Raw genomic sequence first — 54,895 nt, 5'->3', positions numbered from 1 at the left:
CGACCGCGAGGCCGCCAGGGCCGCCGGTCACCCCGACGTCATCGCGCCCCCCACGTTCCCCATCGTCTTCAGCCTGCAGAGCGGCGGCGAGGCGCTCGTGGACCCCGACCTGGGCCTCAACCTCGCCATGGTCGTCCACGGTGAACAGCGCTTCGAGTACGTCCGCCCGATCCACGCCGGCGACGAGCTGGTCATCAGCTCCGCCATCACCGACATCCGCACCGCCGGGCACAACGAGCTGCTGACCGTCAGGAGCGACGTGCGCACCGTCGAGGGCGAGCCGGTCTGCGTGACCTACAACACGATCGTCGAGCGCGGAGGGGCGAGCTGAGATGGGCGCTGCGGTGAAGTACGACGAGGTCGAGGTCGGGCAGGAGATCCCGGGCGTGGACTACCGGGTGCGCCGCCTGGACCTGGTGATGTACGCGGGCGCCTCGGGCGACTTCAACCAGATCCACTGGAACGAGCGCTTCGCCAAGATGGTCGGGCTGCCCGACGTGATCGCGCACGGCATGTACACGATGGCGCAGGCCGGCCGGTTCGTCACCGACTGGGCGGGCGACCCGGGGGCGGTCGTGGACTTCGGGGTGCGGTTCTCGTCGATGGTGGTCGTGCCGGACGACGACAGGGGCGCGACGATCACGGTGAGCGGGGTCGTCGAGGACAAGCTGCCCGACAAGCGGGTGGTCATCGGCCTGACCGCCACGTCGGGCGACGCGAAGGTGCTCTCCAAGGCCCGCGCGGTCGTCCAGCTCGCCTGACTCTCCCCGGCCCGCTCGGGCGTCCGGCTCGCTTAAACGGTCAGTGATAAGTGGGCGGGTCTCGGGTAGCGCGTGACCCTATGAGTGAAGCCGTACGACACATTTGGCCCACGGTTCGATCGATCCCCGTTTCCGCCGTGACGGATGCGAGACCCCCAGGACATCTCAAGGCCGCCCGCATCGAGCAGGTCGCGGGCGGCACCGGCACCGGGCGTGACACGGCGGGCGGGGCGCGTACCGATGCGACCACCGGGGTGGAAGGCAGGCGGGCGTCCGGGGTGGGGACGCGCGGCACCCACGCCCGCATGAACCCGGCCGCCGAGCTGGGCTTCTCCGGCGACCCCGGCCAGCACGGCGACCCCGGTGACGAGATGCTGCACGCCCAGCGCACCTGGGACGGCACGCTGGCCACCAACCGGCTCGACGACCTCGGCGTGAACGTCGAGCGGCAGCGCGTGGCGACCCAGGACGTGACGGAGTGCGTCGGCGTGCTGGTGGACGGCTGGCCCGAGGACGTCAGGCGCTGCCTGGAGTCGGTGATCGAGCACACCAGGGCGAAGGTGCTCGCCCTGGACCTGGGCAACGTGGACGGCGCCGGGGACGTGCTGGCCGAGCTGGCGCAGCGGCACCCCGAGCGGATCATCGCCTGGCACGTGGCCGAGACCCCGCACTGGCGCGGCGGCACGGCCACCTGGGGCGAGAGCCGCACGAAGCTGCTGCACCTGGACGACTCCGAGGTGCACGTCCTCTTGGAGACCGGCCTTGAGCTGCACGGCGACGCGCTGACCCCGCTCGTGGCCGCGGTCAACGAGGGCGCGGTCGCGGCCGGTTGGCAGGGCGCGGAGCCGGCCGACGACGGGCGTACGTGGCTGGAGGCGGGCCCCGGCAAGGTGCGGGCGCTCACGGGCGGCATCATCGCCGTGCGCCGGGCGCAGGCCCTGGCCGCGCTGCCCGAGGACGCCAACTACGGCCGCCACGCCGACCTGGAGCTCTCCCTGGCCCTGCGGGGTGACCTGGTGGTGCCCCAGGGACGGCCGCCGGTGCTGCCGCTGCAGCCGCACGACGTCTCCGCCGACTACCTGGAGCGCGAGTCGCGCCGGAACCACGACGAGGTGCTGCGCAGGCTGCATGCCTCATAAGCTTGTCGGTCATGGAGATGCTCGCGCCGTACACCACGCTGCACCTGGGAGGCCCCGCCCGAGACTTCGCCGAGGCGACATCGGCGGAGCAACTCGTCTCGCTGGTCGCGGAGGCCGACAGGACCTCGACCCCCACGCTGGTGCTCGGCGGGGGAAGCAACCTCGTGGTGGCCGACGAGGGCTTCGACGGGCTGGTCATCAAGGTCGCCACCGAGGGCGTCACGTTCACCCGCGACGGTGAGCAGATCGTCGTGACCGCCGAGGCCGGCGAAGACTGGGACGCCCTGGTGGCCCGCGCGGTCAGCGAGGGCTGGTCGGGCATCGAGTGCATGTCCGGCGTACCGGGCCAGGTCGGCTCGACGCCGATCCAGAACGTCGGCGCCTACGGGCAGGAGGTCGCCCAGACCGTCCGGTGCGTGCGGGCCTACGACCGGCTCACCCGGCAGGTCGTCGACATCGAGGCGCGGCAGTGCGGGTTCTCCTACCGCGACAGCGTCTTCAAGCGCGACCTCTCGCGCTACGTGGTGCTCGCGGTGACGTACACGCTTGAGGTGTCCGGGCTGTCGGGGCCGCTGGCGTACGAGGAGCTGGCCCGCAGGCTCGGCACCGAGGTGGGAGGCCGGGTGCCGCTCGCCGAGGCCCGAGAGGCCGTGCTGGGGCTGCGCAGGGGCAAGGGCATGGTGCTCGACCCGGGCGATCCTGACACGCGCAGCGCGGGCTCGTTCTTCACCAACCCGGTCCTGACCGCCGAGCAGGCGGCGGAGCTGGCGGTCCGCGCGCCGGGGCATCCGCAGTGGGAGGTGCCCGGCGGGCTGGTCAAGGTGCCGGCCGCGTGGCTGATCGAGCAGGCGGGCTTCGCCAAGGGCTACGAGCGCGGGCCCGTACGCATCTCGACCAAGCACACGCTGGCCCTCACCAACCCCACCGGCGCCGCCACCACGCGCGACCTGCTGGCCCTGGCCAGGGAGGTGCGCGACGGCGTGCGGGAGAAGTTCGGGGTCACGCTGGTCAACGAGCCGGTGATGGTGGGCTGCATCCTGGGGGAATAGCCACGGGCGGGCTGCTGTTAGGGTGTTCTGGAATTACCGAAGGGGAGTAGTCCCAATCGTGTGATCGACACACTGGCGCCTCAGGGCGCCCGGTCATGCGGGCCTTCGCGGGCGGACGAGACCTTCGGCCTGGCAAGCCATGTTGACGAGGCGTTGCCGGGCCGAACGTCGTGCCCGAAATCCCCTGGGTGCCGCGCTTCCGGTCCGGTCGCGCGGAAGGGGACCCCCTCTCTTGGAAGCGTTCTGGATCAGTCTCGGCGCGATCTTCATCGCCGAACTGGGCGACAAGAGCCAGTTGATGGCCATGACGTTCGCGACCCGGTTCAAGATCTGGCCCGTGCTGGCCGGCATCACGATCGCCACCACGGCCGTCCACCTGGCCAGCGTCGCCCTGGGCGGGCTGATCGGCACCGCGCTGCCCACCACGGCCATCTCGATCGTGGCGGGGATCGCCTTCCTCGGCTTCGCGGTGTGGACGCTGCGCGGCGACGAGCTGACCGAGGAAGAGCAGAGCAAGGCCCGCCGCACCACCAGGAACGCCGTGATCGCGGTGACCGTGGCGTTCTTCCTGAGCGAGCTGGGCGACAAGACGATGCTGGCCACGATCACGCTGGCCACCCGGCACGACTGGCTGGGCACGTGGATCGGCTCGACGATCGGCATGGTGGCCGCCGACGCCCTGGCCATCGTGGTGGGCCGGCTGCTCGGCAAGCACCTGCCGGAGAAGGCCATCAAGTACGGCGCCGCCGCCGCGTTCGCCGTCTTCGGCGTGGTGATGCTGGCCGAGGCGATCTTCTGAGGCGTTCCGTTAGGTCAGCAGTGACAGGCGGTGGGCCGCGGCGGCGGCCTCGCCGCGCGTCGTGACGCCGAGCTTGGCGAGGATGTTCGAGACGTGCACGCTCACCGTCTTCGCCGAGATGAACAGCTCGGCGGCGATGTCGCGGTTGGTCCGGCCCTGGGTGACCAGGCGGAGCACCTCCAGCTCGCGCGGCGTCAGCAGCTCCGACGGCTCCTGGGCGAGGTCGAGCCCGCCCACCCGGCGGCAGAGCGTCTCGATCTCCTCGATCAGCGGCGTGGCGCGCAGCGCCTCGGCCAGCGGCAGCGCCACTTTCAGCCGGGCCGCGGCGCCCTCCCTGTCGCCGGACCGCGCGCTCATCCCCGCCGCCCTGAGCAGGGCCTTGGCCTGGTTGTGCGGGCGGCGCAGCCGCTCCCACGCGGCCGCGGCGGCGTCGAAGTCGCCCGTGTACGACAGCCGGTACGCCTCCACGACCGGCCCGTCCACCGACAGCCCCGCGGCCACCTCGGCGGCGTGCGCCCGCACGGCGGCGCTGCGCTCAGGCTCGGTCTCCTGGGCCGCGTCGCACACGTTGCGCAGCACCGCGAGCAGCCGCCACGACAGCATGGCCTTGCTCGACCGCTTCGGCTGGGCCAGCACCTGCTCGGCCGCGGCCAGCGCGGCGGCTGGCTCGCCCCGGGTGAGGTGCCAGCCCATGAGCAGCCTGGCGTTGCTGATGATGTCCTGGACGAACTCCTCCGCCCGTGACGTGAACAGCCCGATCTCCGACAGGATGCCCTTGACGAGCGGCATCTCGCCCCTGGCCAGCGCGATGTCGGCGCGGACGCGCAGCAGGGCGTAGCGGGTGCGCAGCACGGGGCCGTGGCTGAGCGCCGTCTCGACGGTCTCGACGGCCTCGTCCCAGCGGCCCAGCGCCTCCAGCGCCTCGGCCCTGTTGTTCAGGATGAACGTGCCGCTGCCGCGCAGCCGCCCGTACTTCTTGGCGACCCGCCAGCCCTCGTCGGCCCGGCGCAGGGCCTCGTCCGCGCGGCCCATGTCGGTCAGCGTGTCCACCAGGTTGCCGATCGCGCGGCTGATGACGCGGCCGCTGCGCTGCTCGCGGCCGATCGCGATCGCCTGCTCGTTGATGACGTTCGTGCTCTCCAGCTGCCCGCGCAGCGAGTGGCCGAGCGCCTGGTTCATCAGCAGGTCGCCTTCGAGGCAGCGGTCGCCGTGCTCCCTGACCCAGCGCAGGCCGTCGCTGATGAGCCGGTCGGCCTCCGCCAGCTCGCCGCGCAGCATCAGGTGGCGGCTCAGCGGGGTGACGACCTCGGCCCAGTCGAGGGTGTTCTCGGGGACGAGCCGCAGCGCGTGCCTGAGGTCGTCGATGACGCCCGGCTGGTTCTTGGAGTTCTTGAACGCGGCCCTGCGCACGATGAGCTGCGACACCCTGGCGGGCTCGCGGGTCTCGTCCAGCTCGGCGAGCGCCGCCTTGACGAACTTGACCCCTTTGTCGACGTCGCCGCCGGCGTTGGCGGCCTCGGAGGCGCGCTCCAGCACGGCGGTGTGGTCCACGCCGGTCAGCTCGGCCGCGTCGGGGACCCGGACCCAGAGCATGAGCACGCGTTCGAGCAGTTGCAGGGCCTCGGTGTAGGCGAACGTCTTGAACGACTCGTGGGCGGCGTCCCAGGCCGACAGCAGGGCCCAGCGGTCGTCACGGGCGCCGTACCAGTGGTGGGCCAGCTCGACGGCGGCCCTTCCCGGCGGGACGAGCGTGCGGTCCTTGGAGATCTCCTCGGCGTAGCGCGCGTGCAGGCGCTGGTGCTCGCCGGGCAGCAGCTCGTCGTGGACGGCCTCGCGGATGAGCGAGTGGCGGAAGACGTACGCGCGGTTGTCGGCGATCTGCAGCACGTTGCCGGCGATGGCGGGGCGCAGCGCGGTCTCCAGCGCGACGTCCGTCAGGCCGCTGACGGCGGCGAGCAGCGCGTGGCCGACCCGGTTGCCGCCGGCGGCGGCGACGCGCAGCACCCGCTGGGTCTCCTCGGGCAGGCGCTCGACGGAGGCGAGGATGAGGTCCTGCATGGAGTCGGGGAACGTGCACCCCTCGCCGTTCTCCAGCATGGCCTCGACGAACAGCGGGATGCCCTCGCTGCGCTCGTAGACGTTCTCGATCTTGGCGTACTCGGGGGTCCTGCCGAGGATGGCGGTCATCTGCTGGGCGACCTCGTCCCTGGACAGGCGGGGCAGGTCGAGGCGGAGCACGCCCTGCACGCGGCCCAGCTCGGCCAGCACGGGCCTGAGCGGGTGCTGGCGGTGCAGGTCATCGGAGCGGTAGGTCATCACCATCAGCACCTGCGGGGTGCGCAGGTTGCGGCTGAGGAAGGCGATGAGGTCGCGGCTGGAGCGGTCGGCCCAGTGGATGTCCTCGATGACGAGGACCGTGGGGCGGTGGTCCGCGAGGCGTTCAAGAAGGGTGAGGAACTGCTCGAAGAGCCGGGCGCGGCCGGTGTCGGTCTCGCCGTCGCCGTTCGGCTCGCCGAACTCGGGCAGCAGCCGGGCGAGGTCGCGCTCGGCGCCGTCGGGCAGCAGCCCGGTCACCGCGGCCGGGCCCTGCTCCCTGACGAGCTGGCGCAGGGCGGCGGTGAAGGGCGCGTACGCGAGGCCCTCGGTCGACAGCTCCACGCAGCCACCGACGAGCACGTGCGCCCCGCCGGCCGTGCACTGCTCGGCGAAGCGCTGCACCAGCCGGGTCTTGCCGACTCCGGCCTCGCCGCCCAGCAGGACGGCGGTCAGTGTGCCTTTCCTGGCGTCGTCGAGGCTTTCAGATAGAGCCGTCAGCTCCTCTTCCCGCCCGACGAAGACGGGACTGACAGATCGTCCCCGCATGTCATCCAGCATGTCACGCCACATCCGCTGCTATCGACGCTTTTGTCCGGCTGTTGGACACGGTCTCAAGGGGGCTGGGAGGCCCGGCCACGTGGCAGTGGGTGGCCGGGCTCTCGTGCGGCGGTCATGCGTGACGGCGGCGGCCGAAGAGCGAGCGGCGCTCGGACTTGTTGTGCCGCTCGGCGTCGCGGGCGAGGCGGTGCTCGGCGGCGGCCGCACGCAGCTCGCGGGCCTGGCTCTTCATGTACTCGAACTCGATCTCGGGATGCATCGAGAATCTCCTGAAATGTCGTGCTTCTTGCTGACATCTTCAAGATTCGGGCTAAGGCCCGGCCCCGCACATCAGGTGGATGCCCTATCTCTCCCGTCGCGCCGCCTCCGGCATACCTAGCCCGGCCGCCTCAGACCTCCCCGCATCCCTAGGACCAGGCCCGGCGTGCCCTAAGGTGATCCGGTTTGGAGGAGGCGGCCCTGGTCGGCGATGCTGTCTAGGTGTCAACTGTGACTACCTCGCTTGCCGGCGTCGCCTCGTCCGACGCGGCGCTGCGAGCATTCCTGCACGGCCTGCCCGGCGTCGACCGGGTCGGCGCCGACCAGCGGGCGGCGATGCTCGGCACCCGATCGATCAAGACCACGGCCAAGGCGCAGGCCATCGACCTCGCCATCTCCATGGTCGACCTGACCACACTCGAAGGGGCCGACACGGCCGGCAAGGTGCGCGCGCTGTGCGCCAAGGCCGTGCGCCCCGGCGGCGACGCCCCCTCCGTCGCGGCCGTCTGCGTCTACCCCGACCTCGTCGCCGTCGCGGCCGAGGCGCTCAAGGGCAGCGGCGTCAAGGTCGCCTCCGTCGCCACCGCGTTCCCCAGCGGGCGCACCTCGCTGGAGGTCAAGGTGAGCGACACCAGGCTCGCCGTGGCCGCCGGCGCCGACGAGATCGACATGGTGATCGACCGCGGCGCGTTCCTGTCCGGCCAGTACATGAAGGTCTACGAGCAGATCGTCGCCGTGAAGGAGGCCTGCGGCGCCGCCCACCTCAAGGTGATCCTCGAGACCGGCGAGCTGTCCACCTACGACAACGTGCGGCGGGCGTCCTGGCTGGCGATGCTGGCGGGCGCCGACTTCATCAAGACCTCCACCGGCAAGGTGTCGCCGGCCGCCACGCCGCCGGTGACGCTCATCATGCTGGAGGCCGTACGCGACTTCCGCGAGGCCACCGGCCGCCAGGTGGGCGTGAAGCCCGCGGGCGGCATCCGCACGTCGAAGGACGCCATCAAGAACCTCGTGCTGGTCAACGAGACCGCCGGCGACGACTGGCTGACCCCCGACTGGTTCAGGCTGGGCGCCTCCTCGCTCCTCAACGACCTGCTCATGCAGCGCGAGAAGCTCGCCACCGGCCGCTACGCGGGCCCCGACTACTTCACCCAGGACTAGACGATGTTCGAATATGCACCGGCACCCGAGTCGCGCGACGTCGTCGATCTGAAGTCCTCCTACGGGCTGTTCATCAACGGCGAGTTCGTCGACGGCTCAGGGCCCTCGTTCAAGACCGTCAACCCCGCCACCGAGGAGACGCTGGCCGAGGTCGCCACCGCCTCGTCCGACGACGTCGACCGCGCCGTGCAGGCGGCGCGCAAGGCGTTCGGCGTGTGGAGCGCCCTGCCGGGCGCCGAGCGGGCCAAATACCTCTTCCGCATCGCGCGGATCATCCAGGAGCGGGCCAGAGAGCTGGCCGTGCTGGAGACGCTCGACAACGGCAAGCCCGTCCGCGAGTCGCGCGACGTGGACCTGCCGCTGGTCGCGGCCCACTTCTTCTACTACGCGGGCTGGGCCGACAAGCTGGAGTACGCCGGGTTCGGCACGCCCAAGCCGCTCGGCGTGGCCGGCCAGGTCATCCCCTGGAACTTCCCGCTGCTCATGCTGGCCTGGAAGATCGCCCCCGCGCTGGCCTGCGGCAACACGGTCGTGCTCAAGCCGGCCGAGACCACGCCGCTGACCGCGCTCGCGTTCGCCGACATCTGCCGCCAGGCCGACCTGCCGCCCGGCGTGGTGAACATCGTCACCGGCGCGGGCGAGACCGGCGCCGCCGTGGTCGCGCACCCCGACGTCGACAAGGTCGCCTTCACCGGCTCCACCGAGGTCGGCCGGATCATCGCCCGCACGGTCGCGGACACCGGCAAGAAGCTGACGCTGGAGCTGGGCGGCAAGGCCGCCAACATCGTGTTCGACGACGCCGCCATCGACCAGGCCGTCGAGGGCATCGTCAACGGCATCTTCTTCAACCAGGGCCACGTCTGCTGTGCCGGGTCGCGGCTGCTGGTGCAGGAGTCCGTCCAGGAGGAGCTGCTGGCCGCGCTCAAGCGCCGGCTCGGCACGCTGCGGCTCGGCGACCCGCTCGACAAGAACACCGACATCGGCGCCATCAACTCCGCCGACCAGCTCGCCAAGATCCGGCAGCTCAGCGACCTGGGCGAGACGGAGGGCGCCGAGCGCTGGTCGCCCGCCTGCGAGCTGCCCGAGCGCGGCTACTGGTTCCCGCCGACGCTGTTCACCGGGGTCGCGCAGTCCCACAGCATCGCCAGGGAGGAGATCTTCGGGCCCGTGCTGTCCGTGCTGACCTTCCGCACCCCGGCCGAGGCCGTCGAGAAGGCCAACAACACCCCGTACGGGCTGTCGGCCGGCGTCTGGACCGAGAAGGGCTCGCGCATCCTGTGGATGGCCGACCGGCTGCGCGCCGGCGTGGTGTGGGCCAACACCTTCAACAAGTTCGACCCCACCTCGCCCTTCGGCGGCTACAAGGAGTCGGGCTACGGCCGCGAGGGCGGACGCCACGGGCTGGAGGCCTACCTTGACGTGTGAGTACCGCAGGCCCCGCCGCAGGAAGCTGCGCGCCCAGGCCACCAGGGGGCACGCCTACGCCAGGGCCGGGCGGCCCGTACGCACCGGCTGGTACGCCCACCGCTGCGGCGTCAGCCGGTGCGGCCAGGTCTTCGTGCCGGTCCAGATGTCGCAGGAGTCCACGTGGAGGGGTCGGGGCGATGAGTAGGTTGTCCGTCAGAAAGACCTACAAGCTGTACATCGGCGGGGCCTTCCCGCGCTCCGAGAGTGGGAGGTCCTACCCGGTGACCTCGGCCAAGGGCGACTTCCTCGCCAACGCCTCGCGGGCCTCGCGCAAGGACGCCCGCGACGCCGTGGTGGCCGCCCGCAAGGCGTTCCCCGGCTGGTCGGGGGCGACGGCGTACAACAGGGGGCAGATCCTCTACCGCGTCGCCGAGATGCTCGAAGGGCGGCGCGCGCAGTTCGCCGACGAGCTGGGCGGCACCAAGCGGGCGGCGCTGGAGCAGGTCGACGCGACGATCGACCGGCTCGTCTGGTACGCGGGCTGGTCCGACAAGATCGCCTCCGTGCACGGCGGCGCCAACCCCGTCGCCGGCCCCTACTTCAACCTGTCCACCCCCGAGCCGACCGGCGTCGTCGCCGTGGTGGCGCCCGACGACCCGCTGCTCGGCCTGGTGTCGGTGGTCGCGCCGGTGATCGTGACCGGCAACACCTGCGTCGTGGTGGCGTCCGAGCCGTCCCCGCTGGCGGCGATCACCCTGGCCGAGGTGCTCGCCACGTCCGACCTGCCCGGCGGCGTGGTGAACATCCTCACCGGGCAGCGCGCCGAGCTCGTCCCCTGGCTGTCCGCCCACATGGACGTCAACGGGCTCGACCTGACCGGCGTCTCCGACGCCGAGCTGGCGCTGAGCTGCGAGCAGGCGGCCGCCGAGAACCTCAAGCGGGTCTCGCGGCCGGTCCAGGAGGACTGGACGGCCGACCCCGGGATCGGGCGCATGACCCGCTTCCTGGAGACCAAGACCGTCTGGCACCCCGTCGGCATCTGACGCTCACGCGGCGGGCCGCCCGTCCGGCCGTTGAGGGCCGCGCGGGCCGTCCGCTGCCTGTGCGCTCCTAGCGGGCGAAGCCCGGTGGGCTGAGCGTTGGGTGTGCGGCCTGGAGCTGGGCGGCCAGTCCCAGGAGGTGGGGCTCGCCGCCCGGTGGGGCGACGATCTGCACGGCGATCGGCAGGCCGCTCGAATGGGTGGCCAGCGGCACGGCGACGGCGGGCCAGCCGCACATGTTCCACGGCCCGGTGGCGGGCGCGTAGGCGACGTTGGTGAGGGCGTTGCGCAGGAAACCGCGCTCGCCCCACCGTCCCGCCTTGGGCGGGATGCCGGCCAGCGCCGGTGTGACGAGCGCGTCGGCCCGGCCGAACCACTGGTCGGCGCCGTAGCCGCTCCAGCGCTCCCGGCCGCGCACGCCGTCCAGCTTGAGCGCCGCGAGCACCCGGCCCGTCCTGGCCAGCCCCTTGGTACGCCGTTCGAGCCGCTGCCGGTCCAGCCCTTCGACCGCCTCGGCGGCCCTGACCAGCCAGGTCGCGATCGTGCTCGGCCCCAGCCAGGCGGGCAGCGACCGTTCGTGCTCCACCACCGTGTGCCCGGAAACCCGCAGCGTCTCGGCGGCGCCGCGTACCGCCGCCTTGAACTCCGCGTCCACCCGCAGCCCCGGCGGCAGCGGCTGCGGCGCGTACGCCACCCGCAGATCGAACGGCTCAGGGCTGTCGGGCGGCGGCTGCGGCTCCCACACCTCGTCGTCGTCCGCCCAGACCGAGCGCAGCATGCGCGGCGGCGGCTCCACGCGACGCCCGGCACGCCACGCCTCGGCCAGCGCCGGATCGGCGGCCAGTACGGACAGCGCGAGCGCCAGGTCGGCGGCGGTCCGCGCGATCGGGCCGTTCTCGGTCAGGTGGTCCCAGTCGTTCGCCGGCGGCGGCACCAGGCCGAGACCGGGCTTGATCGCCAGCACGCCGCAGCAGGCCGCGGGGATGCGTAACGAGCCCATGCCGTCGTTGCCGAGCGCGATCGGCACCATGCCGGCCGCCACCGCCGCCGCGCTGCCCGAGGAGGAGCCGCCGGCCGTGCGTTCGGGGTTCCAGGGGTTGCGGACGATGCCGTACGCGCTGTCGCCGAACGCCACCAGCCCCAGCTCCGGCAGGTTCGTCAGCCCGACGATCAGCGCGCCCGCCGCCCGCAGCCGCGCCACCGTCTCGTGATCGTGCGGCGCGGGGGCCTCGGACGTCGCCGCCGAGCCGCCCCTGGTGGCCTCGCCCGCGACCTCCAGGTTGTCCTTGACCGCCACCGGCACCCCCGCCAGCGGCAGGTCGGCCAGGTCGCGCCGCTTCTGCAGGGCCCGGGCCTCGTCCACGGCCTGCTCCCTGACCAGCCGGAACGCCCCGATGCCAGGATCGCGCCGCGCGATGACGTGGAGGTGCTCCTCCACCACGGTCGTGGCCTTGACGTCACCGCTCCTGACGGCCGCCGCGATCTCGATGGCGGACTTTCCTGCCCACACCATGGTTAGAGTGTGCAGCTTTTCACTGATCGTTGCGAGGATCGGTAGGGTCCTTGCACGTGAACGGACCTTCGCTTGCCCTCCGCCAGCGCTCCCTGGGCGACCTCTCGGCCGAGTTCCCGCTGTTCCCGCCGCTGACGCGCGGCTGCCCCAAGACCAGCACCGCCGAGCTGGCCTACCCGCTGGAGGTGGTCTACGACTACGCGAAGGTCGACAGAGACCTGTTCACCGGGCCGCCTGGCCCCGACATCGCGCGCTGGTCGCCGCTGCTGCCGCCGCTCGACGCGCCCACGCTGGGCGAGGGCGGCACGCCGCTGATCACGTTCGGTGACGTGCACATCAAGGACGAGTCGCGCAACCCGACCTGGTCGCACAAAGACCGGCTCAACCGGGTCGCCGTCAGCGCCGCCGTGGCGTCCGGGGCGCCGGGCGTGGTCGTCGCCTCCTCCGGCAACCACGGCGCCTCCGCCGCCGCCTACGCGGCCAGGGCCGGGCTGCCCGCGATCGTGCTGGCCTCCGCCGACTCGCCGCCCGCCGTGCAGGCGTTCGTGCGGTCGTACGGCGCCAAGGTCGTCTCCGTGCCGGTCGAGGCGCGCTGGCCGCTGCTCCGGCAGGTCGTGGACGAGCTGGGCTACCACCCCGTCAGCAACCAGACCGCTACGCACACCGGGCATCCGTTCGGGCCCGAGGGCTACAAGACGATCGCGTACGAGCTGTTCCTGCAGCTCGGCACCGTCCCTGCCGCCGTCTTCACGCCCACCGGCTACGCCGAGCTGCTGTACGGCGTGTGGAAGGGGTTCGCCGAGCTGCGGCTGCTGGGGGTCGCCGACCGGACGCCGCGGATGTTCTCCTGCGAGACGGCCGCCGGCGGGCCGCACGCCAAGGCCCTGGCCACCGGCGCCCCCGCGGCCGTCGTCGGGCTGGGGCCGACGGACGCGTACGGGGTGGCCTGCTCCGTCGGCGGGCACCGGGGCGTGGCGGCCGTCCGCGACAGCGGCGGCGACCCGGTCCTGGTCACCGACGAGGACCTCCGCCTCGCCCAGCGGGATCTGGCCCGTGCCGGCCTGTGGCAGGAGCTCTCCGGAGCCGCCGGCCTCGCCGGCTACCGCCGCCTGCGCCGCGACTTCGACGGCCCCGTGGTGTGCATCGCGACCTCCAGCGGCTTCAAGGACGTCGGCGTGGCCACCGAACGCCACCCCGCCCTCGAAGAGCCGACCTTGGAGGACCTCATCCCCTGAGCTTCACGGTTTGTGCCAGACCCGGAGGGGGCCGGTGGTGGTGAAGCCGTGGGTGAGGGCGTCTGAGGGGTCGATCTCGTAGCCGGCCAGCGGGCGGCCGGGGAACAGGTGGGCGGCCATGGCCGTCACGCCCTCCCAGGCCGAGCTCGGGCCGAACACGTTCGAGACGCCCACCACCGGGCCGGTCGAGGTGAGGACCGCGCCCTCGGTGACGGCGTCGCCGGTGCGGGCGTACACGATCGTGGCCCCCGGCTCTTCGAGGAGGGCCGGGGTGAACAGGTCGGTGAGGTCGCAGGCGCTCGCCCAGGCGGCGAGTGTGGCGGCGTCCTCCACCACCTGCCAGGTCGTCTCCGCCGGGCCGGGGGCCGGGCGGTGGATCCAGTGCGCCTCGAACAGGACCTCGAAGCCCGGCAGGTCGAGCGTGGCGAAGCTGTCCTTGACCGAGGCGCCGGAGCCGGCGTCGATGTGGGGCAGCACGTCGGTGGCCGTGGCGAGCGGGGAGAGCGTGACCGCGTCGGGGTAGAAGGGCGGGGTGCGGACGGGGTTCGTCCACGCCACGCCGGCGAACATGCCGGGCCTGCCGTGCGCGCGGCACATCAGGTCACACCAGGCGGCGTTGTCGCGGGCCGCCGCGATCACTTCGTGCGGCGCGTCGGCTGAGCGGTGAGGGGGTCTTCCGGCCATGGGTGCTTAGGGTAACGACCGCGCATTTCCGCCCGTACGTGCCGGTAGCCCTCACGCCAGAACGACGCCAGGTCCGCCGTCACCGCCAGCGGGCGGCCCGCGGGGGAGAGCAGGTGCACGAGGACCGGCACCCCGGCGATCCGCGGGGTCTCCTGCCAGCCGAACAGCTCCTGCAGCTTCACCGCCAGCACCGGCTGCTCGCCCGAGTAGTCAATGCGGATCTTGGAGCCGGTGGGGACCTCGATGCGTTCGGGAGCAGTCCGGTCCAGGCGTTCGCTCCACGGGATGAGGCGTTTGAGTGCGCTCGCCACGTCGATGCGTTCCAGGTCGGCGCGGCGGCGGGCGCGGGACAGCTCGGGCTCCAGCCACTGGTCGGCCAGGTCGATGAGATCCTTCATGTCGCCGGTCGGTGGCCAGGGGGCGCCCAGGGCCCGATGGCAGAAGGTCAGGCGGTCTCTGAGGTCTTTGGCGGCCTTCGTCCAGGTGAGGACGTCTTCGGTGCGCAGGCCGTACAGGATGGCCTCCCGTACGTCGGCGTCCTTGAGCGGGGTGGCGGTCAGCTCGATCGCACCCATCCGCTCCACGCGGCGGGCCGACACGTCGCCGCGGCGCTCGCCCGGCGGGACCTTCCAGGCGACCTCGTCCTCGACCGTCGTTCCCACGGCCATGCGGGCGGTGGCCTCGTCGATCGCCACGGCCTGCCTGATGCGGGCCGACGCCGCCCCTGCCGGACGGTCGGCGACCGCGATCGCCAGCCACTCGGCGCTCCCCAGCCGCGAACCCTCGGGCAGCTGGGCCTGGGTCCCCGACACCATGAGGTACCCCCCACCCCGCCGCCGCGCCACCCGCTCAGGAAACGCCAACGCCACCGCCAACCCCGCCACCTCATCCTCGGACCTCCTCGCGGAAGGGGTGGAGGAGCGGTGGAGGCGGCGGGTTTCCTGCTTCCAGCGGGTGGCGAAGGGGGTGTTGGCGCGGCGGGTGGTGCGCCAGACGTGCACCAGGTCGTCCGACGCGTCGCGGGGGAGTTGTTCCGAGAGCAGGGCGACCACCTCGGCGGCTTCCTGGCCGAGGTCGAGGAGGGCGCGGGCCAGGCGTGGGTGGACGCCGGCCAGGGCCATCCGCCGCCCCCGCTCGGTCACTCGCAGGCCCGCTTTGCCGGGTTCGAGGGCGCCGAGCATGGTGAGGGTCTCGGTGGCGGCGGTGAGGGCCGCGGGCGGGGGCGGGTCCAGGAGGGCGAGGGCCTTGGCGTCGGGGGCGCCCCAGCAGGCGGCCTGCAGGGTGAAGGCCGTCAGGTCGGCCAGGGCGATCTCCGGGCGGGGGTGGTCGGCCAGGCGGGCGTGGTCGGCCTCCGTCCAGCAGCGGTAGACCGTGCCGGGGGCCTCGCGGCCCGCCCGGCCCGCTCGCTGGGTGGCCGCCGCCTTCGAGGCTCTGACCGTGGTGAGGGAGCCCAGGCCGCGGGAATGGTCGGTACGCGGCTCGCGCGCCAGCCCGGAGTCCACCACCACGCGTACGCCGGGGACGGTCAGGCTCGACTCTGCCACCGACGTGGCCAGCACCACGCGGCGGCCCGCTCCGGGGGTCAGGACGGCGTCCTGGACGTGGGCCGGGGCCTGGCCGTGTACTTGGAGGACCTGGTCCACGTCGCCCGCCAGTTGCCCGGCCACCCTGGCGATCTCGGCGACGCCGGGCAGGAAACACAGCACGTCGCCGTCCCGTTCCGCGAGGGCTCTGCGGACGACCGAGGCCACGTGGGTGAGCAGCGCGGGGTCGACGCGCAGGCCGTGGGGCGGGGCGACCGGGCGCGGCGGCGGGGCCCAGATCGTCTCCACGGGGTGGGTGGCGCCGGTGGCGGCCACCACCGGGCCGCCGATCAGCCGCGCCCACGGTTCGGCGTCGGCGGTCGCGGACGTGGCCAGCAGGCGCAGGTCGGGCCGGAGCGTGTCGCGTACGTCGAGGAGGAACGCGAGCGCGGTGTCGGCGTCGAGGTGGCGTTCGTGGCACTCGTCGAGGATGACCGCGTCCACGCCGGTCAGCTCCTGGTCCCGCTGGAGGCGCTGGAGCAGGACGCCGGTGGTGACGACCTCGACCATGGGGTTGGCGCCTTTGTGGCGTTCGCCCCTGATCGTGTAGCTCACGCCCATGCGGCGGGCCGCCGCGCGTACGGCCAGGCGGCGCGGCTCGGCCACCAGCACCCGCAGGCCCGCCTCGGCCAGCGCCGGCGGCACCACGGTCGTCTTGCCGGTGCCGGGCGGCGCGGTCAGCACCGCGCTGCCGTGGCGTTCGAGCACGGCGAGCAGCTCGGGCAGCACGCCCCTGATGGGCAGGTCGGTCTCAGGCACAGGCGGCGACTCTGCTCGTCAGCGGGACCCGGCGGAGGCGCGCGCACTTGCGGTGGCGCTCACCGTGCTTTCGGACGTGGTGGGGGCGCGGTGGAGGGTGGTGGCGGTGAGGATGGCCGGCAGGAGGCCGGGGAAGCGGGATTCCAGGTCCTCGTGGCGCAGGCTCATGTATTTCAGGCGGCCGTCCTGCTCCGTTCGCACCACGCCGGCCTCGCGGAGGATGCGGTAGTGGTGTGAGGCGGTCGACTTGTGCACGCCGAGGGCGTCGCCGGCGACCGTGCAGTTCATCTGCCCGGCGGCGGCCAGGCGGGCGACGATCTCCAGGCGCACGGGGTCGCTGAGCGCCCGCAGGACCTCGGTGAGCTGGATGTTCTCCGTGGCGGGTTGCGGGAGCAGGCGCATGGGGAAACCCTACCTCCGTCCCATGGTTTGACAACAATCCAACTATACGTCAGTTTGATGGGCATCCAACTTTTTCGGGGAGGCCCACATGCGCTCGCGGCTCTATCCGCTGGCCGCCGGAAATTTCGCGATCGGTACCGGTACGTTCGTCACCGCCGGTCTGCTGGCACCCATCTCCGCCGACCTGGGAGTGTCCCGGCCGGCCGCGGGCCAGCTGATGACGGTGTTCGCCCTCGCGTACGCCGTGCTCTCCCCCGTGCTCGCCGCCCTCACCGCCCGCATGTCCCGCAGGACCCTGCTGCTGCTCGCCATGGTCGTGTTCGTGGCGGGCAACGTGCTGACCGCGCTGGCCCCGACGTACGCGCTGGTGCTCATCACCCGCGTGGTGGCGGCGGCGGGTGCGGCGATGTTCACGCCGACGTCCTCGGCCGTGGCCAACGCGCTGAGCGCCCCCGAGCGGCGCGGGCGCGCACTGGCACTCGTGATGGGCGGGCTGAGCGTGTCGTCGGCCATCGGGGTGCCGCTCGGCACGTGGCTGGGCGAGGCCGTGAGCTGGCGGGCCACGCTCTGGCTGGTCGCCGGGCTCGGCGTGCTCGGCCTCGCCGGGGTGGCGACGCTGGTGCCGGAGCTGCGGCTGCCGGCGTCGGGACGGCTGCGCGAGCGGTTCGAGCCGCTGCGCGACCGGCGGGTGCCCGCGGTGATGGTGACGCAGCTGCTGCTCTTCGCCGCCGGGTTCACCGCCTACACCTACATCGGCTCGCTGTTCGACCTGCCGCTGGCCGCGCTGCTGTGGGCGTGGGGGCTGGGCGGCATCGTGGGCAACCTGCTGGGCGGGCGGCTCACCGACGCGTACGGCCCCCGCAGCATGATCATCGGCGGCCTGGCCATGGCCGTGGTGTTCGTGGCCCTGATCCCGGTGGCGAACCTGGCGCTGCCCGCCGCCCTCGTGTGGGGCTTCCTGTGGGGCGCGATCGGCTGGATGATCGCTCCCGCACAGCAGTTCAGGACGGTCACGGCGGTGCCGGGCAACGTCTCGATCGGGCTGGGGCTGCTGTCGTCGGCGCAGTACCTCGGGCTGGTGGTGGCGGGGCTGGCCGGCGGGGCGGCGCTGGAGACCTACGGGAGGACGGGCGTGGTCGTGCTGTCGGCCGGGCTCGGCCTGGTGGCGCTGATCTTCACGCTCGTGACGTACCGGCCGGCGAGGATCCTGGCGGCCGAGCCCGCGCCCGCCTCCTCCTGACGGCGGACGCCCGGTCACCCGCCGGGCGGACGACCGGCGGCCACCCGCCCGCCTACGGTCGGCGGCATGCTCAGAGACCAGGTGACCTTCCGCCGCGTCGCGGCGGGCGTGCTGCTCATCGTGGCGCCACTGCTCCAGGCCGTCGCCGTCGCCGTCGATCCAGGGACCTGGGGCGACGAGCGCGAAGCCGTCAGCTTCGGCGCGAACCCCGCGCTGGCCCAGGCGCAGTCCGTGCTCTACCACTGGAGCTGGATGCTCATGGTGGTCGCGGTCATCGGCCTGACGCACCTGACCAGGCGCCGGGCCACCCGGCTCGGGCACGTCGGCGGGGCGCTGGCGGTGATCGGCTACCTGCAGCTGTCGGGGCTGCTGATCGTCGACCCCGTCGAGTGGTGGCTCGGGCGTCACCACTCACCCGAGGAGGCGCAGCGCATCCTCGACGAGATGATGGACCTGCCGGGCGTGACGTTCGGCTTCCAGCTCCCGTGGATGTTCCTCGGCTTCGTCGGGCTGCCGCTGCTGACGGTGGCGGTGTGGCGGGCCGGGTTCGCGGGGTGGTGGGTGCCGGTGCTGGTGGCGGCCGGGTATCTCGGCGGCTTCCTGGTGTCGTACGGGCCGCTGACCGTGCCCCTGTGGGCCGCCCCCGCCGTCGCCCTCGGCTTCCTGGGCCTGAAGGTGCTGCGCATGGGCGACGACGAGTGGGCGGCCTATTACCGGCTCAGCCCTGAGCGGGAATCCAGCCCAGTGTGACGGCCAGGATGACGAAGAAGCCGAGCGCGATGCGGTAGATGACGAAGCCGGTGAAGCGGTGGGTGCTGATGTAGCGCAGGAACCAGGCCACCGCCGCGTAGCCGACGAGGAACGAGATGACCGTGGCCAGGATGGTGGGGCCCCAGTCGGGGGCCGGGCCCTCGCCGATCTCGGCCAGCTCCAGCACCCCCGAGGCCAGCACAGCCGGGATGGCCAGCAGGAACGAGTATTTCGCCGCGTCCTCGCGGCGGTAGTCGAGCAGCAGGCCGGCCGTCACGGTGCCGCCCGAGCGGGACACGCCGGGGACCAGGGCGAGCGACTGGGCGAAGCCGTAGATGATCGCGTGGGTGAAGCTGAGGTGCTTCTCCAGCGTCAGCTTGTTGCGCGCCGTGTGGTCGGCGAACCACAGGACGACGGCGAAGACGATGAGCGTGGTGCCGACCAGGCGCAGGTCACGGAACGAGGTCTCGATCTGGTCCTTCAGCGCCAGGCCGAGTATGGCGATGGGCAGGGTGCCGACGATGACGTACCAGCCCATGCGGGCCGCCCAGTGGCCGCGCAGCTCCTTGACGAACAGCGAGCGCGTCCAGGTGGAGATGATCTCCCAGATCTCCTGACGGAAGTAGATGAGCACGGCGGCCTCGGTGCCGAGCTGGATGACCGCCGTGAACGCCGCCCCCGGGTCCGGCCACTGGGCGAAAGCGGACACCACCCGGATGTGGGCGCTGGAGGAGATCGGCAGGAACTCCGTGAGCCCCTGGACCAACCCCAGAACCACCGCTTCTAGCCAGCCGATCACGACGACACCTTCCGTGGACGCAGCGAGTGTGAGGGTGAGGCTAGCGGAATCGAAGGTCAAGCGATTGCTCTCGTAAGGCGTTGAGCTGCTGTGATCGCGCGTCGTAGCGAGGTCGATGCGTCCTGTTCATGAAGAATTGGCCGGTTGTTCGCCCCTTCGTAGGGCGGAGTGCCCCGCCGGTTGAGCAGGGCAATCCCATGTGCCATCGTCTCACCCATGGATCAGCTCGCGGCGCTGCTCGACGGGCCCAGAGCGCACGGCGCCTTTCTCCTCCGCTCGATCCTCGATCCGCCGTGGTCCCTGCGCATCCAGGACGAGGCTCCGCTGTCGGTGGTGGCGCAGGTGCGGGGCGAGTCGTGGATCACGTTCGACGGTGGCGAGCCCGTACGCGTCGAGCCGGGGCGGGTGGCGATCGTCCGGGGGCCCGAGCCGTACACGGTGGCCGACGACCCGGCGACCAGGCCGCAGGTCGTCATCCACCCCGGCCAGCGCTGCACCACCCTCGACGGCGAGTCCGTCTACCAGGCGATGGACCTCGGCGTCCGTACGTGGGGCAACGACCCCGGCGGCGGCACCGTGCTGCTCACCGGCACCTACAACCTGGAGGGCGAGGTCAGCAGGCGGCTGCTCGACGCGCTGCCCCGGCTGATCGTGGAGCCAGGCGGGCCGCTCATCGGGCTGATGAGCGCCGAGATCGTCAAGGACGAGCCCGGCCAGGAGGCCGTTCTCGACCGGCTGCTCGACCTGCTGCTCATCGCGGTGCTGCGGGCCCACTTCGCGGCGAACGAGGCGCCGGGCTGGTATCGCGCGATGAGCGACCCGATCGTCGGCAAGGCGATGCGCATGCTGCACAACAACCCGGCGCACCCGTGGACGGTCGCCGCGCTGGCGGCGGAGGTGGGGGTGTCGCGGGCCTCGCTGGCGCGGCGCTTCACCGACCTGGTGGGCGAGCCGCCGATGGCGTTCCTCACCGACTGGCGGCTGGCTCTGGCCGCCGACCTGCTGCGCGAGCCCGACGCCACGATCGGCTCGGTGGCGAGGAAGGTCGGCTACTCCAGCCCGTTCGCGCTCAGCGCGGCGTTCAAGCGGGTCCGCGGGGTCAGCCCCCAGCAGCACAGGGCCGGGGCCGTCACGTGAAACCCCTGCTCCTGCTCGACGTGGACGGCGTGCTGAACCCCATGGGCCGGCCCAGCCCCGACTTCCGGCCCTACCGGTGCACGATCGGCACGGAGGTCTACACCGTCTACCTCAACCCGCGCCACGGCCGCCGCCTGCTGGAGCTGGCCCTGGCCACCGGCTCCGAGCTGGTCTGGGCCACCACGTGGGAGCACCACGCCAACGAGTGGATCGCGCCGCGCGTCGGCCTGCCGTCGCTGCCGGTCATCGCCGTGCCGCCCGACGTGCCGCCCAGCGAGCACGGGGAGATGTTCAAGTCTCCGCACGTGGCGGCGTACGCGGGGCGGCGGCCGTTCGTCTGGTTCGACGACCAGGTGTTCGCGGAGGACGAGGAGTACCTCAGGGTCCATCAGGGATTGACCGATTTCCTGCTCGTGCACGTCGATCCGAGGCGGGGACTGACCAGCCGCGATCTGGGCATGGCACAGGAGTGGCTGACCCTCTCAGGGTTTTCTCAGGGTCCCTGACGGGAGTCGGGCCGCTGTGTCGTCCGTTCTTCAAGTAGGTCGACAACCACGACGGAGGAACAGCACATGTACCGCTCACGAGAGCACAGGATCCTGGCCGGCGTCTGCGGCGGCATCGCCGACAAGACGGGCATGCCCCCCACGCTCGTCCGGATCCTCTGGCTGCTGCTGTCGCTCATCCCCGGCCCGCTCTGGGTGGTCTACGTCGCCATGTGGATCCTCGTCCCGGAGGCGCCGAAGGGCTACCGGGCGGCATAGCGGCCCCGGTCCGCCGCACGGAAGAGCGCGAGCGCGATCAGCTCGGCGCCGACCGCGGCGGCCGGCAACCACCCGCTCCCGTACGTCTCCAGCACCACCCCGCCGAGCGCGGCACCGCAGGACACGCCCACGTAGACGGCACTGCTGTTGAGCGCGAGCGCCTGCGGGGCCGCAGGACCGGCGAGGGCGATCATGCGGGACTGCGCGGGCGGCGGGATCCACCACGACGCACCCGCCCAGAGCAGCAGCAGCGGCAGCAGGGCGAGCAGCGGCACGGGCCTGAGGAGCTGGCAGCAGGTCAGGGCGGCCATCACCGCCGCGAAGGCGGCGACGCCGGTGGTCATCGCCCGGCTCGCGCCCCAGCGGTCGGCGGCCCGGCCGCCCAGCTGCCCGCCGGCCAGTCCGGCGAGCCCGGCCAGCACGAACACCCAGCCCAGCTCAGTGGGCCCGGCACCGGCCAGGTCGCGCAGGAACGGGGCGAGATAGCTCAGCACCATCATGCTGCCCAGCACGATCGCGACGATCCCGAGCAGGCCGAGCAGCACCTGGGGGCGGGCCAGCGGGGCCAGCCGCCGCCCGATGGGCATGGCGGGCGCGGGCGGCGTCTCGGGCAGCGTGGCCCGTACCGCGATCAGCGCGACGAGCCCCAGCAGAGCTCCCAACCCGAACGTGGCCTGCCAGCCGAAGGCGCCGCCGACCCAGGTGCCGAGCGGCACGCCGAACGTGAGCGACGCGGTCAGCCCGCCCATCACCAGCGCGAGGTAGCGGCCCTGCCGCTCGGCGGGTGCGAGGGAGGTGGTGATCGCGTACGCGGCGGGGACGACCGCCGCCGCGGCGACGGCGGCCAGCACGCGCAGGCCGAGGAGCAGCGCGTACGAGCCGGCGAACGCGGCCGCCGCGTTGGCCACGACGAACAGCGCCAGCGCCCAGGTCAGCAGCCCGCGCCGCGCCCAGGTGGCGGTCACCACCGACGCGACGGGTGCGGCCAGGGCGAACGCCAGTGAGAAGCCGGTGACGAGCTGGCCGCCCACGGCCTCGCTCACCCCCAGGTCGGCGGAGAGCGCGGGCAGCACGCCGGCGATCACGTAGTCGTCGGTGGCGAAGGTGAAGGTGGTGAAGACCAGCGCGAGCAGCCACGTGGGCAGCCGGGCACGCCGGCGCACGTCGATGGGCATGGGTATCCCCTGGAATTAAGGTAACAGTCGTTTCCTCGATAGGGTAACAGTCGTCACCTCAATGGCGTCAAAGGGGAATCGCGCATGGCCAGGACCGCCGACCCGCACCGCCGCGGCGAGCTGCTCGACCAGATCATCGACTACCTGGCCGAGCACGGCCTGTCCACGCTGTCCATGCGCCCGCTGGCCCAGCACCTCGGCAAGTCCACCCGCGTGCTCACCCACCACTTCGCCGACAAGGAGGAGCTGCTGTCGGCCACCATGGAGCGGCTCGACGAACGCCACCGCGACTGGCTGCGCGGGCTGCCCGGCTGGTCGGGCTCCGACAGCGTGGGCACGATCATCCGCCGCACCTGGGACTGGCAGACCCGCGAGGACAACCAGCCGATCGCCCGCCTCATCCACGAGATCGAGGGGCTCGCGGTGGCCGGCAAGCTGGCCGGGCACGTGCCGCGGCTGCTGTCGGACCGGTCGGAGTTCGTGGCCGGGCTGCTGCGCGAGCGCGGGGTGCCGGAGCCCGAGGCGACGCGGATCTCGACGCTGACGAACTCGGCGTACACCGGGCTGCAGATCGACTTCCTCACGACGGGCGAGCGCGAGCGGGTGGAGGCCGCGCTGGACCGGCTCTGCGCGCTGGTGGACGAGTGGGTCGCGGCCTGCTGACGACCTGCGGCGGGGTCAGTCAAGGGACGGGCATATCCTCGAAACATGAGGGCAAGGCCGCTGACGCTCATCCACGATGGGCTCGTCGATTACGACCAGGCGATGGAGCGCATGACCGACCTCGTCGGGCAGCGCCAACGGGACGAGCGGCCGGACGCGCTCTGGCTGCTGAGTCACCCGTCCGTCTACACGATCGGGCGCCGCACCCCGCTCACCCACCTGCCCGACCCCTCGCGCGGCATCCCCGTGGTCGAGACCGGCCGGGGCGGCCAGCTCACCTATCACGGTCCTGGCCAGCTCGTCGGCTACCTCATCGTCAAGCTGGACGAGGGCGAGGGCATCGTCGACTACGTCCGCGAGGTCGAGCTGCGGCTGGTGGAGGCGCTGGGCAAGCTGGGGCTGCCGGCCGAGCGCCGTGACACGCCGCCGGGCTCCGAGCTGCTGACCGGCGTGTGGACGGTGGAGACCAGGCGGAAGATCATCTCGATCGGCATGCGCCAGAGCAGGGGCGTCACCAGCCACGGGTTCGCGCTCAACGTCGACGGCGACCTGACGCCGTGGAACTGGGCGGTCGCGTGCGGGATGCCCGACGTCGACATGACCTCGCTCAAGCGCGAGCTGGGCAGGGCGGACATGGACGAGGTCCGCGAGGTCGTGGCGGAGGCGTTCGAGGCGTCCTGACGGGACGAGTCATCCTCAGGGATGAAAAATCGTCATTTCTCCCCGCACATAACTCCAGATAAGCGATGATCCATCTTCGGTCGCACGCCCCGACGGGGGGATCGACAGAAGATTGGAGCATCGTGCGAAAGAGGTTCACGCTGCTCGCCGCCGCCTTAGTGGCGGTGGCGACATTGTCGCCAGCGGCGCCCGCCAACGCGGCGGCACCGCAGGCGCAACGCACCATCACCTGGGCTCCGTGCGAGGAGGAGCCGTCGGCCGAGTGCGGCACGCTCACCGTGCCGATCGACTGGTCGAAGCCCGACGGCCCGACCGTCGACATCGCGGTCGCCCGCCGCAAGGCCACCGACCCCGACGCCAGGATCGGCTCGCTGGTCATCAACCCGGGCGGCCCGGGCGGCTCGGGGGTCGAGGCCGTGTACGGCGCGCCCGGCTCCTACACCGAGGATCTGCAGCGCCGCTTCGACATCGTCGGCTTCGACCCTCGGGGTGTGGGTCGCAGCCACCCGGTGATCTGCTCGGCCTCGGTCTACAACCAGATGCCGCACACGGTGATGAAGAGCCAGGCCGACTTCGAGGCATGGGACGCCTTCACCAAGCGCCTGCACCAGGACTGCCGCGAGCGCACCGGCCCCCTGTACGACCACGTCGACTCCGTGGACGTGGCCCGCGACATGGACGCCCTGCGCGCCGCCCTCGGTGAGGAGAAGCTCACCTACTACGGCATCTCGTACGGCACCCTGATCGGCCAGATGTACGCCGAGCTGTTCCCCGACCGCGTCCGCGCGCTCGGCCTCGACAGCAACATGGACCACAGCCTCGACGTCGTGGGCTTCATGACGACCGAGGCGCTGGCCGTCGAGGACGCCTTCGACCAGTTCGTCGGCTGGTGCGACCAGGAGCCGAGCTGCGTCCTGCACGGCCAGGACGTGCGGGCGATCTGGAAGAGCCTGCGGGAGAAGGCCAAGCGGGGCGAGCTGGTCTACCCGAGCACCGGCACGAAGATGACGGAGCTGCAGCTCATCTACAACGCCGCGCTGGGCAACGAGGGGCCCGACTGGTGGACGCTCAGCCAGACCATCAACTGGCTGAACGGCGGGCCGGAGCCCGACTGGGTGCCGCCGCTGCCGGGCCGGGGGCCCGTGGAGGGCGACGTGGCCGAGCTGCCGACCACGATCCTGTGCCAGGACTACAACCTCAGGGTGCGCAACTACGCCGAATACGCCGCCCTCATGGCGATCTCCGGCAAGCTGGCGCCCGACACGCGGTACCACCCGTACCCGGTGGACGACCTGCCGATCTGCATGAACTACCCGACGACGAACAAGCCCCACAAGCTGCGGTACACGGGTGACGCTCCTCTGCTGCTCGGCAACTCGCTGCACGACCCCGCCACGCCGTGGATCTGGTCGGCCAACGCGGCCCGCCAGCTCGGCCCGAAGGCGGTGCTGCTCACGTACGAGGGGTGGGGGCACCGCATCTACGGCAAGGACAAGTGCCAGACGGACATCTTCGACGAGTACCTGATCTCGCTGAAGGTGCCCCCGCACGGCACGCGCTGCGCGGTGGGCACGCCTGAGGAGGAGAGCCTGCTCAAGCGCAAGGCCGGCACGCCCGCCTGGCCGACGGACCGGCTGAGCTGGGCCGGCTAGAGCACGTTGGAGAACGCCCGGGGGCCAGCAGGCCCCCGGGCGTTTCGCGTCAGGGGACGAGGTTCTCGTCGTCCACCGTTCGGCGCGGCCCGGTGAACCAGTGGCGGGCCGACAGCGCCCACCACAGCGCGATGCCGACGAGCACGATGCCCACCGCGACGGGCGCGTAGTTGACCGACGTCCAGGTGAAGTCCGCGCTGCCGGGCACGCCGGCCGGCGAGAACGGCATGATGAAGTAGACCGACACGATCACGATCTCGACGCAGGCGATCCAGCACAGCGCCTTGTACTTGCGGCCCAGCGTCCACGGCCCCGGCGTGAAGGCGTCGCCCATGCGCAGCCGCAGCCAGATCGGGATGAGGAAGGCCAGGTAGAGGCCGATGACCGCGATCGAGACGACGGCGTAGAACGCGACCGGAGTGGTCAGCCCGGGAGGGGCGTAGAGCGCGGGCAGCGTGATGAGGGCGGCGGCCACGCAGCCGGCCACGATGGCGTTGACCGGGGTGCGGTTGCGGTCCACCTTCGACCAGAGCCGCCAGCCGGGCACGGCGCCGTCGCGCGAGAACGCGTACGTCATGCGCGACATCGAGGTCACGCAGCTCATCCCGCAGAAGAACTGGCCGATGGTGGAGATCGCGAAGATCGCGGTGGCCAGCGGGGACGACAACGCGGTCTCGAAGATGGCGCCGACGAAGCCGGACTGGGCGTTGATCTCGTCCACGTTCGTGGCCGCGAACAGGAACGCGAGCAGCAGGATCCAGCCGCCGATCGCCGAGTAGAAGATCGACTGCCACAGGCCGCGGGCGGCGGTCTTCGCCGCTCCCTGCGTCTCCTCCGACACGTGGGCGCAGGCGTCGAAGCCGGTGATCGTGTACTGGGTCAGCAGGAAGCCGAGCGGCAGCACGTACAGCCAGAAGGGCAGGCCGTCGGAGCCGTCGCCGAAGCCCGAGGTGTTGTTGGTGCCGAAGAAGACGAAGCTCGCCGACTGGTGCTCGCTGGGCGCGAAGACGAGGATGGCGACCACGATCGCGGCGCCGGCGACGTGCCACCAGACGGAGATGTTCTGCAGCAGTGAGATCAGCCGGTGGCTGAAGATGTTGATCAGTGCGTGCAGCGCCAGGACGATCACGAACAGCAGGAACGCCTGGGGGAGCGTGGCCTCCCACGCGCCGCCGGTCAGCCGGTTGAGCGTGATGTTGAGGAACGTCGCGCAGCCGTAGTCCACCGAGGCGGTGACCGCGATGAGCCCGATGAGGTTGAGCCAGCCGGTGAACCAGCCGTGGATCGGTTTGCCCAGCTTGGCGGCCCACCAGTAGATGCCGCCCGCCGTCGGGTACGCCGACACCAGCTCCGACATGCAGAAACCGATGATGAGGATGAACAGGGAGATCAGCGGCCAGCCCCAGGAGATGGCGATGGGGCCGCCGTTGTTCCAGGCCTGTCCGAAGGTCGTGAAGCAGCCGGCGAGGATGGAGATGATCGAGAAGGAGATCGCGAAGTTGGAGAAACCGCTCCAGGTGCGGGCCAGCTCCTGCTTGTAGCCGAGCTCGGCCAGTCGCCTGGAATCCTCTTCTGTGCTCATTGAGGTCTCCCTGGGGGGCGCGGAGGACGCTCCTTTTGGTCTACGTCTAGACCATTTCTCCCCAGGGGACAAGGCGTTACGGCCGGGTTTCGATCCGGCGGGGCCGGGGCGGCCGGCTTTTCCGCGAGGCCGCCCCGGCGGGTCCTACTTGTCGCCGAAGAGGTCGGTCACGGCCTGGCAGAACGCCTTGAGGTCGTCCGGCTTACGGCTGGTCACCAGCGTGTTGCCGCCTTCCGTGCACACCACGACCTCCTTGTCCACCCAGGTCGCCCCGGCGTTGCGCAGGTCGGTCTGCAGGCTCGGCCACGAGGTGAGCGTGCGCCCGCGGACGACGTCCGCCTCGACGAGCGTCCACGGCGCGTGACAGATGGCCGCCACCGGCTTGCCGGCGTCGAAGAAGGACTTGGCGAAGCGCACGGCGTCCGGCGACATGCGCAGGAAGTCCGGGTTGGCGACACCGCCCGGCAGCACCAGGCCGTCGTACGAAGCCGGGTCTGCCTCGTCCACGGTGTCGTCCACGGCGAAGGTGTCGGCCTTGTCCAGATGGTTGAACGCCTGGATCCGGCCGGGGGAGGTGGAGACCAGCCTGGGCGTGCCGCCCGCCTGTTTGACCGCCTTCCACGGCTCGGTGAGCTCCACCTGCTCGACTCCCTCGGGTGCCACCAGGAAAGCGATGGTCTTGCCGTCCAGCATGAGAACCCCCTTGGACTGCGTGTTTCCCGTCCCCTTACCGGGCGGCGCGCAAGTATGCGTCTTTACCCCTAGGGGGTATAGGGTGAGCGCATCGGAGCCGATCCAGGAAGGAGCGTTCGCATGACCGTCGCCACGTACCAGGTCGAGGGCATGACCTGCGGCCATTGTGTCAGCGCCGTGACAGAAGAGGTGAGCGGCATCGCCGGGGTGAGCGGAGTCGAGGTCGATCTCGCCTCCGGAGCGGTGACCGTCACCAGCCAGGCCCCCATCGACGACGCGCTGATCGGCGCCGCCGTCACGGAGGCCGGCTACGAGCTGGTGGGCGCGGCGGCTCCCGTCGAGCTGCTGCCCATGGCCGGCGAGTCCTGCTGTGGCAGCGGCGGCTGCTGCTGACTCACCAGGGCAGCGGGCCCTGCGCGGTGAAGAAGCCCCCGGTGGGACCGTCGGGGGCCACCTGCGCCATCCGTACGATGATCTCCGCGCCCTCCTCGACGGTCTGCGTGCCGGTGTTGAAGTTGAGGTCGGTCCTGGTGTAGCCGGGCTCGACCGCGTTGATCCGCATCTCGGGGAACGCCTTGGCGTACTGCACGGTGAGCCGGTTGACCGCGGCCTTCGAAGCCGGGTACGCGACGCCGGGGTAGGCGTACACCGGGGTGCCCTCGGTGGTGCCGATGGCCAGCGAGCCCAGGCCGCTGCTCACGTTCACCACGACGGGCGCGGCCGAGCGGCGCAGCAGCGGCAGGAACGCGTGCAGCACGCGCACCACGCCGAACACGTTCGTCTCGAACGTCGTGCGCATCTGCTCGGCCGTCACCTCGGCCGGCGTGTAGACCGTGCCGTCCGGCCGCCGCTCCTCGATCCCGGCGTTGTTGACCAGCACGTCGAGCCCGCCGTCGGCCTCCACCGCGGCGGCCGCGGCGGCCACGGACGCGTCGTCGGTGACGTCGATGAGCACGTGCCGCGCCCCCAGCTGCTCCGCCGCCCGGCGGCCGCGCTCGGCGTCCCTGCTGCCCACGTAGACGGTGTGGCCCGCGGCGACGAGGCGGCGGGCGGTCTCGTATCCGAGCCCCTTGTTGGCTCCGGTGATCAGTGTCGTCGTCATGGTTCCAGCCTGCGTCGCGGCCCGCTGACCAGCCAGCACCCTCGCCGTCCTGGGACTCGCGGTACCAGGGAGGGGGCAGACTGGGGAGCATGACCACGAAGGAGTTCGGGCAGGCGGTCAGGCGCTGGCGCGAGCGCATGCCGCCCGAGGCCGCCGGGCTGCCCACGAGCGGTCACCGCCGCACCTCCGGGCTGCGCCGCGAGGAGCTCGCGACCCTCGCCGGCATCTCCGTCGACTACGTCATCCGCCTGGAGCAGGGCCACGCCACCAACCCCTCGCCGCAGATCGTCGAGGCGCTGGCGCGGGCGCTGCGGCTGTCGGAGGAGGAGCGCGCCTACCTGTTCGAGGCCGCCGGGCTCGCGCCGCCGGGCCCGGAAACGGTGCCCGCGCAGATCACGCCCAGCGTGCTGCGGCTGATCGACCGGCTCGACGGCGCCGCCGTCGCCGTCCACGACGCGACCTGGACGCTGCTGCTGGCCAACCCCCTGTACGCGGCCCTCGTCGGCGGCCCGGCCGACTGGCACGGGCGCGAGCGCAACGCCCTGTGGCGCATCTTCCTCGGCTCCGGCTCGACGACGCCGGTCAGCCGGACCCCTGACGAGCGGGCCGCGTTCGAGGCGGCGCTGGTCGGCGACCTGCGTGCCACGGCCGGCCGCTACCCCGCCGACCGCTCGCTGCGCGAGCTGATCGCCGAGCTGCGCGCGGGCAGCCCCCGCTTCGCCGCGCTGTGGGACTCCGGCACGGTCGACCGTCAGCTGGGCGGGCGCAAGACGTTCGACCACCCCCGGGTGGGCCCGATGACGCTCGACTGCGACATTCTCAGCGTGGCCGGCAGCGATCTTCGCGTCATCGTCTACACCGCCGAGCCGGGTACCCCCGACGCCGAGCGACTCGCTATTCTGGCGCGCCAAGTGATGGCGCCCGCGGGGACATGACACCAGCTCACGGCCGTGCCAAGGGCACTGAAAATTTACACCGCCGTTGGAAACGAAGATGAAACAATTTTCCGCCACTCGTTGACACGCGGTCTCCGTATGGTGTGCCTTCTTCTACACAGAGACCCCCCGCCTGAAGGTGAGGCACTTATGAGGAAATGGTTCGCACGCCTGGCTGCGCTGGGCGTCGCGCTATTAGTGGCCGGTCAGGGCACCACGGCTGCCCTCGCCCAGGACCCGGCGGCGGGGAAGAAGATCGTACGCGTCGGCGCCACGCAGGCGATGGACTCGATGAACCCCTTCCTCGCGGTCCGCCTGGTCTCCACGTCGATCCACCGCTGGATGTACGGGTTCCTCACGGTGCCCGACTCCAAGACGCTCGCGCCGAGCCCCGACCTGGCCGAGTCGTGGAGCACGTCGGAGGACGGGCTCACCTGGACGTTCAAGATCCGTGCCGCCAAGTGGTCCGACGGCCAGCCGATCACGGCCGAGGACGCCGCCTGGACGTTCAACAAGATGATGACCGACGAGGCCGCCAAGACGGCCAACGGTCCCGCGGTGGAGAACTTCGAGAGCGTCACCGCCAACGGCCAGGACCTGGTCATCAAGCTCAAGGCGCCGCAGGCCAGCATGCTGGACAACCCGGTCCCGATCATGCCCAAGCATGTCTGGGAATCGGTCACCGACATGGCCAACTACGACGCCGAGAAGTACCCGACCGTCAGCAGTGGCCCGTACTTCGCGATCGAGCACAAGAAGGACCAGTACGTCAAGCTGCAGGCCAACCCCAACTACTGGCGGGGCAAGCCCAAGATCGACGAGCTGCAGGTCATCTTCTACGACAACCCGCAGGCCGCCATCGCGGGCCTGAAGAACGGCGACATCGACCTGCTCGGCCGGATGAACCCGCCGGAGTTCGAGGCCATCCAGAACGACCCCAACATCGTCGCCTGGAACGAGCAGGGCCGGCGCGCGTCGTACCTGCAGATCAACCACGGCGCCACCACCAGCGACGACAAGCCCGTCGGTGACGGCCACCCGGCGCTGAAGGACCAGAAGGTCCGCCAGGCGCTCCACTACGCCATCGACAAGCAGAAGCTCGTCGACGAGGTCCAGAACGGCCTGGCCAAGCCGGCCGACGGTTCCATCGTCCCGCCGATGTACCAGGACTTCTTCTGGGAGGCCACCGGCGACGAGAAGGTCAGCTACGACCCGGCCAAGGCCAACCAGATCCTCGACGACGCCGGCTACAAGAAGGGCGCCGACGGCGTCCGTACGATGCCCGACGGCAAGCGCAAGCTGGAGTTCCGGTTCAGCATCCACACGGACACCCCCATCGAGGACAAGCTGGCCGAATACCTGACGGGCTTCTTCAAGGAGATCGGCATCACGCTGACCACCAAGAAGCTCGACTCCAGCAAGTTCACCGAGGAGACCGGCGTCACCGGCCTGTTCGACATCGCCATCAGCGGCTGGTCGGTCAACCCCGACCCCGAAGAGGTCCTCGCCACCCACCTGTGCAGCCGGCGGCCCAGCCCGACCGGTGAGGGCGGCGGCACCGAGTCCTTCTACTGCGACGACGAGTTCGAGCAGCTCTACAAGGACCAGCAGAAGGAGCTCGACCGGCCCAAGCGCGCCGAGCTCATCAAGAAGATGCAGGAGCGGCTCTACACCGACGCCCCGGTCATCGCGATCTACTACACCAACGACCTTGAGGGCTACCGCAAGGACCGCATCACCAGCATCACCCCGATCCCCGAGGACAGCGGCATCCTCTACGGCGGCAGCGGCTACTGGCCGTTCTACACCGTGGACGCCAAGGCCGTGGCCGCGTCCGGCTCCAGCGCCGAGGGCGGCTCCAACACCGGCCTCATCGCGGGCGTCGTGGGCGGCGTGGTGGTCATCGGTCTCGCGGTGTTCCTCCTGAGCAGGCGGCGCAAGAGCACCGCAGACGAACGCGAATGACGACACCGCTCGAAGCAGCAGAGCCCGCCGCCCAGGCGGCGGGCCCTGGTGACGAGCGCCCCACCCGCCGCGGCGCGCTGCAATACGCGCTGTCCAAGGCCGGTGGGGCGCTGTTCAGCATCGCCATGGTGATCATCGGAACGTTCTTCGTGTTCCGGCTGCTCCCCGGCGACCCCGTACGCAACCTGGCCCAGGGCCGCAACATGACCCCGGCCCAGCTCGACCTCGAACGCCGCAGGCTCGGCCTGGACAAGCCGCTCATCGACCAGTTCTTCCAGTTCGTGGGCGACACGCTCAGGCTCGACCTCGGCACCTCCTACGAGTACAAGCGCCCGGTCATCGACCTCATCGGCGAGCGCATCGGCCCGACGCTGCTGCTCGCCGGCACCGGCCTGGTCATCGCGGTCAGCCTGGGCGTCTGGCAGGGCACCAGGGCCGGCTGGCACCACGGCAGCCGCTTCGACCGCTTCTCCACCGGGCTGTCGCTGCTGCTGTGGTCGGTGCCGACGTTCTGGCTCGGCCTGCTGCTGATGATGGTCTTCGGCGTCGGCATCGGGCCCATCCCCGGCATCTTCCCCTTCCGGGGCATCGAGAGCGTGGACGCGCCCGACGGGTTCGCGTACGTGCTGGACGTCGCCTCCCACATGGTGCTGCCCTGCCTGACGCTGGTGGCCGTCGTGTACGCCCAATACCTGCTCATCATGCGCTCGTCGCTGCTTGAGGAGGTCAGCCAGGACTACGTGACGGTGGCCAGGGCCAAGGGGCTGCGCGACGACGACGTACGACGCAGGCACGCGGTGCCCAACGCGCTGCTGCCCACGGTCACGCTGGTGTTCATGCGCATCGGCTTCGTCGTCGGCGGCGCCGTCACCGTCGAGACGATCTTCACCTGGCCGGGGCTCGGGCAGCTGTTCTACGAGGCGGTCAGAGTGCCCGACTTCACGCTCATGCAGGGGACGTTCCTGCTGATCACGGTCGCCGTCATCGTCATGAACACGCTGGCCGACGTGGTCTACCACGTGCTCGACCCGAGGGTGAGGTCCGCATGACGGCTGTCGCCACCGAACGCAGGAAGCAGGCGCTGAGCCGCTTCTGGGCCGGATTCCGCACCCACCGCGGCGGCGTCGCGGGCCTCGTCGTCCTCGTCGTCGCGGTCGTGCTCGCGCTCGCCGCGCCGCTGTTCATCGACGAGACGGTCACCAGCGTCATCCAGAACACCGGGCAGCGGTGGGCCGCGCCCAGCCTCGCCGAGCCGTTCGGCACCGACGAGTCGGGCCGGTCGATCCTGCTCATGGTCTGGTGGGGCTCGCGCACGTCGCTGTTCATCGGCTTCCTCGCCGCGCTGCTCAGCATCGTGATCGGGCTGATCGTGGGCGTCGCCGCCGGGCACTTCAGGGGCTGGGCGGGCGGCGCGCTCATGCGCGTCACCGACTGGTTCCTGGTGCTGCCCTCGCTGGTCACCGCGCTCGTCCTGGCCGCCATCCTGGGCGGCAGCACGTTCACGATCATCACCGCGATCGGCATCACCACCTGGCCGTCCACCGCCCGGCTGATCCGGGCGCAGACGCTCGCCGTCGAGGCCAGGCCGTACATCGAACGCTCCAAGGCGCTCGGCGCGGGCCACTGGCACATCACCACCCGGCACGTGCTGCCGAACGTGGCGCCGCTGCTGCTGGCCAGCACCACCCTGGAGGTGGCCAGCGCCATCGTCACCGAGTCCACGCTGGCCTTCCTCGGCGCCAGCTCCAACCGCACGTCCTGGGGCACCATGCTCCGGGCCTCCTACGACTTCGGCGCCACCACCCAGGGCGCCTGGTGGTACATCCTCATCCCCGGCCTCGCCATCCTGCTCGTCGTGATGGCGTTCACGCTGGTCGGAAGGGCGCTGGAGGCCGTGCTCAACCCGAGGCTGAGGAGGGCCGCATGAGCCTGCTCGAACTCGACGACGTGTCCGTGACCTACCGCATCGCCTCGGGCGAGGTGCCCGCCGTACGCGGGGTGTCGCTGGCGCTCGACGCCGGAGCGGCGCTCGGCGTCGCCGGCGAGTCGGGGTCAGGCAAGTCGACGCTGGCCATGGCGCTGCTGCGGCTCCTGCCGAAGGACGCGCAGGTCGGCGGCCGGATCCTGCTCGACGGCGAGGACGTCCTGACCATGAAGTGGGGGCGCATGCGCGCCGTCCGCTGGGCCGAGGCGTCCATCGTCTTCCAGGGCGCCCAGCACGGGCTCAACCCCGTGCGCAGGATCGGCGAGCAGATCGCCGAGCCGCTGCTCGTGCACGACCTGGCCAAGCCCGAGGCCGCCCGCGCGCGCGTCGCCGAGCTGCTCGACCAGGTGGGCCTGCCCGCCTGGCGGGCCCGTAGCTACCCGCACGAGCTGTCCGGCGGCCAGCGGCAGCGCATCATGATCGCGATGGCGCTGGCCTGCTCGCCGCGCCTGATCATCGCCGACGAGCCGACCACCGCGCTCGACGTGATGGTGCAGGCGCAGGTGCTCACCCTGATCAAGGACCTGGTCGCCGAGCACGGCATCTCGCTCATCATGATCTCGCACGACCTGTCGGTGCTCGCCGACGTGTGCGACCAGCTCGCGGTCATGTACGCCGGCCGCGTCGTCGAGCACGGCCCGTCCGCCGAGGTGTTCCACGACGCCAAGCACCCCTACAGCAAGGCGCTCGCTGCGGCGTTCCCCACCGTCGGCGACCCGGTCTCGCGCATGGCCCCCAAGGGCCTGGGCGGCGACCCGCCCGACCCGATGGAGCTGCCCACCGGCTGCGCCTTCCACCCGCGCTGCCCGGTCGCGCTCGACACGTGCGCCGACCTCGACGTGCGGCTCTGGCCGGCCGGGCCCAACCGTACGGCGGCCTGTGTGCACGCCAGGGTCGACGAGGAGGTCGCCTCATGACGGAGACCCGCACCGCCGCGGAGGAGGTCGGCACCACCAGGTCCGCCCTGCTCGAAGCGCGGGACCTGCACGTCGAGTTCGCCTCCAGGGGCCGCCGCGCCCGCGCCGTGGACGGCGTGAACCTGGCCATCGGGGAGGGCGAGATCGTCGCCCTGGTCGGCGAGTCGGGCTGCGGCAAGACCACGCTCGCCCGCACCCTGCTCGGCCTCGAACGCCCCACCTCGGGCGAGGTCCGCTACGACGGCGCCGGCCTCGGCTACACCACCAAGGCGCTGCGCGCCTACCGCAGGCAGGTGCAGCTCGTCCTGCAGGACCCGACCGGCTCGCTCAACCCCCGCCACACCGTGTACGAGGCCGTCGCGGAAGGCCCCCGCATCCACGGGCTGGCCGACGAGCGCGACATCGTGGCCACCGCCCTGTCCAGGGCCGGGCTGCGGCCGCCCGAGCGGTTCTTCCAGCGCTACCCGCACGAGCTGTCCGGCGGGCAGCGGCAGCGCGTCGTCATCGCGGGCGCGCTGGCGCTCAACCCGAAGGTGCTGGTCGCCGACGAGCCCGTGGCCTCGCTGGACGCGTCCGTACGCGGGGAGATCCTCGCCCTGCTGCTCAAGCTGCGCGCGGAGCTGGGGCTGTCGGCGCTGGTCGTCACCCACGACCTCGGCCTGGCCTGGAACATCGCCGACCGGGTCGCCGTGATGTACCTCGGCAGGATCGTCGAGTCGGGCCCCGTCGAGCAGGTGCTGACGGCGCCGCGGCATCCGTACACGCAGGCGCTGCTGTCGGTGCTGCCCGAGTCGCCCGAGCGGATCGTCCTGACCGGCGAGCCGCCCGACCCGACCCGCATCCCCGGCGGCTGCCGCTTCCACGCCCGCTGCCAGGTGCTGGCGTCGGGCAAGGCGGCGGAGGCGGGAGTGGACGGCCGCTGCCGCAGCCAGCTCCTCGACATCCTGCCCGCCGTCCCGGACGCCCAGGCCGCCTGCCACTACGCGGAGACCGTCTCCTGACGCTCAGGTGAGGTCGGCGTCGTGGACGAGGATGGCCGCCTGTACGCGGTTGGCCAGGCCCAGCTTGGCCAGCACGCGGCTGACGTGGGCCTTGACCGTGGCCTCCGTCAGGCGCAGCTCGCGGCCGATCTCCGCGTTGGACAGGCCGCGGGCCAGGGCCCTGATGACGTCCTCCTCCCGGCCGGTCAGCCCGGCGAGCTGCCGGCGGGCGGCCTCGGCGCGGGAGGGGGCCCGGTCGGCGTAGGAGGCGATCAGGCGCTTGGTGACCGAGGGGGAGAGCATCGCCTGACCGGCCGCGACCGTGCGCACGGCGGCGGCCAGCTCGCGCGGCGGGGTGTCCTTCAGCAGGAACCCGACCGCGCCGTGCCGCAGCGCCTCGTGGACGTACTCGTCGAGGTCGAACGTGGTCAGCATGATCACCTTGGGCGGCTCGGGCAGCGCGAGGATCCTGGCCGCCGCGGCCAGCCCGTCGAGGCCCGGCATGCGGACGTCCATCAGCACCACCTCGGGCCGCAACCGCCGTACGGCCGACACCGCCTCCGCGCCGTCCCGCGCCTCACCCGCGACGGCGATGTCCCCCGACGCCTCCAGGATCAGCCGCAGCCCCGACCGCACCAGCTCCTCGTCATCCACGACGAGCACCCTGATCACGCGAGATCTCCGGCACGCTCGAGACGCCCGGTCATGTAGGGATCCTGGCGCTCACGAGGAAGCCGCCGCCGTCCTGGGCGCTGCTGCGGAGCGTGCCGCCGAGGAGTTCGACGCGCTCGCGCAGCCCCACCAGCCCCCATCCCGCTCCTGGCACCGCCTCGCCCGCGTGGGGCGCGGGCGGGGCCGCGTTGCGTACCTCCACCCGCAGCTCGTCCTCGCCGTAGCGGATCAGCACGTCGGTGCCCGCGTCGCCCGCGTGCTTGTGCACGTTGGTGAGCGCCTCCTGGATCACCCGGTACGCCGTGCGCTCCACCGTCTCCTCCATCGGCCGCGGCTCGCCCTCGTCGCGCCTGGTCACGTCGATGCCGAGGGCCCGCGACTGGTCGAGCAGCCGGTCGAGGTCGCCGAGCGTGGGCGGCGGGCTGAGCGCGGCGTCGGTCGGCTCGTGCCGGGGCGCGCGCAGCACGCCGAGCACGTCACGCAGGTTGGCCAGCGCCTCGCGGCCGATGCCGCCGATCAGCGCCGCGGTCTCGGCCGCCTCGGGGTCGCCGGTACGCAGCTCCAGCGCCCCCGCGTGCAGCACGATCAGCGAGACCCGGTGGGCCACCACGTCGTGCATCTCCCGAGCGATCCTCGCCCGCTCCTGCGCCCTGGCCTGCTCGGCCCGCATGACCTGCTCGCGTTCGAGCCGCTCCGCCCGTTCCTTGGCGGCGGCCAGCACCTCGGCCCTGGCCCGCGTCCACATGCCGAGCGCCAGCGGCAGCCCGACGACGGCCACCGCCATGAGCAGCGCGTTGCCCGGCCCGGTGGCGGGCGTCTGCTGCGGCCCGCCGACCGCGAGCGGAAGGGCGCACACGACCAGGCAGCCGGCGACGTACGCGACGAGGTGACGGGCGCCGCGCAGCGTGCGGCCCGCCTGGTAGGAGGCGATCAGCAGCGGCGGCCACATCAGCAGCCACACGTACGCCAGCGCGCCCACGGCGGCCAGCGGCCACCAGGCGCGGCGCGCATGCCAGGCGGCGACCCCGGCCACGGCGGCGATCAGGACGAGCACGGGGACCGGCAGCCCGGACGGCACCCCCGCCTGCCCGGCCCCGGCGAACCACGACAGCCCGGCCACCGCCGCGCCGAGCAGAACGAACCGCATGGCCACAGCGTAGGGCGCACGCCGCGCGGCGCTTTACGACGAAAGTAGTAACCCGCCGATCGGGCCGCGCCTTACGACGAAAGTAGTAAGCGGCGATCGACGATCGGGGCGGACGCCTCGGCGGCCCGGCAGGCCAGCCTGGCAGCCATGCACAAGTCCCTGGCCCTCACGGCCCTCACCCTGACCTTCCCCGCGACCCTCGCCACCCCACCGGCCCACGCGACGGCCACGGCCCCAGTACAGGCCCACGTCTCTGAGCTCAAGCTGCCGGCTCCCACCGGGCGGCGGCCCGTGGGAACGGAAAGCCTGCACCTTGTGGATCGCAGCCGGCGGGACCCGTGGAACCCCGACGCTGAGCACAGGGAGCTGATGGTGACGCTCTGGTACCCGGCGAAGAAGGCCGTCGGGGCGCGGGCGGCGTACATGACGCGGGCGGAGTCGGAGGCGGTGCTCGCCGACTACGACGTGCCGGACAAGAGCGTGTTCAGCCGGGTCGTCACGCACGCGCGGCTCAAGGCGCCCGTTGCCAAGGGCAGGCTGCCGCTGGTCGTCATGTCGCCGGGGTTCAGCTTCCCGAGGGCGACGCTGACGTCGCTGGCCGAGGACTTCGCCGCCAGGGGGTATCTCGTCGCGGCGGTGGAGCACACGTACGAGTCGGTCGGCACCACGTTCCCCGACGGCCGCACCACCACCTGCCTGGCCTGCGAGCAGCGGCCGGACGGCGCGGACGTGGCGGCGGGCCGGGTGAAGGACGTGCGGTTCGTGCTGGACGAGCTGCTCGACGGCCGCTGGGCCCGGCGCATCGACCGCGGGAAGATCGCCATGGTGGGCCACTCCATGGGCGGGTACGCCGCCGCCCAGACCATGCTCGCCGACCGCCGCATCAAGGCGGGCGTCAACCTGGACGGCACCTTCAAGGTCGGCAAGCCGCTCAAGCGCCCGTTCATGGTGATCGGCACCCCGTCACACGCCCCCGGCGAGGGGAGCGGCAGCTGGGACGAGGCATGGACGCACCTGAAGGGGCCGAAGCGGTGGATCACGGTGGCGGGCACCGACCACGCGGCGTTCGTCGACTACGCGGTGCTGCGCAAGCCCCTGGGCATCCCGGCGCAGCAGCTCGACGGCGCCCGGGCGTTGGAGATCACCCGGGCGCACCTGGCCGCGTTCGTGGACCGGCACCTGCTGGGCCGGCGCACCCCGGTGAAGAACCATCCGGAGGTCACCGACCACTCCCGTACCGCGGCGAAAAGCTGAGCGGCCCTCAGACGGCGCTTGAGCGCCCCGGCCGTCAGAAGGCGCTGATGGTGGCGGGGGCGCGTTCGGCGCGGCTCAGCGTGCGGATGACGGCCGTGGGGCCGTGGCGGTGGACGGCGAGGCGGGCCAGCAGCTCGACCACCGGGTCGATCACCGACGGCGGCAGCCCCGGCGTCTCGACGCCGACGCTGGCGGCCAGGTCGTCGCCGTGGACGACCAGCTCCACGAGCCGGGTGAGCAGGAAGTCGTCGAGGAGCAGCGGCCAGCCGGCGGGCGTGTTGACGACCCGGTCGGCGGGCTCGGAGGCGAGCGCCGCGCGCTGCATGTCGAGCAGCGCCTGGCTGCGCTCGACCAGCAGGGCGGGCCCGGCGGCCGCGGCCGCCTCACCGCCGCGCCTGATGCTGAGGTTGCTCTCGTGGTCGAGCCCGGCCTGCACCCACGGCGAGCGCGTGTAGTGCTCCAGGAGCGTGATGGGCGGCTGGACGGCCCCGTTGGGGGCGAGCGCCTCGCCGACCCTGACGAGCTGATGGGCCAGGTGCCCGGCGAGCCCCGCGACGCTGAACTCCACCAGCGCGCTCGGCTTGTCCCATGACGCCGCCACCGCCGGGTGGCGAAGGAGCTCCACCGCCGACTCCGCGGCCAGCAGATAGGACTGCCTGCTTTCGACCATAGGTCGCACTCTCCCGGGATGAGGTGTGTCGATACGTAGCTCGTAACAACCGGACGTAGCTCGTAACAACCGGCTCCCGGATTGCCATCCCGCTCCGGGGGTTCAGGCCAGCGCCCGGCCGATCGCGGATCTGACGAACGCGCGCGCCAGCCGTCCCCGCCGATAGCGGCTGAGCACCGGCTGCTCGGTGCCGTAGCGGCGGGCGCGGATGTCGGCGATCAGCACGGCGGGGGCGCCCAGCTCGTGCAGCACCTCGAGTGCCTCCCGCTTGCTGATCAGCCGGCCGTCCTGCAGGGTGACCGTGGCCCTGGCCACCGTCACCATGCCTAAGTCCACCCACACGTCCTGCAGCCAGCGCCGCCGCCCCTGCGCCCGGACGAGCCAGAAGTCGCGCAGGTCCGCGCGGATGAAGCGGGCCAGCTCCTCGTCCGAGACGGGGGGCAGCAGCTCGGTGGGCGGCGGGCCGTACAGGACTCTGGCGCCCTCGTGCAGCTCGCGCCGCGTCACCGCCGTCACAGGGCGCCGGAAGATGTGCTCCTGCGCCCACGTGATGTGCTCGGCGCCGAGGTCGTCGAGCTCCTGTCTCGCCATGTACGAGCAGTGCAGCCGCTCCGCGAGCGGCAGGCGTAGCCTCCTGTGCACCGCCTTGATCCGCCGCCAGTGATCCATGGTCGGCGTGGTGTCGAGCACCGCGACCAGGTCGAGGTCACTGCGTCCTGGTTGATAGTCGCCGGTCGCTAACGAGCCGTGGGCCCAGAGCGCGACCAGGGGGACGGCCGGCTCGACGCCCTCGAGAAAAACCTCCAGCAGGCGTTCCGTCGCTGCGTGCATGATGGCAACTATGATCGAAACCCGGCTGTCTGGAAAGGTCGCGCTGATCACCGGAGCCAACCAGGGCATCGGCGCGGCGGCCGCCCGCGCGCTGGCGGCCGAGGGCGTGGCGGTCTTCCTCACGTACAAACGGCTGACGCCGCTGAACGACCCGGTCTATCCCGCGGCCTACGACCAGGCGCGCGCCGCCGACGCCTCCGAGGTCGTGGCCCGCATCCGCGAGGCGGGCGGCACGGCGGAAGCGGTGGAGGCCGACCTCGCCGACCCGGCCGTCGCCAAGGCCCTGTTCGACCAGGCCGAGAAGGCGTTCGGCCCGGTGGAGATCCTGGTCAACAACGCCAGCGGCTGGCTCAGCGACACCTTCTCGCCCGCCGAGCGCGACGGGTTCGGCCGCCCGCTGCGCCCGGTCGACGCCGAGACCCACGAGCGGCTGTTCGCCGTCGACGTACGCGCGCCCGCCCTGCTGATCGCCGAGTTCGCCCGCCGCCACCTGGAGCGCGGCGCGAGCTGGGGCCGCGTCATCGGCCTCACCTCGGGCGGCCCCGACGGCTTCCCCACCGAGGTCAGCTACGGCGCGGCCAAGGCCGCCCAGGAGAACTACACCATGTCGGCCGCGCGCGAACTGGGCCGCCACGGCGTCACGGCCAACATGGTCCATCCACCCGTCACCGACACCGGCTGGGTCAACGAGAAGGTCGCCATCGCGGTCGCCGCCGACGGCGTGCTGCCCGAGGTGGCGCAGCCCGATGACGTCGCCGAGGTGATCACGTTTCTGGCCTCGCACCAGGGGCGGCGGGTGACGGGTCAGGTGGTCAAGATGTACTGAACAGGGCGCTGACCGACTCGCCGTCGTGGATCCGCCGCATGGCCTCGGCCAGCGCCGGCGCGATCGACAGCACGGTCAGCTTGTCGGCCGGCTTGGGTGGCGGCACGGTGTTGGTGCAGACGATCTCCTCGACCTCGGGCAGCGAGGTGAGGCGTTCGAGCGCGCCGCTGGAGAACAGGCCGTGCGTGCACGCCACGCGTACGGACCTGACCTTCTGCTCGCGCAGCCGGTCGAGCAGCTCGATGACCGTGCTGCCCTTGGCGATCTCGTCGTCGAGGATGATCACGTCTTTGCCGGTCACCTCGCCGATCACGGAGCTGATCACCACGCGGTCGTCGCTGAAGCGCTGCTTGGCGCCCATGGCGACGCCGGTGCCGAGCAGCCGCGCGAAGGCGGCGGCCTCTTTGGCGTTGCCCAGGTCGGGGGAGACGACGACGGTGTTGGACAGGTCGTAGCGGCGGAAGTGGGCGGCCAGCTCGCGCAGCGCGTGGAGGTGGTCGACCGGCACGCTGAAGAAGCCGTGCACCTGCGGCGAGTGCAGGGTCATGGCCAGCACCCTGCTGGCGCCCGCGGCCACCATCAGGTCGGCGACCAGGCGGGCGCCGATGGAGATGCGCGGGGCGTCCTTCTTGTCGCTGCGGGCGTAGGCGTAGTGCGGCAGCACCACGGTCGTCCGCGCGGCGGAGGCGCCGCGCGCGGCGTCGAGCATCAGCAGCAACTCCACGAGGTGCTCCTGTACCGGCGGGACGAGCGGCTGGATGAGGAACACGTCGCGCTCCCGGCAGTTGGCCTGGAGCTGCACTTCGAGTACGTCGTTGGCGAAGCGGTTGATCTGTACGGGGTGGAGAGGAGTGCCCAGCTGGGCGCAGATCTCCTCGGCCAGCTCGGGGTGGGCACTGCCACTGAAAACCGTGATGTCTCGCACGATTCCCACATCGTAGCCACCGGCACTGACATGGCCTGGCAGCGGCCCCGCGAGTCGTGAAGGGGCTCAGCCGATCAGCTCGGGGGTGAGCGCGTCGAGGCCGGGCAGCACCCGCCAGGCCAGGGCGAGCGCGTCGGGCGCGGGCGGGTAGCGCGGATGCGGCACCGCGATCACGTGCATGCCCGCCGCGTACGCCGACCGCAGCCCGTTGCTGGAGTCCTCGACCGCCACGCAGCCCCGGGGATCGACGCCGAGCCGCCGCGCCGCCTCCAGGTAGCCGTCGGGCGCCGGCTTGCCCCGCTCGACCTCCTCGGTGGACACGGTGGCCGCGAAGCACTCCGTCAGCCCCGCCGCGTCGAGCACGACGTCGATCAGCCGCCGGGGGGACGAGCTGGCCAGGCCGAGCGTGGCCGTCGCGGCCAGGCGGCGGACGGTCTCGACGGCCTTCGGCATGAGCGGCACGCCGTCGCGGTAGCGGGCCGCCATCTCGTCGATCACGCCGCGCGCGATGTCGCCCGGCTCCTGCTCGACGCCGATCTCGTGCAGGTAGGCCGCCCATTCGCCGGTGCTCATGCCCATCAGCTTCGTCTGCGTGTCGGGCTGCCAGGTGCCGCCGTGGTCGGCGACGTACGCCCGCCGCACCTCCTCCCACACCGGCTCGGAGTCCACCAGCACACCGTCGAGATCGAATACGCACGCATCCACGTGACCACCCTAATCACCTCCGGACTTGCCGGAGATTCATCCTCTTTAGTGCATCTATTGGGCTATATGTCTGGTTTTCTGGGGCATGCGGCTTGGCATGGCAGACCTTCCATTTCACGACCGTGCCGACTTCGAGGACGCCGACCGGGGCTTCATCGCCGCCCTCACCCCAGGCGTCGTCAAATCGGTGGACGGCGACGTCGTGTGGGACAACGACGCCTACGACTTCCTCAAGGAGGACTGCCCGCGGACCGCCCATCCCGGCCTGTGGCGGCAGGGCGCGCTCTGCGCCCGCCAGGGCCTGTACGAGGTCACCGACGGCATCTACCAGGTACGCGGCCTCGACCTGTCGAACATGACGCTGGCCGAGGGGGAGACCGGCGTCGTCGTCATCGACCCGCTGATCTCCACCGAGTGCGCCGCCGCCGCGCTCAAGCTCTACCGCGCCCACCGCGGCGACCGCCCGGTCACCGGCGTCGTCTACACCCACTCCCACGTGGACCACTTCGGCGGCGTGCGCGGGGTGACCGGCGGCGGCGTGCCGATCTTGGCCCCGGCCGGCTTCATGGAGCACGCGGTCACCGAGAACGTCTACGCGGGCCCCGCCATGGCCCGCCGCGCCGTCTACATGTACGGCCCCGCCCTGCCCCGCTCCCCGGAGGGCCAGGTCGGCGCCGGGCTCGGCATGACGGTCTCGACCGGCACGATGTCGCTCATCCCGCCGACCACGGAGGTCACGCGTACCGGTCAGGAGGAGGTCGTGGACGGCGTACGGATGATCTTCCAGCTCACGCCCGGCGCGGAGGCCCCCGCCGAGATGAACGTGTTCTTCCCCGGCCGCCGCGCCCTGTGCCTGGCCGAGAACGCCACCCACAACCAGCACAACATCCTGCCGCTGCGCGGCGCCCAGGTCCGCGACGCACGCGCCTGGGCCCGCTACCTCACCGAGGCACTCGCCCTGTTCCTCGACGGCACGGACGTCGCCTTCGCCTCCCACCACTGGCCGACCTGGGGCCGCGAGCGCATCGAGCGCTTCCTGTCGCAGCAGCGCGACCTGTACGCCTACCTGCACGACCAGACCCTGCGCCTGCTCAACAAGGGCCTGACGGCGGCCGAGATCGCCGAGGTCGTCCAGCTCCCGCCCGAGCTGGAGCAGGCATGGCACGCGCACGGCTTCTACGGCAGCGTCAGCCACAACGTCAAGGCCGTCTACCAGCGCTACCTCGGCTGGTTCGACGGCAACCCCGCCCACCTGTGGGAGCATCCGCCGAAGGACAGCGCGATCAGGTACGTCGAGTGCCTGGGCGGGGGCGCGGCCGTGGTGGCCTTCGCCCGCCGCTACATCGAGGAGAACGACCTGCGCTTCGCCGCCCAGCTGCTCAACCACGCGGTCTTCGCCGACGAGGGCAACAAGGAGGCCCGCGACCTGCTGGCCGAGGTCTACACCCGGCTCGGCCACGGCGCCGAGAACGCCACCTGGCGCAACTTCTACCTCATGGGCGCGCTGGAGCTGGCCGACGGCATCGTCCCGGCCACGGCCGACCGCCCCGAGTCCGACTTCTTCGCCGCGCTCTCCGTGGAGCAGATCTTCGACTCGATCGCCATCAGGGTGGACGGGCCGCGCGCCTGGCACGAGCGGCTGACCATCGACTGGCACCTGACCGACCTCGGGCGGCGCTACCGTACGTCGCTGTCGAACGGCGCGTTCGTCCAACAGCGCGACCCGGGCGACGACGGCGCCGCCGACCTCACCCTGCGGCTGACCAGGGCGCAGCTCGCCGGCCTGCTGTCGGGCAAGGGCGTGGAGGGCGTCGAGCGCGAGGGCGACACGAACGTGCTGCGCCGGCTGGTGGCCGTGCTCGACCACCCGGTGCCGGACTTCGCGATCGTGACCGCCTAGCGCCCCAGCTCGGCGCGCAGCGCCCTGCAGGCGAGCGCGAGCAGCGTCACGACGGCCGCGGCCACGCCCGGCCCGACCAGCAGCGGCAGGGTCAGCTCACCGGCGTGCCAGGCCGCCGCGATGATCGCCGACGAGGTCAGCACCGACACGCCGAACATCGCCGCCCACAGCGGCAGCACGTGCAGGTACGCGAACAGCAGCGGGAACGCCAGCCACACGAACGGCGGCGCCGCCACGGCCAGCACCGCCCACCCGGCGCTCACGAGCCCGAGCCACACCGCCCTGGCCGGGCCCGGGGTGGCGGGCGCGGCGGCGTAGAGGAGGCCGAGCAGCACCCCGCCCGACGCGACCGCCAGGCGGTCCTGCTGCCACGTGGTGACCACGGCGACCGCCAGCACGCCGAGCCCCGTCGCGTGCACCGCCCAAGTGAGCAGCCGGTACGGAACGTTCATCGTCACGCACCAAGCGTAACCGCCCGGGTCAGCTCCGCACGTGGGTGCGCAGCCGCGGCACCGCCGACAGCGCGAAGTACAGGATCCCGGCCAGCACCAGCGCGATCACCACGCCGATGTTCGCCGACCCGAACGTGCCGCCCTCCAGCTCCGCGCTCATGAGGAAGCCGACCACGTTCGCGATGTTCGGGTCGGCCGAGGTGATCAGCCCGAGCCCGACGATCGACGCCACGACCAGCGACAGCAGCCCCGCCCAGTTGAGCGCGGGCGCGCCGGCCCGCAGCAGCCGCTCGTCGTAGCCCCGGCCGCCGGCCCGCAGCCGCCACATGTCCACCAGGAAGATCGCGGCCCAGGCCGCCATCACCACGCCCACGATCGCGAGGAACGCCTGGAAGGTGGCCAGGAAGCTGGTGGAGACGAACAGCAGGTAGTAGCCGCCGAGCACCATGAGCAGCCCGTCGATCAGCACCGCGTAGTGGCGCCTGATCGGCACGCCGAGCGCCAGCATCGACAGCCCCGACGAGTAGATGTCCATGATCGCCCCGGCCAGGAACCCGCCGATCGCGGTCAGCAGGTACGGCAGCAGGAACCACGTCGGCAGCGCCGCCGCCAGCGCCGCCACCGGGTTGGCGCCCGCCTCCTCGGCCAGCTTCGGGTCACCGCCCGCCAGCAGCACGCCGAACACCAGCAGCACCATCGGCGGCAGCGCGCCCCCGAGCGTCGTCCACAGGGTCACCGAGCGCGGGGACGAGGTGGCGGGCAGGTAGCGGGAGTAGTCGGCGCCGCAGTTGACCCAGCCGAGCCCGAGCAGCGTCATGGCGAAGATGACGCCGCCCACCCAGCCGCCGGGACCGGCCGTGGTCTCCAGCGAGACGCCGAGGTTGGGGGCCATGAGCACCATGTAGACGACGGTGAGCACGACGAACACGTACGTCAGGTAGCGCTGGACGACCATGATCATCGCGTGGCCGTACACGCCGACCGCGATCACCACGACGGCGGCGACGACGAAGCAGATCGCGGTGGTCGTCGTCTCCGGGATGCCGGGCGCGACGCGGCCGAGGATCTCGGCCCCGCTCTGCGCGGCGAGCGTGACCAGCACGATCTCCCAGCCGACGTTCGAGATGTAGGAGAACAGGGTCGGCAGCTTGTTGCCGTGGTAGCCGAACGGCGCCCGCCCGAGCGTCATCGTCGGCACGCCGGACCGCGCCCCGCCCACCGCGACCAGCCCGACCAGCAGGAACGACAGCACGTAGCCCACGGCGCCGGTGATGATCGCGGGCACCACGCCGAGCTGCAGCCCGACGATGTAGACGCCGAACGCCACCCCGAACAGCGACAGGTTCGAGCCCGCCCAGGGCCAGAACAGGTCGCGCGGCCTGCCGCGCCGCTCGCCTTCGGGGACGGCGTTGATGCCGTTCTGCTCGACCTCCATCGTGCTCATGATCGGACGGTACTCGTCAGGGGGCATTCCGGGCAAAGAAAATCCTGGTGGGCGATATCTCCGCTTTCCCGGGGAATCATCCAGCTCGGTTTCCGGCGGAGGAGGTGATCGGCGCGTTCGGCTCCGACCCGCGACGGCGCGCCCTGGCCGTATGCCTGACCTCCGCCTTCATGACGGGGCTCGACGTGAGCATCGTCAACGTCGCGCTGCCGTCGATCCGCGAGGCCCTGCACGCCGGCGACGACGCCCTGCAGTGGACGGTGTCCGGCTACGCCCTCACCTTCGGCCTGTTCCTCATCCCCGCCGGGCGGCTGGGCGACGCCAGGAGCCGGCGCACGATCTTCCTGTGGGGCGTCACGCTGTTCACCCTCTCCAGCGCGTTCTGCGGCCTCGCCTGGCAGATGCCCGTCCTGATCGTCTCCCGGCTCGTCCAGGGCATGGCGGCCGGGCTGCTGAACCCGCAGGTGTCCGGGCTGATCCAGCAGATGTTCCGGGGCTCGGAGCGAGGCCGCGCGTTCGGGGCGCTCGGCGCCACCATCGGCGTCTCCACCGCCGCCGGGCCGCTCATCGGCGGCGCGCTGGTCAGCGTCTTCGGGCCCGAGCTGGGCTGGCGGTGGGTGTTCCTGGTGAACGTGCCGATCGGGCTGGCGCTGCTGCCGCTGGCCTGGCGGGTGCTGCCGCGCCCCGACGTCGATGAGCGCCGGCGCGAGAGCATGGACCCGGTCGGCGTGCTGCTCCTCGGCGTCGGCGTCGCCGGGCTGCTGGTGCCCGCCATCCAGCGGCACCGCTGGGACGCTCAGGTTTCCACACTGATCGCCGTGTCCGCGCTGGTCGTGCTGGCCGCCTTCGTGGCCTGGGAACGCCGCTATCCGCGCGAGCCGCTGGTCAACCTGGAGCTCTTCCGCAAGCGGTCGTACCGGCTGGGCACCGCCATCGCGCTGTTCTACTTCTCCGGGTTCACCGGCATCTTCTTCATCTTCACCCTCTACCTGCAGAGCGGCCGCGGCTACAGCGCGCTGCTCGCCGGGCTCGCGATCACACCGTTCGCGCTCGGCTCCGCCTCGGCCGCCGTGCTCGGCGGGCACCTCGTCTCCCGGATGGGGCGGCGGCTGACGGCGATCGGGCTGTGCATGGTGATCGCCGGGCTCATCGCCACGATGATCGCCACCGCGCTCGTCCCAGGGCCGCGTACGGGCCTCGCGACCGCCCTGCCGCTGCTGCTCGCGGGCCTCGGCAGCGGCCTGGTCATCTCGCCCAACCAGGCCATCACGCTCTCCGAGGTGCCGCCCGCCGGCGGCGGCAGCGCGGCCGGCGTCCTGCAGACCGGGCAGCGGCTCGGCTCGGCCATCGGCATCGCGGCGGCCGGCTCGACCTTCTTCGGCTCGCTGGGCGACGGCTGGGCGAGCGCGTTCCGCCACGGACTGATCGTCGTGGTGTCGTCGATCGGCGTCGCGCTGCTCGCCGCGCTGTACGACCTGATGCGCAGCCGCCGTGACGCTCACTGAGCGTGTCTATCGGAGAAGTGTTCGCAGGTTAGGGAGAACGTCAACGGAGGGTAAAGTCACGGACAGTGACGTGGGAGGGTGGGATGGGATGACAGTCCGGCTGGTGCCGCTGGTTCCGCGCTCGATCAGAACCCCGGGCAGAACCCCGGGCAGAACCCCGGGCGGCACACCAGGTGCGCTGCGCGTGCTCCCGCGCTCGATCCGGGCGCGGCTGACCACGATCGCGACGCTGGCCGCCGCCGCCGTCTTCACCACCGGGGTCGTGCTCGCGCTCGCCGACCCGCGGCGGGCGCTGCTGTGGACGTCGCTCGGCGCGCCGCTCGTCCTGCTGGCCGTCGGCGGGCTCACCTGGAGCGCGGTCAGGTCCGCGCTGCGCCCGGTCGAGCGCATCCGCGCCGAGCTGGCCGAGATCACCGGGCAGGACCTGAGCAGGCGGGTGACCGTACCTGACACAGGGGACGAGATCGCCGGGCTGGCGGTCACCACCAACCACACCCTCGACCGGCTCGAACGCTCCGCCGAGACCCAGCGCCGCTTCGTCGCCGACGCCTCCCACGAGCTGCGCAGCCCCATCTCCGCGTTGCGCGCCCAGCTGGAGGTCGCGGGCAGCTACCCCGACGAGACGGACTGGCCGGTCACCTGCGCCCGCGCGCTCGCCGCCGCCGACCGGCTGACCTGCATCATCGACGAATTGCTCATGCTGGCCAAGCTCGACGCGGGCGCCGTCACGCGGCGCCGCGTGGTGGACCTGTGCGGCGTCGCGGAGGAGCAGGTACGCCGCCGCGAGGGCGCCCGCGTGCCCGTGCACCTGCGGCTCAGCGGCCCCGCCCCGGTGCTCGGCTCGCCCGTGCAGCTCGACCGCCTGCTGACGAACCTGCTCGACAACGCCACCAGGCACGCCGCCACCCGCATCGACGTCTCCGTGGCCGTGCGCGGGAACGAGGTGGTGGTGACCGTCACCGACGACGGCGACGGCATCGCGCCGCAGGACCGCGAGCGGGTCTTCGAGCGCTTCACCCGGCTGGAGAGCGCCAGGGCCAAGGACAGCGGCGGCTCCGGGCTGGGGCTGCCGCTGTCCAGGGAGATCGCGGTGGCCCACGGCGGCACGCTGACCGCCGCCGACCACCGCCCCGGCGCCCGCTTCGTCGCCGTCCTGCCCCTGCACACCGCCTAGCTGGTCACTGCACCACCGTGATGCGGTCGGTGGCCGGCGGGGCGATCGGGTTGTCCCTGCCGAGGTGGTCGACGAAGGCGTCGACGTCCAGCGGCCCGCTCCACAGGTCCGTGCCCTCGGTGAAGCCGAGGAACGCGTCGCCGCCGCCCACCAGGAAGTTGTTCGCGGCCACCCGGATCGTCTGGGCGTCCGTCACCGGCTGGCCGTCGATCGTCATGCCAGACACCTTCGAGCCCCACGGCGCGCTCTGGCTGTAGGTGTAGGTGAAGTTCGCCGAAGGCTGCAGGATCTTGGTGAACGCCTGGTTGTTGGGGCCGCCGGTGAACTGCTGCTCCAGCACCGTCTTCAGCTGTGCTCCGGTCAGCGTGACGACCTGCATGAGGTTGTTGAACGGCTGCGTGGTGAACGCCTCGCCGTACGTCACGACCCCGTCGCCCTCACCGGCCGGCGAGCCCGCGTACGTGAGGGGCGCCCGCACCCCGCCCGGGTTCATCAGCGCGATCTGCGCGTTGCCGCCCTCCCGCGTGGCGGCGAGCTGGGCGTCGGCGATGAGGTTGCCGAGCGGCGTCTCACCGGACGGCGCCGCGGCCGTCGTGATGTCGGCGCTGATCGTGCCGACCGCCCGGTTCGCGACCGGGGCCACGCGGTCCTTCCAGGTCTGGACGAACGCCGAGATCTCGGGGTCGGGCGTCACCGTACGCGTCACCACGTGGTTGTCGGCCACGACGGAGGCCCGGTCGATGTCCCGCGTCTTGACGTTCACCTTCATGTCGACCTGGGTGATGACCCGCCCGAACGAGCCGCCCTGCGAGAAGAGCCGGTCCTTGCCCGCCGGGTCCTTCACCTTGCACACGTACGCCTGGTGGGAGTGGCCGCTGAGCACGATGTCGATCTCGGGGTCCACCTGGGTGGCGATGCGGTTGCCCGCGCTGGGGACCGCGCTGCACGCGTCGGGCGACTGCCCCGCGTTCACCTGGTCGCCCTCGTGCACCAGCACGACCTGGGCCTTCACGCCGACCAGCTTGAGCAGCTTGGAGGCGACGTTCGCGGCCTTGACCTCGTCCACGAACGTGAGGTCCTTGATGCCCTCCGTCGTGACGATGCTCGGGGTCGTCTGCGTGACCAGGCCGATGAAGCCGATCGGCACGCCGTTCATGATCTTGATGCTGACCGGCGGGAGCGCGGGCACGCCCCAGTCGGACAGCAGCTTCTTGATCTTCGAGCTGTGCGCGCCGCCGAGCGCGGCCAGCGCGTCGGTCTTCTCGTGCTTGTTCTTGAACAGCACGTTCGCGCCGACGTAGTCGAACGCGGCGCCTTTCCACTTGCCGGCGGGCGAGCAGCCGTCCACGGGGTGGCAGCCGCCCTTCATGATGCGGCGCAGCTCCGTGTAGCCCTCGTCGAACTCGTGGTTGCCGACCGCGGCCACCTTGAGCCCGAGCTTGCCCATGAACTCGACCGACGGCTCGTCGTGGTAGGCGGCCGAGATCAGCGGCGTGGCCCCGATGAGGTCGCCCTGGGCGACGGCGATCGTGTTCCTGTCGCGCAGGGCCTTCATGTGCGTGGCGACGTAGGCCGCGCCGCCGGCGTCGACCGTGTTGCCCTGCTCGTCCACCATGCGGCCTGAGGACCCGGTGGGAGGTTCGAGATTGCCGTGGAAGTCGTTGAGCGCCAGGAGCCGGACGGGAACCGTCCTGGGCGCCTTGCTCGCGTTCGCCGGGATGGTGGCCATCAGCACCGCACCCGAGGCGACGGCTCCGGCGAGCGCCAGCCGGAGGAAGGAACCAGACGTCATGGCCCAAGACGTTACGGCGGGAAGCTATGCAACCAATGTCGCAAAGGTAACGATTTGCCGGGGTGCCTGATGGCGTTATTTGCCAGTCGTACGCCTAGAGTTCGTTCTGTGAACGTGCGCGTGGATATCCGGCAAAGGCTCGCTGACCAGGAGATCGCCGACGTAGTCGGCTTGGTGGAGGCCGCGACGGAGGCCGACGGCGTCCGTCCGCTCAACGAACACGTCATGCTGCACCTGAGATACGGCGGCGACCCGCAGGCCCGCTCGCTCCTCCTCTACGCCGGCGACGCGCTCGCCGGCTACGCCCACGTCGATCCCACCGACGAGGTCGAGGGGCCGAGCGCCGAGCTGGTCGTCCACCCCCAACACCGCCGCCGAGGCCACGGCGCCCGCCTGCTGCGCGCCGTCATGGACGCCGCCGGCGGCCGCCCCCGCCTGTGGGCTCACGGCGACCACGCGGGCGCGGCCGCGCTCGCCGCCGCCTTCGGCTTCGACCGCGTCCGCTCCCTGTGGCAAATGCGCCGCCCCCTGGCGGAACCGCTGCCGCCGGCGACGCTGCCGGTCGGCGTGGAGCTGCGGACGTTCGTCCCAGGGCAGGACGAGGAGGAATGGCTCAAGGTGAACGCCGCCGCCTTCGCCCACCACCCGGAACAGGGCGCCTGGACGATGGACGACCTGCTGCGGCGCGAGCAGGAGCCCTGGTTCGACCCCGAGGGCTTCTTCCTCGCCCAGCGCGGCGACCGCCTCGCCGGCTTCCACTGGACGAAGGTGCACGGCTCGTCCGAGCACGGGCACGACCCGCTGGGCGAGGTCTACGTCGTCGGCGTCGACCCCTCCCAGCAGGGCACCGGTCTCGGCAAGGCGCTCACCCTGGCCGGGCTCGAACACCTGCGCTCGCGCGGTCTCGCCCAGGCGATGCTGTACGTGGACGAGACCAACACGGCGGCGATCCGCCTCTACGAGGGCCTCGGTTTCACCCGCTATGACGTCGATGTCATGTACGCGCCCCCGCAGTAGGGGTCTTTCCGGGGGTCAGCCCTCCACGATGGCGTGCAGGACGAAGTAGGACACGGCGGCCACGATGGCCGCGGCCGGGATGGTGAGGATCCACGCGGTCACGATGTTGCCCGCGACGCCCCACCGCACCGCGCTGAGCCGCTTGGTGGCCCCCACACCCATGATCGCCGTGGTGATGGTGTGGGTGGTGGAGATGGGGGCGCCGAAGCCGATGGCCGCGCCGTACAGGACGGTCGCCGCCGCCGACTCGGCCGCGAAACCCTGCGGCGGGTCCAGCGCGATGATGCGCCGGCCCAGGGTCCGCATGATGCGCCAGCCGCCCGCGTACGTGCCGAGGGAGATCGCCCCCGCCGCGGAGAGGATGACCCACTGCGGGATCGGGTCGGACGGCTGGGCGAACCCGCCGACGGTGAGCGCCAGGAAGATGACGCCCATCGTCTTCTGCGCGTCCTGCAGGCCGTGGCCGAGCGCCATCGCCGCGGCCGAGACGGTCTGCGCGTACCGGAAGCCCCTGTTGGTCTTGCCGGGTTGCCCGTTGCGGAAGATCCAGTAGATTGCGATCATGATCGCGGCGGCCAGGCTGAACCCGATCACCGGCGACAGCACCATCGGGATGACGACCTTCTCCACGACGCCGTCCCAGTGCACGACGCTGGCGGAGGCCAGCGCCGAGCCCACCAGGCCGCCGATGAGCGCGTGACTGGAGGAGGACGGCAGGCCGAAATACCAGGTGATGAGGTTCCAGACGATCGCGCCTATCAGCGCGGCCGCCACGATCACCAGGCCGTGCGAGCCGTCGGGGGCGTCGATGATGCCTTTTCCGACGGTCTGCGCGACCTGGGTGCCGAGATGGGCGCCGATGAAGTTCATCGCCGCCGCCATGAACAGCGCGGCCCTGGGGGTCAGGGCCCGGGTCGATACGGAGGTCGCGATCGCGTTCGCCGCGTCGTGGAACCCGTTGGTGTAGTCGAAGGCCAACGCGATGACGACCACGCCGATGACGAGGCCAAGCGTGAGGTCCACTGCCGGGCCTAGCTTTCCTTGACCGCGATCGACTCGACGGTGTTGGCGACGTGCTCGAAGGCGTCGGCCGCCTCCTCGAGGGCGTCGACGACCTCCTTCATCTTCATCACGGTCAGCGCGTCGTACTCGCCGCTGAACAGCTTGGCCAGCAGCCGCCGGTAGACCTGGTCACCCTGGTTCTCCAGGCGGTTGACCTCGATCCAGTACTCGTTCAGGTTCTTCATCGAACGCAGGCGCGGCATGGCCTCGGCCGTCAGCTCCGCCGCCCGCTCCAGCACCTCGACCTGCCGGACGACGTCCTTCGGGAGATGGTCGATCTGGTAGAGGACGATCAGGTCGGAGGCCGCCTCCATGGCGTCCATCACGTCGTCGAGGTTCGAGGCGAGCCGGTAGATGTCCTCGCGGTCGAACGGAGTGATGAAGCTCTCGTTGAGCCGGTTCATGATCGCGTGAGTGCGTTCGTCACCGGCGTGCTCGCAGGCGCGCATCTTCTCGGCCAGGGCCTCCCTGTCCGAGCCGTCACTGATGATCTCCACCAGTAGCCGGGATGCCGTGACCAGGTTGTTCGCCGAGTCGGCGAACAGGTCGTAGTAGCTGTCCTCACGTGGCGTGAGACGCAGGCGCACGTCGTTCTCCAGATGTGCGGGGATGGTCCGTGGAAGAGTATGGCTTACCAGGCGAAATGCGAACTTCATGTCCCCTTCGCCTACTGGCTACCCGGTGTTCGTCCCACAACACCGGTGTAGCAGGTGGTTTCGGGGGCATTCGTGCAGCTCGGACCGGCGTTGCGACCGCTCAGAACGCCTTCATGATGGCTTCTCGACCCCTGCTGTTCACCTACCTGTTCCTCTACTGTTCACCTGTTGTTCACCTGAAGTCAGATCTTGGTCCGGTGGAAGTTCTGGAACGACCGCGACGGGGTCGGGCCACGCTGACCCTGGTACCGCGAACCGTACTTGTCGGACCCGTACGGATGCTCCGCCGGCGAGCTCAACCGGAACACACAGAGCTGCCCGATCTTCATCCCCGGCCACAACTTGATCGGCAACGTCGCCACGTTCGACAACTCCAGCGTCACATGCCCGCTGAACCCGGGATCGATGAACCCCGCCGTCGAATGCGTCAGCAACCCCAGCCGGCCCAGCGAACTCTTGCCCTCCAGCCGCGACGCCAGATCATCCGGCAGGCTGACGACCTCGTACGTGGAGGCCAGCACGAACTCACCCGGATGCAGGATGAACGGCTCGTCCCCCCGGGGCTCCACCATCCGCGTCAGATCCGGCTGCTCCTCCGACGGATCGATGTGGGGGTAGCGATGGTTCTCGAACACCCGGAAAAATCGGTCAAGCCGGACGTCGATGCTGGACGGCTGAAGCATCTCCAGATCGAACGGATCCAGCGACAGACGCCCGGCGTCGATCTCGGCCAGGATGTCACGGTCAGATAGCAGCACGGTGAGCAACTTACCGGTCGTGGACCGACGTGCGGGCTCGGGGATTGCTGTTGTGGCCCAAGTTTCCGCTAGAGTAGGGGCGCGACGTTCGGTCGTACGCGGGTGTAGTTCAATGGCAGAACATCAGCTTCCCAAGCTGACAGCGCGGGTTCGATTCCCGTCACCCGCTCTCATAGGGAAGGCCCAGGTGGACCGATGGATTCGGTACCTGGGCTTTGGTGGTTCCTAGGGCTGTTGATCTCTGCGTGCCATTAGGTGGAGAGGTGTCCTTGGTCGAGCACTGCTGCGAGTCGATGGTTCGCCAGGTGACTTGGAAGTGTGATCAGCATCCGGACCCGTCCGACTGTCCAGACATGCTCATCGGCCGCGTCCAAGATCGTGGTGTATGAGATTCAACCACTCTGCGATCTAAATCCTATTTA

The 54,895-nt window shown here is 71.4% G+C and carries 55 protein-coding genes and 1 tRNA gene (1 of these 56 cut by a window edge); 33 read left to right on the top strand and 23 right to left on the bottom strand.

Annotation, left to right across the window (positions count from 1 at the left end):
• The 5 genes from ACFFR3_RS22525 to ACFFR3_RS22505 all read left to right on the top strand — a co-directional run.
• Positions 1-331 carry the 3' portion of a MaoC family dehydratase N-terminal domain-containing protein gene (locus ACFFR3_RS22525; RefSeq protein WP_345394869.1) on the top strand. 119 nt of this gene lie to the left of the window's left edge, so 331 of the gene's 450 nt are visible here — the last part of the coding sequence; the start codon falls outside the window, past its left edge; the stop codon is at positions 329-331.
• A gap of 1 nt (position 332) precedes the next feature.
• Positions 333-761 carry a MaoC family dehydratase gene (locus tag ACFFR3_RS22520; protein ID WP_345394872.1) on the top strand — a complete coding sequence of 143 codons (429 nt, stop codon included), beginning with the start codon at positions 333-335 and terminating at the stop codon, positions 759-761.
• A gap of 137 nt (positions 762-898) precedes the next feature.
• Positions 899-1,900, top strand: coding sequence for a hypothetical protein (locus ACFFR3_RS22515; protein WP_345394875.1), 1,002 nt, complete (start codon positions 899-901; stop codon positions 1,898-1,900).
• Positions 1,901-1,911: 11 nt separating this feature from the next.
• A complete protein-coding gene (locus ACFFR3_RS22510; protein WP_379483791.1) occupies positions 1,912-2,949 on the top strand; it encodes a UDP-N-acetylmuramate dehydrogenase in 1,038 nt (345 codons plus the stop codon).
• A gap of 232 nt (positions 2,950-3,181) precedes the next feature.
• Complete coding sequence (locus tag ACFFR3_RS22505; RefSeq protein WP_345394878.1) at positions 3,182-3,748, top strand: TMEM165/GDT1 family protein; 567 nt, start codon at positions 3,182-3,184, stop codon at positions 3,746-3,748.
• Between the two features lie 9 nt (positions 3,749-3,757).
• On the opposite strand, the gene ACFFR3_RS22500 is transcribed toward ACFFR3_RS22505, so the two are convergent.
• Both ACFFR3_RS22500 and ACFFR3_RS22495 read right to left on the bottom strand, forming a co-directional pair.
• On the bottom strand, positions 3,758-6,610 hold the full coding sequence (locus tag ACFFR3_RS22500; protein ID WP_345394881.1) for an ATP-binding protein: 2,853 nt from the start codon (positions 6,608-6,610) through the stop codon (positions 3,758-3,760).
• A gap of 124 nt (positions 6,611-6,734) precedes the next feature.
• Positions 6,735-6,881, bottom strand: coding sequence for a hypothetical protein (locus ACFFR3_RS22495; RefSeq protein ID WP_345394884.1), 147 nt, complete (start codon positions 6,879-6,881; stop codon positions 6,735-6,737).
• Between the two features lie 230 nt (positions 6,882-7,111).
• Between ACFFR3_RS22495 and deoC the strand changes: the two genes are divergently transcribed.
• Genes deoC through ACFFR3_RS22475 form a run of 4 tightly spaced genes read left to right on the top strand, consistent with a single transcriptional unit; the run spans position 7,112 to position 10,491 of the window.
• Positions 7,112-8,041 carry a deoxyribose-phosphate aldolase gene (deoC, locus tag ACFFR3_RS22490; RefSeq protein WP_364375436.1) on the top strand — a complete coding sequence of 310 codons (930 nt, stop codon included), beginning with the start codon at positions 7,112-7,114 and terminating at the stop codon, positions 8,039-8,041.
• Positions 8,042-8,044: 3 nt separating this feature from the next.
• Positions 8,045-9,466: an aldehyde dehydrogenase family protein gene (locus tag ACFFR3_RS22485; RefSeq protein ID WP_345394887.1), complete on the top strand. Its 1,422-nt coding sequence runs from the start codon at positions 8,045-8,047 to the stop codon at positions 9,464-9,466.
• A complete protein-coding gene (locus ACFFR3_RS22480) occupies positions 9,456-9,653 on the top strand; it encodes a hypothetical protein (RefSeq protein WP_355416814.1) in 198 nt (65 codons plus the stop codon). Before ACFFR3_RS22485 ends, ACFFR3_RS22480 begins: the two co-directional genes overlap by 11 nt.
• A complete protein-coding gene (locus ACFFR3_RS22475; RefSeq protein ID WP_379483790.1) occupies positions 9,646-10,491 on the top strand; it encodes an aldehyde dehydrogenase family protein in 846 nt (281 codons plus the stop codon). The genes ACFFR3_RS22480 and ACFFR3_RS22475 overlap by 8 nt, the downstream gene beginning before the upstream one ends.
• A 67-nt stretch (positions 10,492-10,558) precedes the next feature.
• On the opposite strand, the gene ACFFR3_RS22470 is transcribed toward ACFFR3_RS22475, so the two are convergent.
• Positions 10,559-12,001 carry an amidase gene (locus ACFFR3_RS22470; RefSeq protein ID WP_379483789.1) on the bottom strand — a complete coding sequence of 481 codons (1,443 nt, stop codon included), beginning with the start codon at positions 11,999-12,001 and terminating at the stop codon, positions 10,559-10,561.
• Between the two features lie 56 nt (positions 12,002-12,057).
• Between ACFFR3_RS22470 and ACFFR3_RS22465 the strand changes: the two genes are divergently transcribed.
• Positions 12,058-13,236, top strand: coding sequence for a threonine synthase (locus ACFFR3_RS22465; protein ID WP_364375425.1), 1,179 nt, complete (start codon positions 12,058-12,060; stop codon positions 13,234-13,236).
• Between the two features lie 3 nt (positions 13,237-13,239).
• Here the strand turns inward: ACFFR3_RS22465 and ACFFR3_RS22460 are convergent, their stop codons facing one another.
• The 3 genes from ACFFR3_RS22460 to ACFFR3_RS22450 are packed head-to-tail and all read right to left on the bottom strand — an operon-like array spanning position 13,240 to position 16,664.
• Positions 13,240-13,920, bottom strand: a complete 681-nt coding sequence (locus tag ACFFR3_RS22460; protein ID WP_364375422.1) for a hypothetical protein — start codon at positions 13,918-13,920, stop codon at positions 13,240-13,242.
• Positions 13,872-16,262, bottom strand: a complete 2,391-nt coding sequence (hrpB, locus tag ACFFR3_RS22455; RefSeq protein WP_379483788.1) for an ATP-dependent helicase HrpB — start codon at positions 16,260-16,262, stop codon at positions 13,872-13,874. The genes ACFFR3_RS22460 and hrpB overlap by 49 nt, the downstream gene beginning before the upstream one ends.
• An 18-nt stretch (positions 16,263-16,280) precedes the next feature.
• Positions 16,281-16,664, bottom strand: coding sequence for an ArsR/SmtB family transcription factor (locus ACFFR3_RS22450; RefSeq protein ID WP_364375416.1), 384 nt, complete (start codon positions 16,662-16,664; stop codon positions 16,281-16,283).
• A gap of 88 nt (positions 16,665-16,752) precedes the next feature.
• Here ACFFR3_RS22450 and ACFFR3_RS22445 point away from each other — a divergent pair, with 88 nt between their 5' ends.
• Together ACFFR3_RS22445 and ACFFR3_RS22440 are read left to right on the top strand one after the other, a co-directional pair.
• Positions 16,753-17,904, top strand: a complete 1,152-nt coding sequence (locus tag ACFFR3_RS22445) for an MFS transporter (RefSeq protein WP_364375413.1) — start codon at positions 16,753-16,755, stop codon at positions 17,902-17,904.
• Between the two features lie 66 nt (positions 17,905-17,970).
• Positions 17,971-18,654 (top strand): hypothetical protein, encoded by a 684-nt coding sequence (locus ACFFR3_RS22440; protein ID WP_345394914.1) that lies wholly within the window; start codon positions 17,971-17,973, stop codon positions 18,652-18,654.
• Here ACFFR3_RS22440 and ACFFR3_RS22435 read toward each other — a convergent pair.
• On the bottom strand, positions 18,623-19,453 hold the full coding sequence (locus ACFFR3_RS22435) for an undecaprenyl-diphosphate phosphatase (RefSeq protein WP_364375410.1): 831 nt from the start codon (positions 19,451-19,453) through the stop codon (positions 18,623-18,625). The genes ACFFR3_RS22440 and ACFFR3_RS22435 overlap by 32 nt on opposite strands.
• 216 nt (positions 19,454-19,669) lie before the next feature.
• Here ACFFR3_RS22435 and ACFFR3_RS22430 point away from each other — a divergent pair, with 216 nt between their 5' ends.
• The 3 genes from ACFFR3_RS22430 to ACFFR3_RS22420 all read left to right on the top strand — a co-directional run bounded on the left by ACFFR3_RS22430 (position 19,670) and on the right by ACFFR3_RS22420 (position 21,354).
• Positions 19,670-20,590: an AraC family transcriptional regulator gene (locus ACFFR3_RS22430; RefSeq protein ID WP_345394917.1), complete on the top strand. Its 921-nt coding sequence runs from the start codon at positions 19,670-19,672 to the stop codon at positions 20,588-20,590.
• The gene (locus ACFFR3_RS22425; RefSeq protein WP_364375404.1) at positions 20,587-21,096 is read left to right on the top strand and encodes an HAD domain-containing protein; all 510 of its coding nucleotides are present in this window, start codon (positions 20,587-20,589) and stop codon (positions 21,094-21,096) included. The genes ACFFR3_RS22430 and ACFFR3_RS22425 overlap by 4 nt, the downstream gene beginning before the upstream one ends.
• 66 nt (positions 21,097-21,162) lie before the next feature.
• The gene (locus ACFFR3_RS22420) at positions 21,163-21,354 is read left to right on the top strand and encodes a PspC domain-containing protein (RefSeq protein WP_345394922.1); all 192 of its coding nucleotides are present in this window, start codon (positions 21,163-21,165) and stop codon (positions 21,352-21,354) included.
• Here the strand turns inward: ACFFR3_RS22420 and ACFFR3_RS22415 are convergent.
• Complete coding sequence (locus ACFFR3_RS22415) at positions 21,339-22,529, bottom strand: MFS transporter (RefSeq protein WP_364375401.1); 1,191 nt, start codon at positions 22,527-22,529, stop codon at positions 21,339-21,341. The two genes, ACFFR3_RS22420 and ACFFR3_RS22415, sit on opposite strands and share 16 nt — an antisense overlap.
• 84 nt (positions 22,530-22,613) lie before the next feature.
• Here ACFFR3_RS22415 and ACFFR3_RS22410 point away from each other — a divergent pair, with 84 nt between their 5' ends.
• The 3 genes from ACFFR3_RS22410 to ACFFR3_RS22400 all read left to right on the top strand — a co-directional run bounded on the left by ACFFR3_RS22410 (position 22,614) and on the right by ACFFR3_RS22400 (position 25,525).
• Positions 22,614-23,192 carry a TetR/AcrR family transcriptional regulator gene (locus tag ACFFR3_RS22410; protein WP_345394930.1) on the top strand — a complete coding sequence of 193 codons (579 nt, stop codon included), beginning with the start codon at positions 22,614-22,616 and terminating at the stop codon, positions 23,190-23,192.
• 45 nt (positions 23,193-23,237) lie between these two features.
• Positions 23,238-23,873, top strand: a complete 636-nt coding sequence (lipB, locus tag ACFFR3_RS22405; protein WP_345394932.1) for a lipoyl(octanoyl) transferase LipB — start codon at positions 23,238-23,240, stop codon at positions 23,871-23,873.
• A gap of 122 nt (positions 23,874-23,995) precedes the next feature.
• The gene (locus tag ACFFR3_RS22400; RefSeq protein ID WP_379483787.1) at positions 23,996-25,525 is read left to right on the top strand and encodes an alpha/beta fold hydrolase; all 1,530 of its coding nucleotides are present in this window, start codon (positions 23,996-23,998) and stop codon (positions 25,523-25,525) included.
• Between the two features lie 49 nt (positions 25,526-25,574).
• Here the strand turns inward: ACFFR3_RS22400 and ACFFR3_RS22395 are convergent, their stop codons facing one another.
• Positions 25,575-27,107: an amino acid permease gene (locus ACFFR3_RS22395; RefSeq protein ID WP_345394939.1), complete on the bottom strand. Its 1,533-nt coding sequence runs from the start codon at positions 27,105-27,107 to the stop codon at positions 25,575-25,577.
• A 144-nt stretch (positions 27,108-27,251) separates the two neighbouring features.
• Positions 27,252-27,800, bottom strand: a complete 549-nt coding sequence (locus ACFFR3_RS22390; protein WP_345394942.1) for a type 1 glutamine amidotransferase domain-containing protein — start codon at positions 27,798-27,800, stop codon at positions 27,252-27,254.
• A 120-nt stretch (positions 27,801-27,920) separates the two neighbouring features.
• Here ACFFR3_RS22390 and ACFFR3_RS22385 point away from each other — a divergent pair, with 120 nt between their 5' ends.
• Positions 27,921-28,193 (top strand): heavy-metal-associated domain-containing protein, encoded by a 273-nt coding sequence (locus ACFFR3_RS22385; RefSeq protein ID WP_379483786.1) that lies wholly within the window; start codon positions 27,921-27,923, stop codon positions 28,191-28,193.
• A 1-nt stretch (position 28,194) separates the two neighbouring features.
• Here the strand turns inward: ACFFR3_RS22385 and ACFFR3_RS22380 are convergent, their stop codons facing one another.
• Positions 28,195-28,902 (bottom strand): SDR family NAD(P)-dependent oxidoreductase, encoded by a 708-nt coding sequence (locus tag ACFFR3_RS22380; RefSeq protein ID WP_379483785.1) that lies wholly within the window; start codon positions 28,900-28,902, stop codon positions 28,195-28,197.
• An 89-nt stretch (positions 28,903-28,991) separates the two neighbouring features.
• On the opposite strand from ACFFR3_RS22380, the gene ACFFR3_RS22375 reads away from it, so the two are divergent.
• From ACFFR3_RS22375 to ACFFR3_RS22350, 6 genes are all read left to right on the top strand, one after another.
• Complete coding sequence (locus ACFFR3_RS22375; RefSeq protein ID WP_345394947.1) at positions 28,992-29,837, top strand: helix-turn-helix transcriptional regulator; 846 nt, start codon at positions 28,992-28,994, stop codon at positions 29,835-29,837.
• A 150-nt stretch (positions 29,838-29,987) separates the two neighbouring features.
• Positions 29,988-31,802 (top strand): ABC transporter substrate-binding protein, encoded by a 1,815-nt coding sequence (locus ACFFR3_RS22370; protein WP_364375385.1) that lies wholly within the window; start codon positions 29,988-29,990, stop codon positions 31,800-31,802.
• Positions 31,799-32,851: an ABC transporter permease gene (locus ACFFR3_RS22365; RefSeq protein WP_345394956.1), complete on the top strand. Its 1,053-nt coding sequence runs from the start codon at positions 31,799-31,801 to the stop codon at positions 32,849-32,851. Before ACFFR3_RS22370 ends, ACFFR3_RS22365 begins: the two co-directional genes overlap by 4 nt.
• Positions 32,848-33,729, top strand: a complete 882-nt coding sequence (locus tag ACFFR3_RS22360) for an ABC transporter permease (RefSeq protein ID WP_345394959.1) — start codon at positions 32,848-32,850, stop codon at positions 33,727-33,729. The genes ACFFR3_RS22365 and ACFFR3_RS22360 overlap by 4 nt, the downstream gene beginning before the upstream one ends.
• A complete protein-coding gene (locus ACFFR3_RS22355; protein WP_364375380.1) occupies positions 33,726-34,703 on the top strand; it encodes an ABC transporter ATP-binding protein in 978 nt (325 codons plus the stop codon). The genes ACFFR3_RS22360 and ACFFR3_RS22355 overlap by 4 nt, the downstream gene beginning before the upstream one ends.
• A complete protein-coding gene (locus ACFFR3_RS22350; protein WP_364375377.1) occupies positions 34,700-35,704 on the top strand; it encodes an ABC transporter ATP-binding protein in 1,005 nt (334 codons plus the stop codon). The genes ACFFR3_RS22355 and ACFFR3_RS22350 overlap by 4 nt, the downstream gene beginning before the upstream one ends.
• 3 nt (positions 35,705-35,707) lie before the next feature.
• Here ACFFR3_RS22350 and ACFFR3_RS22345 read toward each other — a convergent pair whose 3' ends face one another.
• On the bottom strand, positions 35,708-36,355 hold the full coding sequence (locus ACFFR3_RS22345; protein ID WP_364375374.1) for a response regulator: 648 nt from the start codon (positions 36,353-36,355) through the stop codon (positions 35,708-35,710).
• Between the two features lie 31 nt (positions 36,356-36,386).
• Positions 36,387-37,502, bottom strand: a complete 1,116-nt coding sequence (locus ACFFR3_RS22340) for a sensor histidine kinase (RefSeq protein ID WP_379483784.1) — start codon at positions 37,500-37,502, stop codon at positions 36,387-36,389.
• A 147-nt stretch (positions 37,503-37,649) separates the two neighbouring features.
• Here ACFFR3_RS22340 and ACFFR3_RS22335 point away from each other — a divergent pair, with 147 nt between their 5' ends.
• Positions 37,650-38,756 (top strand): alpha/beta hydrolase family protein, encoded by a 1,107-nt coding sequence (locus tag ACFFR3_RS22335; protein ID WP_364375368.1) that lies wholly within the window; start codon positions 37,650-37,652, stop codon positions 38,754-38,756.
• A gap of 34 nt (positions 38,757-38,790) precedes the next feature.
• On the opposite strand, the gene ACFFR3_RS22330 is transcribed toward ACFFR3_RS22335, so the two are convergent.
• Together ACFFR3_RS22330 and ACFFR3_RS22325 are read right to left on the bottom strand one after the other, a co-directional pair.
• On the bottom strand, positions 38,791-39,426 hold the full coding sequence (locus tag ACFFR3_RS22330; protein WP_364375365.1) for a maleylpyruvate isomerase N-terminal domain-containing protein: 636 nt from the start codon (positions 39,424-39,426) through the stop codon (positions 38,791-38,793).
• A 102-nt stretch (positions 39,427-39,528) separates the two neighbouring features.
• On the bottom strand, positions 39,529-40,257 hold the full coding sequence (locus ACFFR3_RS22325) for a nucleotidyltransferase domain-containing protein (protein WP_364375362.1): 729 nt from the start codon (positions 40,255-40,257) through the stop codon (positions 39,529-39,531).
• Positions 40,258-40,267: 10 nt separating this feature from the next.
• On the opposite strand from ACFFR3_RS22325, the gene ACFFR3_RS22320 reads away from it, so the two are divergent.
• On the top strand, positions 40,268-41,083 hold the full coding sequence (locus ACFFR3_RS22320; RefSeq protein ID WP_379483783.1) for an SDR family NAD(P)-dependent oxidoreductase: 816 nt from the start codon (positions 40,268-40,270) through the stop codon (positions 41,081-41,083).
• On the opposite strand, the gene ACFFR3_RS22315 is transcribed toward ACFFR3_RS22320, so the two are convergent.
• Both ACFFR3_RS22315 and ACFFR3_RS22310 read right to left on the bottom strand, forming a co-directional pair.
• Entirely contained in the window at positions 41,070-42,008 is a 939-nt protein-coding gene (locus ACFFR3_RS22315) for a ribose-phosphate diphosphokinase (protein ID WP_364375315.1), read from the bottom strand. The genes ACFFR3_RS22320 and ACFFR3_RS22315 overlap by 14 nt on opposite strands.
• 66 nt (positions 42,009-42,074) lie before the next feature.
• Positions 42,075-42,713, bottom strand: a complete 639-nt coding sequence (locus tag ACFFR3_RS22310; RefSeq protein ID WP_364917269.1) for an HAD family hydrolase — start codon at positions 42,711-42,713, stop codon at positions 42,075-42,077.
• A gap of 97 nt (positions 42,714-42,810) precedes the next feature.
• Here ACFFR3_RS22310 and ACFFR3_RS22305 point away from each other — a divergent pair, with 97 nt between their 5' ends.
• Positions 42,811-44,613, top strand: a complete 1,803-nt coding sequence (locus tag ACFFR3_RS22305; RefSeq protein ID WP_345394985.1) for an alkyl/aryl-sulfatase — start codon at positions 42,811-42,813, stop codon at positions 44,611-44,613.
• Here the strand turns inward: ACFFR3_RS22305 and ACFFR3_RS22300 are convergent.
• Both ACFFR3_RS22300 and ACFFR3_RS22295 read right to left on the bottom strand, forming a co-directional pair.
• On the bottom strand, positions 44,610-45,071 hold the full coding sequence (locus ACFFR3_RS22300; RefSeq protein ID WP_345394988.1) for a hypothetical protein: 462 nt from the start codon (positions 45,069-45,071) through the stop codon (positions 44,610-44,612). The genes ACFFR3_RS22305 and ACFFR3_RS22300 overlap by 4 nt on opposite strands.
• 22 nt (positions 45,072-45,093) lie before the next feature.
• Positions 45,094-46,509: a purine-cytosine permease family protein gene (locus ACFFR3_RS22295; RefSeq protein WP_364375307.1), complete on the bottom strand. Its 1,416-nt coding sequence runs from the start codon at positions 46,507-46,509 to the stop codon at positions 45,094-45,096.
• A gap of 104 nt (positions 46,510-46,613) precedes the next feature.
• Here ACFFR3_RS22295 and ACFFR3_RS22290 point away from each other — a divergent pair, with 104 nt between their 5' ends.
• Positions 46,614-48,014, top strand: a complete 1,401-nt coding sequence (locus ACFFR3_RS22290; protein ID WP_345394997.1) for an MFS transporter — start codon at positions 46,614-46,616, stop codon at positions 48,012-48,014.
• A gap of 88 nt (positions 48,015-48,102) precedes the next feature.
• Positions 48,103-49,188 carry a sensor histidine kinase gene (locus ACFFR3_RS22285; protein ID WP_379483782.1) on the top strand — a complete coding sequence of 362 codons (1,086 nt, stop codon included), beginning with the start codon at positions 48,103-48,105 and terminating at the stop codon, positions 49,186-49,188.
• Positions 49,189-49,192: 4 nt separating this feature from the next.
• Here ACFFR3_RS22285 and ACFFR3_RS22280 read toward each other — a convergent pair whose 3' ends face one another.
• Positions 49,193-50,980 carry a bifunctional metallophosphatase/5'-nucleotidase gene (locus ACFFR3_RS22280; RefSeq protein ID WP_345395006.1) on the bottom strand — a complete coding sequence of 596 codons (1,788 nt, stop codon included), beginning with the start codon at positions 50,978-50,980 and terminating at the stop codon, positions 49,193-49,195.
• Between the two features lie 108 nt (positions 50,981-51,088).
• Between ACFFR3_RS22280 and mshD the strand changes: the two genes are divergently transcribed.
• Positions 51,089-51,997, top strand: a complete 909-nt coding sequence (mshD, locus tag ACFFR3_RS22275; RefSeq protein ID WP_364375298.1) for a mycothiol synthase — start codon at positions 51,089-51,091, stop codon at positions 51,995-51,997.
• A gap of 15 nt (positions 51,998-52,012) precedes the next feature.
• On the opposite strand, the gene ACFFR3_RS22270 is transcribed toward mshD, so the two are convergent.
• The 3 genes from ACFFR3_RS22270 to dcd form a co-directional block, all read right to left on the bottom strand.
• Positions 52,013-53,020: an inorganic phosphate transporter gene (locus ACFFR3_RS22270; protein ID WP_364375295.1), complete on the bottom strand. Its 1,008-nt coding sequence runs from the start codon at positions 53,018-53,020 to the stop codon at positions 52,013-52,015.
• Positions 53,021-53,028: 8 nt separating this feature from the next.
• Positions 53,029-53,646 carry a DUF47 domain-containing protein gene (locus tag ACFFR3_RS22265; protein WP_106243913.1) on the bottom strand — a complete coding sequence of 206 codons (618 nt, stop codon included), beginning with the start codon at positions 53,644-53,646 and terminating at the stop codon, positions 53,029-53,031.
• Between the two features lie 251 nt (positions 53,647-53,897).
• The gene (dcd, locus tag ACFFR3_RS22260; protein WP_364375826.1) at positions 53,898-54,473 is read right to left on the bottom strand and encodes a dCTP deaminase; all 576 of its coding nucleotides are present in this window, start codon (positions 54,471-54,473) and stop codon (positions 53,898-53,900) included.
• 98 nt (positions 54,474-54,571) lie between these two features.
• On the opposite strand from dcd, the gene ACFFR3_RS22255 reads away from it, so the two are divergent.
• Together ACFFR3_RS22255 and ACFFR3_RS22250 are read left to right on the top strand one after the other, a co-directional pair.
• Positions 54,572-54,642: transfer RNA gene (locus ACFFR3_RS22255), tRNA-Gly, on the top strand.
• Positions 54,643-54,691: 49 nt separating this feature from the next.
• Positions 54,692-54,862, top strand: a complete 171-nt coding sequence (locus tag ACFFR3_RS22250) for a DUF6980 family protein (protein WP_379483781.1) — start codon at positions 54,692-54,694, stop codon at positions 54,860-54,862.
• The last annotated feature ends 33 nt before the right edge of the window (positions 54,863-54,895 follow it).

It is taken from the genome of Nonomuraea salmonea, assembly GCF_042428605.1.
GTDB lineage: Bacteria > Actinomycetota > Actinomycetes > Streptosporangiales > Streptosporangiaceae > Nonomuraea > Nonomuraea salmonea.
Note: the sequence above shows the minus strand (reverse complement) of the source record. Positions and strands in the feature narration are given on the sequence as shown.

What these genes read in the sequence shown, in the direction of transcription:
- ACFFR3_RS22375 (WP_345394947.1), top strand. Translation starts at nt 28,992, where the DNA reads ATGACCACGAAGGAGTTCGGGCAGGCGGTCAGGCGCTGGCGCGAGCGC.
- ACFFR3_RS22330 (WP_364375365.1), bottom strand. Translation starts at nt 39,426, where the DNA reads ATGGTCGAAAGCAGGCAGTCCTATCTGCTGGCCGCGGAGTCGGCGGTG.
- ACFFR3_RS22355 (WP_364375380.1), top strand. Translation starts at nt 33,726, where the DNA reads ATGAGCCTGCTCGAACTCGACGACGTGTCCGTGACCTACCGCATCGCC.
- ACFFR3_RS22385 (WP_379483786.1), top strand. Translation starts at nt 27,921, where the DNA reads ATGACCGTCGCCACGTACCAGGTCGAGGGCATGACCTGCGGCCATTGT.
- ACFFR3_RS22420 (WP_345394922.1), top strand. Translation starts at nt 21,163, where the DNA reads ATGTACCGCTCACGAGAGCACAGGATCCTGGCCGGCGTCTGCGGCGGC.
- ACFFR3_RS22495 (WP_345394884.1), bottom strand. Translation starts at nt 6,881, where the DNA reads ATGCATCCCGAGATCGAGTTCGAGTACATGAAGAGCCAGGCCCGCGAG.
- ACFFR3_RS22320 (WP_379483783.1), top strand. Translation starts at nt 40,268, where the DNA reads ATGATCGAAACCCGGCTGTCTGGAAAGGTCGCGCTGATCACCGGAGCC.
- ACFFR3_RS22440 (WP_345394914.1), top strand. Translation starts at nt 17,971, where the DNA reads ATGCTCAGAGACCAGGTGACCTTCCGCCGCGTCGCGGCGGGCGTGCTG.
- ACFFR3_RS22360 (WP_345394959.1), top strand. Translation starts at nt 32,848, where the DNA reads ATGACGGCTGTCGCCACCGAACGCAGGAAGCAGGCGCTGAGCCGCTTC.
- ACFFR3_RS22350 (WP_364375377.1), top strand. Translation starts at nt 34,700, where the DNA reads ATGACGGAGACCCGCACCGCCGCGGAGGAGGTCGGCACCACCAGGTCC.
- ACFFR3_RS22395 (WP_345394939.1), bottom strand. Translation starts at nt 27,107, where the DNA reads ATGAGCACAGAAGAGGATTCCAGGCGACTGGCCGAGCTCGGCTACAAG.
- ACFFR3_RS22295 (WP_364375307.1), bottom strand. Translation starts at nt 46,509, where the DNA reads ATGAGCACGATGGAGGTCGAGCAGAACGGCATCAACGCCGTCCCCGAA.
- ACFFR3_RS22450 (WP_364375416.1), bottom strand. Translation starts at nt 16,664, where the DNA reads ATGCGCCTGCTCCCGCAACCCGCCACGGAGAACATCCAGCTCACCGAG.
- lipB (WP_345394932.1), top strand. Translation starts at nt 23,238, where the DNA reads ATGAGGGCAAGGCCGCTGACGCTCATCCACGATGGGCTCGTCGATTAC.
- ACFFR3_RS22410 (WP_345394930.1), top strand. Translation starts at nt 22,614, where the DNA reads ATGGCCAGGACCGCCGACCCGCACCGCCGCGGCGAGCTGCTCGACCAG.
- ACFFR3_RS22520 (WP_345394872.1), top strand. Translation starts at nt 333, where the DNA reads ATGGGCGCTGCGGTGAAGTACGACGAGGTCGAGGTCGGGCAGGAGATC.
- ACFFR3_RS22325 (WP_364375362.1), bottom strand. Translation starts at nt 40,257, where the DNA reads ATGCACGCAGCGACGGAACGCCTGCTGGAGGTTTTTCTCGAGGGCGTC.
- ACFFR3_RS22430 (WP_345394917.1), top strand. Translation starts at nt 19,670, where the DNA reads ATGGATCAGCTCGCGGCGCTGCTCGACGGGCCCAGAGCGCACGGCGCC.
- ACFFR3_RS22280 (WP_345395006.1), bottom strand. Translation starts at nt 50,980, where the DNA reads ATGACGTCTGGTTCCTTCCTCCGGCTGGCGCTCGCCGGAGCCGTCGCC.
- ACFFR3_RS22500 (WP_345394881.1), bottom strand. Translation starts at nt 6,610, where the DNA reads ATGCGGGGACGATCTGTCAGTCCCGTCTTCGTCGGGCGGGAAGAGGAG.
- ACFFR3_RS22510 (WP_379483791.1), top strand. Translation starts at nt 1,912, where the DNA reads ATGGAGATGCTCGCGCCGTACACCACGCTGCACCTGGGAGGCCCCGCC.
- ACFFR3_RS22365 (WP_345394956.1), top strand. Translation starts at nt 31,799, where the DNA reads ATGACGACACCGCTCGAAGCAGCAGAGCCCGCCGCCCAGGCGGCGGGC.
- ACFFR3_RS22445 (WP_364375413.1), top strand. Translation starts at nt 16,753, where the DNA reads ATGCGCTCGCGGCTCTATCCGCTGGCCGCCGGAAATTTCGCGATCGGT.
- ACFFR3_RS22485 (WP_345394887.1), top strand. Translation starts at nt 8,045, where the DNA reads ATGTTCGAATATGCACCGGCACCCGAGTCGCGCGACGTCGTCGATCTG.
- ACFFR3_RS22335 (WP_364375368.1), top strand. Translation starts at nt 37,650, where the DNA reads ATGCACAAGTCCCTGGCCCTCACGGCCCTCACCCTGACCTTCCCCGCG.
- ACFFR3_RS22305 (WP_345394985.1), top strand. Translation starts at nt 42,811, where the DNA reads ATGGCAGACCTTCCATTTCACGACCGTGCCGACTTCGAGGACGCCGAC.
- ACFFR3_RS22415 (WP_364375401.1), bottom strand. Translation starts at nt 22,529, where the DNA reads ATGCCCATCGACGTGCGCCGGCGTGCCCGGCTGCCCACGTGGCTGCTC.
- ACFFR3_RS22370 (WP_364375385.1), top strand. Translation starts at nt 29,988, where the DNA reads ATGAGGAAATGGTTCGCACGCCTGGCTGCGCTGGGCGTCGCGCTATTA.
- ACFFR3_RS22475 (WP_379483790.1), top strand. Translation starts at nt 9,646, where the DNA reads ATGAGTAGGTTGTCCGTCAGAAAGACCTACAAGCTGTACATCGGCGGG.
- ACFFR3_RS22285 (WP_379483782.1), top strand. Translation starts at nt 48,103, where the DNA reads ATGACAGTCCGGCTGGTGCCGCTGGTTCCGCGCTCGATCAGAACCCCG.
- ACFFR3_RS22460 (WP_364375422.1), bottom strand. Translation starts at nt 13,920, where the DNA reads ATGGCCGGAAGACCCCCTCACCGCTCAGCCGACGCGCCGCACGAAGTG.
- ACFFR3_RS22340 (WP_379483784.1), bottom strand. Translation starts at nt 37,502, where the DNA reads ATGCGGTTCGTTCTGCTCGGCGCGGCGGTGGCCGGGCTGTCGTGGTTC.
- ACFFR3_RS22380 (WP_379483785.1), bottom strand. Translation starts at nt 28,902, where the DNA reads ATGACGACGACACTGATCACCGGAGCCAACAAGGGGCTCGGATACGAG.
- ACFFR3_RS22390 (WP_345394942.1), bottom strand. Translation starts at nt 27,800, where the DNA reads ATGCTGGACGGCAAGACCATCGCTTTCCTGGTGGCACCCGAGGGAGTC.
- ACFFR3_RS22470 (WP_379483789.1), bottom strand. Translation starts at nt 12,001, where the DNA reads ATGGTGTGGGCAGGAAAGTCCGCCATCGAGATCGCGGCGGCCGTCAGG.